This window comes from Streptomyces sp. WMMB303, assembly GCF_029351045.1.
Taxonomy (GTDB): domain Bacteria; phylum Actinomycetota; class Actinomycetes; order Streptomycetales; family Streptomycetaceae; genus Streptomyces.
Genome location: NZ_JARKIN010000001.1, coordinates 3385309 through 3442292 on the forward strand (window position 1 = coordinate 3385309; position 56984 = coordinate 3442292).

49 protein-coding genes, 2 pseudogenes and 1 riboswitch (2 of these 52 only partly in view) are annotated in these 56984 nt (G+C 71.9%); of the genes and pseudogenes, 23 read left to right on the top strand and 28 right to left on the bottom strand.

Annotated elements, in window-relative coordinates:
- On the bottom strand, window positions 1-257 hold the beginning of the coding sequence (hisC, locus tag P2424_RS15075; protein ID WP_276478984.1) for a histidinol-phosphate transaminase. The gene continues 841 nt to the left of window position 1, outside the view; only the first 257 of its 1098 coding nucleotides appear in the window; its start codon is at window positions 255-257; its stop codon lies off the left edge, out of view.
- Window positions 258-896: 639 nt separating this feature from the next.
- On the opposite strand from hisC, the gene P2424_RS15080 reads away from it, so the two are divergent.
- The 3 genes from P2424_RS15080 to P2424_RS15090 all read left to right on the top strand — a co-directional run bounded on the left by P2424_RS15080 (window position 897) and on the right by P2424_RS15090 (window position 4939).
- The gene (locus tag P2424_RS15080) at window positions 897-2072 is read left to right on the top strand and encodes a LacI family DNA-binding transcriptional regulator (protein ID WP_276476254.1); all 1176 of its coding nucleotides are present in this window, start codon (window positions 897-899) and stop codon (window positions 2070-2072) included.
- Window positions 2073-2461: 389 nt separating this feature from the next.
- A complete protein-coding gene (locus P2424_RS15085; RefSeq protein ID WP_276478985.1) occupies window positions 2462-3703 on the top strand; it encodes a metallophosphoesterase family protein in 1242 nt (413 codons plus the stop codon).
- Between the two features lie 285 nt (window positions 3704-3988).
- Entirely contained in the window at window positions 3989-4939 is a 951-nt protein-coding gene (locus P2424_RS15090) for a hypothetical protein (RefSeq protein ID WP_276476255.1), read from the top strand.
- A 94-nt stretch (window positions 4940-5033) separates the two neighbouring features.
- Here the strand turns inward: P2424_RS15090 and P2424_RS15095 are convergent, their stop codons facing one another.
- From P2424_RS15095 to P2424_RS15110, 4 genes are all read right to left on the bottom strand, one after another.
- Window positions 5034-6212 (bottom strand): cystathionine gamma-lyase, encoded by a 1179-nt coding sequence (locus P2424_RS15095; RefSeq protein ID WP_276476256.1) that lies wholly within the window; start codon window positions 6210-6212, stop codon window positions 5034-5036.
- An 84-nt stretch (window positions 6213-6296) separates the two neighbouring features.
- Window positions 6297-7280, bottom strand: a complete 984-nt coding sequence (locus P2424_RS15100; RefSeq protein WP_346660090.1) for a fructosamine kinase family protein — start codon at window positions 7278-7280, stop codon at window positions 6297-6299.
- The gene (locus P2424_RS15105; RefSeq protein WP_276476257.1) at window positions 7277-7771 is read right to left on the bottom strand and encodes a low molecular weight protein-tyrosine-phosphatase; all 495 of its coding nucleotides are present in this window, start codon (window positions 7769-7771) and stop codon (window positions 7277-7279) included. Before P2424_RS15105 ends, P2424_RS15100 begins: the two co-directional genes overlap by 4 nt.
- Before the next feature lie 4 nt (window positions 7772-7775).
- Window positions 7776-8147 carry a phage holin family protein gene (locus tag P2424_RS15110; RefSeq protein ID WP_276476258.1) on the bottom strand — a complete coding sequence of 124 codons (372 nt, stop codon included), beginning with the start codon at window positions 8145-8147 and terminating at the stop codon, window positions 7776-7778.
- Between the two features lie 48 nt (window positions 8148-8195).
- Here P2424_RS15110 and P2424_RS15115 point away from each other — a divergent pair, with 48 nt between their 5' ends.
- Together P2424_RS15115 and P2424_RS15120 are read left to right on the top strand one after the other, a co-directional pair.
- On the top strand, window positions 8196-8513 hold the full coding sequence (locus P2424_RS15115; protein ID WP_276476259.1) for a cupin domain-containing protein: 318 nt from the start codon (window positions 8196-8198) through the stop codon (window positions 8511-8513).
- 202 nt (window positions 8514-8715) lie between these two features.
- Window positions 8716-8934, top strand: coding sequence for a DUF5326 family protein (locus tag P2424_RS15120; protein WP_276476260.1), 219 nt, complete (start codon window positions 8716-8718; stop codon window positions 8932-8934).
- Window positions 8935-9040: 106 nt separating this feature from the next.
- Here the strand turns inward: P2424_RS15120 and P2424_RS15125 are convergent, their stop codons facing one another.
- Window positions 9041-10582, bottom strand: a complete 1542-nt coding sequence (locus P2424_RS15125) for a YibE/F family protein (protein ID WP_276476261.1) — start codon at window positions 10580-10582, stop codon at window positions 9041-9043.
- A 71-nt stretch (window positions 10583-10653) separates the two neighbouring features.
- Window positions 10654-10789, top strand: a riboswitch (TPP riboswitch).
- On the opposite strand from P2424_RS15125, the gene thiC reads away from it, so the two are divergent.
- Window positions 10782-12608: a phosphomethylpyrimidine synthase ThiC gene (gene thiC / locus P2424_RS15130; RefSeq protein ID WP_276476262.1), complete on the top strand. Its 1827-nt coding sequence runs from the start codon at window positions 10782-10784 to the stop codon at window positions 12606-12608. Its footprint overlaps the riboswitch before it by 8 nt.
- Window positions 12609-12844: 236 nt before the next feature.
- Window positions 12845-13402 carry an NUDIX hydrolase gene (locus tag P2424_RS15135; protein ID WP_276478987.1) on the top strand — a complete coding sequence of 186 codons (558 nt, stop codon included), beginning with the start codon at window positions 12845-12847 and terminating at the stop codon, window positions 13400-13402.
- Window positions 13403-14100: 698 nt separating this feature from the next.
- Here the strand turns inward: P2424_RS15135 and P2424_RS15140 are convergent.
- From P2424_RS15140 to P2424_RS15150, 3 genes and pseudogenes are all read right to left on the bottom strand, one after another.
- Window positions 14101-14733: pseudogene (locus P2424_RS15140) on the bottom strand (pyridoxamine 5'-phosphate oxidase family protein); the annotation flags it as partial.
- Window positions 14734-14904: 171 nt separating this feature from the next.
- Window positions 14905-16326, bottom strand: coding sequence for a globin domain-containing protein (locus P2424_RS15145; RefSeq protein WP_276476263.1), 1422 nt, complete (start codon window positions 16324-16326; stop codon window positions 14905-14907).
- A gap of 210 nt (window positions 16327-16536) precedes the next feature.
- On the bottom strand, window positions 16537-17247 hold the full coding sequence (locus P2424_RS15150) for an HAD-IB family phosphatase (protein ID WP_276476264.1): 711 nt from the start codon (window positions 17245-17247) through the stop codon (window positions 16537-16539).
- Window positions 17248-17395: 148 nt separating this feature from the next.
- Here P2424_RS15150 and P2424_RS15155 point away from each other — a divergent pair, with 148 nt between their 5' ends.
- Window positions 17396-18043 (top strand): DUF2269 domain-containing protein, encoded by a 648-nt coding sequence (locus P2424_RS15155; RefSeq protein WP_346660091.1) that lies wholly within the window; start codon window positions 17396-17398, stop codon window positions 18041-18043.
- On the opposite strand, the gene P2424_RS15160 is transcribed toward P2424_RS15155, so the two are convergent.
- A complete protein-coding gene (locus P2424_RS15160; RefSeq protein ID WP_276476265.1) occupies window positions 18005-19405 on the bottom strand; it encodes an MFS transporter in 1401 nt (466 codons plus the stop codon). The two genes, P2424_RS15155 and P2424_RS15160, sit on opposite strands and share 39 nt — an antisense overlap.
- Window positions 19406-19646: 241 nt before the next feature.
- On the opposite strand from P2424_RS15160, the gene P2424_RS15165 reads away from it, so the two are divergent.
- Together P2424_RS15165 and P2424_RS15170 are read left to right on the top strand one after the other, a co-directional pair.
- The gene (locus P2424_RS15165) at window positions 19647-20108 is read left to right on the top strand and encodes a MarR family transcriptional regulator (protein WP_276476266.1); all 462 of its coding nucleotides are present in this window, start codon (window positions 19647-19649) and stop codon (window positions 20106-20108) included.
- Window positions 20109-20151: 43 nt separating this feature from the next.
- Complete coding sequence (locus tag P2424_RS15170) at window positions 20152-20652, top strand: GNAT family N-acetyltransferase (protein ID WP_276476267.1); 501 nt, start codon at window positions 20152-20154, stop codon at window positions 20650-20652.
- Between the two features lie 64 nt (window positions 20653-20716).
- On the opposite strand, the gene P2424_RS15175 is transcribed toward P2424_RS15170, so the two are convergent.
- From P2424_RS15175 to P2424_RS15190, 4 genes are all read right to left on the bottom strand, one after another.
- Window positions 20717-21289, bottom strand: coding sequence for a hypothetical protein (locus P2424_RS15175; RefSeq protein ID WP_346660092.1), 573 nt, complete (start codon window positions 21287-21289; stop codon window positions 20717-20719).
- An 88-nt stretch (window positions 21290-21377) separates the two neighbouring features.
- Window positions 21378-21662 carry a muconolactone Delta-isomerase family protein gene (locus P2424_RS15180; protein WP_276476268.1) on the bottom strand — a complete coding sequence of 95 codons (285 nt, stop codon included), beginning with the start codon at window positions 21660-21662 and terminating at the stop codon, window positions 21378-21380.
- A 125-nt stretch (window positions 21663-21787) separates the two neighbouring features.
- Entirely contained in the window at window positions 21788-22546 is a 759-nt protein-coding gene (locus P2424_RS15185) for a dienelactone hydrolase family protein (protein ID WP_276476269.1), read from the bottom strand.
- A 103-nt stretch (window positions 22547-22649) separates the two neighbouring features.
- Window positions 22650-23411, bottom strand: coding sequence for a MerR family transcriptional regulator (locus P2424_RS15190; RefSeq protein WP_276476270.1), 762 nt, complete (start codon window positions 23409-23411; stop codon window positions 22650-22652).
- Window positions 23412-23763: 352 nt separating this feature from the next.
- Here P2424_RS15190 and P2424_RS15195 point away from each other — a divergent pair, with 352 nt between their 5' ends.
- Together P2424_RS15195 and P2424_RS15200 are read left to right on the top strand one after the other, a co-directional pair.
- Complete coding sequence (locus tag P2424_RS15195) at window positions 23764-24534, top strand: DUF3159 domain-containing protein (RefSeq protein ID WP_276476271.1); 771 nt, start codon at window positions 23764-23766, stop codon at window positions 24532-24534.
- A gap of 537 nt (window positions 24535-25071) precedes the next feature.
- A complete protein-coding gene (locus P2424_RS15200) occupies window positions 25072-25749 on the top strand; it encodes a dienelactone hydrolase family protein (protein ID WP_276476272.1) in 678 nt (225 codons plus the stop codon).
- Between the two features lie 180 nt (window positions 25750-25929).
- Here P2424_RS15200 and P2424_RS15205 read toward each other — a convergent pair whose 3' ends face one another.
- The 7 genes and pseudogenes from P2424_RS15205 to dnaB form a co-directional block, all read right to left on the bottom strand.
- Window positions 25930-26364 (bottom strand): VOC family protein, encoded by a 435-nt coding sequence (locus tag P2424_RS15205; protein ID WP_276476273.1) that lies wholly within the window; start codon window positions 26362-26364, stop codon window positions 25930-25932.
- 135 nt (window positions 26365-26499) lie between these two features.
- Window positions 26500-27294: a methyltransferase domain-containing protein gene (locus P2424_RS15210; protein ID WP_276476274.1), complete on the bottom strand. Its 795-nt coding sequence runs from the start codon at window positions 27292-27294 to the stop codon at window positions 26500-26502.
- Between the two features lie 121 nt (window positions 27295-27415).
- A pseudogene (locus P2424_RS15215) lies at window positions 27416-28230 on the bottom strand (MFS transporter); the annotation flags it as partial.
- Window positions 28231-28468: 238 nt separating this feature from the next.
- Window positions 28469-28939 (bottom strand): DIP1984 family protein, encoded by a 471-nt coding sequence (locus P2424_RS15220; protein WP_276476275.1) that lies wholly within the window; start codon window positions 28937-28939, stop codon window positions 28469-28471.
- Window positions 28940-29155: 216 nt separating this feature from the next.
- Entirely contained in the window at window positions 29156-29470 is a 315-nt protein-coding gene (locus P2424_RS15225; protein ID WP_276476276.1) for a hypothetical protein, read from the bottom strand.
- A gap of 46 nt (window positions 29471-29516) precedes the next feature.
- On the bottom strand, window positions 29517-29852 hold the full coding sequence (locus P2424_RS15230) for a hypothetical protein (protein ID WP_276476277.1): 336 nt from the start codon (window positions 29850-29852) through the stop codon (window positions 29517-29519).
- A gap of 198 nt (window positions 29853-30050) precedes the next feature.
- A complete protein-coding gene (gene dnaB, locus P2424_RS15235; protein ID WP_346660093.1) occupies window positions 30051-32759 on the bottom strand; it encodes a replicative DNA helicase in 2709 nt (902 codons plus the stop codon).
- 471 nt (window positions 32760-33230) lie between these two features.
- Here dnaB and P2424_RS15240 point away from each other — a divergent pair, with 471 nt between their 5' ends.
- Window positions 33231-34574: an MATE family efflux transporter gene (locus P2424_RS15240; RefSeq protein WP_276476278.1), complete on the top strand. Its 1344-nt coding sequence runs from the start codon at window positions 33231-33233 to the stop codon at window positions 34572-34574.
- A gap of 176 nt (window positions 34575-34750) precedes the next feature.
- Here P2424_RS15240 and rplI read toward each other — a convergent pair whose 3' ends face one another.
- The 4 genes from rplI to rpsF all read right to left on the bottom strand — a co-directional run bounded on the left by rplI (window position 34751) and on the right by rpsF (window position 36440).
- Window positions 34751-35197: a 50S ribosomal protein L9 gene (gene rplI, locus P2424_RS15245; protein ID WP_276476279.1), complete on the bottom strand. Its 447-nt coding sequence runs from the start codon at window positions 35195-35197 to the stop codon at window positions 34751-34753.
- Window positions 35198-35215: 18 nt separating this feature from the next.
- Window positions 35216-35452, bottom strand: a complete 237-nt coding sequence (gene rpsR / locus P2424_RS15250; protein WP_003978893.1) for a 30S ribosomal protein S18 — start codon at window positions 35450-35452, stop codon at window positions 35216-35218.
- Window positions 35453-35475: 23 nt separating this feature from the next.
- Complete coding sequence (locus P2424_RS15255; protein ID WP_276476280.1) at window positions 35476-36060, bottom strand: single-stranded DNA-binding protein; 585 nt, start codon at window positions 36058-36060, stop codon at window positions 35476-35478.
- An 89-nt stretch (window positions 36061-36149) separates the two neighbouring features.
- Window positions 36150-36440 (bottom strand): 30S ribosomal protein S6, encoded by a 291-nt coding sequence (gene rpsF, locus P2424_RS15260; protein ID WP_019356728.1) that lies wholly within the window; start codon window positions 36438-36440, stop codon window positions 36150-36152.
- A gap of 279 nt (window positions 36441-36719) precedes the next feature.
- Between rpsF and P2424_RS15265 the strand changes: the two genes are divergently transcribed.
- The 3 genes from P2424_RS15265 to P2424_RS15275 all read left to right on the top strand — a co-directional run bounded on the left by P2424_RS15265 (window position 36720) and on the right by P2424_RS15275 (window position 39463).
- Window positions 36720-37022, top strand: a complete 303-nt coding sequence (locus P2424_RS15265) for a hypothetical protein (protein ID WP_276476281.1) — start codon at window positions 36720-36722, stop codon at window positions 37020-37022.
- A gap of 194 nt (window positions 37023-37216) precedes the next feature.
- Window positions 37217-38347 (top strand): peptidoglycan bridge formation glycyltransferase FemA/FemB family protein, encoded by a 1131-nt coding sequence (locus P2424_RS15270; RefSeq protein WP_276476282.1) that lies wholly within the window; start codon window positions 37217-37219, stop codon window positions 38345-38347.
- A gap of 84 nt (window positions 38348-38431) precedes the next feature.
- Complete coding sequence (locus tag P2424_RS15275; protein ID WP_019356731.1) at window positions 38432-39463, top strand: alanine racemase; 1032 nt, start codon at window positions 38432-38434, stop codon at window positions 39461-39463.
- 181 nt (window positions 39464-39644) lie between these two features.
- Here P2424_RS15275 and P2424_RS15280 read toward each other — a convergent pair whose 3' ends face one another.
- Window positions 39645-40727 (bottom strand): inositol-3-phosphate synthase, encoded by a 1083-nt coding sequence (locus tag P2424_RS15280; RefSeq protein WP_074999076.1) that lies wholly within the window; start codon window positions 40725-40727, stop codon window positions 39645-39647.
- A 50-nt stretch (window positions 40728-40777) separates the two neighbouring features.
- Window positions 40778-41416: a helix-turn-helix transcriptional regulator gene (locus P2424_RS15285; RefSeq protein WP_276476283.1), complete on the bottom strand. Its 639-nt coding sequence runs from the start codon at window positions 41414-41416 to the stop codon at window positions 40778-40780.
- 369 nt (window positions 41417-41785) lie between these two features.
- On the opposite strand from P2424_RS15285, the gene P2424_RS15290 reads away from it, so the two are divergent.
- The 3 genes from P2424_RS15290 to P2424_RS15300 all read left to right on the top strand — a co-directional run bounded on the left by P2424_RS15290 (window position 41786) and on the right by P2424_RS15300 (window position 47615).
- Window positions 41786-44494 (top strand): transglycosylase domain-containing protein, encoded by a 2709-nt coding sequence (locus P2424_RS15290; RefSeq protein WP_276476284.1) that lies wholly within the window; start codon window positions 41786-41788, stop codon window positions 44492-44494.
- Window positions 44495-44609: 115 nt separating this feature from the next.
- Window positions 44610-46133, top strand: a complete 1524-nt coding sequence (locus P2424_RS15295) for a glycosyltransferase 87 family protein (RefSeq protein WP_276476285.1) — start codon at window positions 44610-44612, stop codon at window positions 46131-46133.
- 150 nt (window positions 46134-46283) lie between these two features.
- On the top strand, window positions 46284-47615 hold the full coding sequence (locus P2424_RS15300; protein WP_276476286.1) for an MFS transporter: 1332 nt from the start codon (window positions 46284-46286) through the stop codon (window positions 47613-47615).
- Here the strand turns inward: P2424_RS15300 and P2424_RS15305 are convergent.
- Window positions 47584-49029, bottom strand: a complete 1446-nt coding sequence (locus P2424_RS15305; RefSeq protein WP_276478990.1) for a CCA tRNA nucleotidyltransferase — start codon at window positions 49027-49029, stop codon at window positions 47584-47586. The two genes, P2424_RS15300 and P2424_RS15305, sit on opposite strands and share 32 nt — an antisense overlap.
- Before the next feature lie 379 nt (window positions 49030-49408).
- On the opposite strand from P2424_RS15305, the gene P2424_RS15310 reads away from it, so the two are divergent.
- The 4 genes from P2424_RS15310 to sigM all read left to right on the top strand — a co-directional run.
- The gene (locus P2424_RS15310) at window positions 49409-51952 is read left to right on the top strand and encodes a DUF6049 family protein (RefSeq protein WP_346660094.1); all 2544 of its coding nucleotides are present in this window, start codon (window positions 49409-49411) and stop codon (window positions 51950-51952) included.
- Between the two features lie 38 nt (window positions 51953-51990).
- Window positions 51991-54495 carry a murein biosynthesis integral membrane protein MurJ gene (gene murJ, locus P2424_RS15315; protein WP_276476288.1) on the top strand — a complete coding sequence of 835 codons (2505 nt, stop codon included), beginning with the start codon at window positions 51991-51993 and terminating at the stop codon, window positions 54493-54495.
- Window positions 54496-54628: 133 nt separating this feature from the next.
- On the top strand, window positions 54629-56839 hold the full coding sequence (locus P2424_RS15320) for a hypothetical protein (RefSeq protein ID WP_276476289.1): 2211 nt from the start codon (window positions 54629-54631) through the stop codon (window positions 56837-56839).
- A gap of 53 nt (window positions 56840-56892) precedes the next feature.
- Window positions 56893-56984, top strand: partial view of an RNA polymerase sigma factor SigM gene (gene sigM, locus P2424_RS15325; RefSeq protein ID WP_276476290.1) — the beginning only. The gene runs 727 nt beyond the window's last position; 92 of the gene's 819 nt are visible here — the first part of the coding sequence; its start codon is at window positions 56893-56895; the stop codon falls past the right edge of the window.

Consider the following 56984-nt stretch of genomic DNA (forward strand, 5'->3'; position numbering starts at 1 on the left):
TGTGCGGCGGGCACCCCGAACCGCTCGGCCAGCTCCGCGTACAGCTCCGTGCAGGCCATGTCGGGGTAGCGGTTGACGGAGGCGGCCGCCGCGGAGACCGACTCCAGCACCCCGGGCAGCGGCGGGTAGGGGTTCTCGTTCGACGACAGCTTGTAGGAGACGGGACCGCCGGCGGCGGCCGGACGCCCCGGCTTGTAGCTGGGGATGCCCTCCAGCGCCTCCCGCAGCCGGGGGCCACCCGGGCTCCGCTCGCTCATGTCACTCACCGCTGCTCCTCCTCCGTCGTCACCGTCGGCTCCGCCGGCGCGCTGCGCCAATACTCCTCACCTTAAGAGGATTCACCCGCACGGCGTAGCTCCCCGGGTGACCCCGGCCGTGTCCCGTCCGGTCGCGAAAAGCTTCCGGAGCGGTCTTGAGCTGGTCCTCTGTGGTCTCGCGTGGTCGCACCCGATCGGTAGGGGATCGCGAGTGAGCCCGCGAGGGAATCACTCGGACTCCGCTGCGGGGCCCGGGAGCCGCAGCGCTGCGCAGGACGACTGTGCCGTTCGGCCCTGCGAGGCGGGGCGCCGTGGGTAGGTGTGCGCCCCGAGGCTCGGAAGGGGGCGCTCGAATTTGTCGCACTCTCTCATTCACGCCTGCGTGCGCCGGAAATCACGCGCGCTGGTGGCGAGCGCGGTAGCGCGCGTCACTCGTGAAGGTGAGTTGGGAGTGGCTCTCATCCCCGCCGACGCCGTGGGACAGCGCGCTTCCTGCGGCCGGACACGCCCCGGAGCCGCCCGTTCCGAGCTGGGGTTTCCCCCGCTCGCCGGAGAAGAGACGGGCAACAGCGCCCCGCCTCGGCACCGCTCGCCGGCCGCCCTGCCACCCGCCTTCCCCGGGCCTAACATCGGCTCGCCATGACAGCAGCAGAGAAGCATCAGGCGGGCCGGACATCGGCCTCAGGGCCCCTGCCCGGGGCCGGGAGGTGCCCTCCCCCACGCGGCGGGGCCCGGTCGAAAGGACGGGCGGGCATCAGAGATGTCGCCGCCGCAGCCGGTGTCTCCATCACAACTGTCTCCGACGCCCTCAACGGCAAGGGCCGCCTCCCGGACGCGACGCGCAGCCACGTCCGCGAGGTCGCAGAGCGGCTGGGCTACCGCCCGTCGGCCGCCGCACGCACGCTGCGCACGGGCAAATCGGGGCTGATCGGCCTGACGGTGACGACGTACGGCGAAGAACCGTTCACCTTCACGGAGTTCGCCTACTTCGCCGAAATGGCCCGAGCCGCCACCTCGGCCGCGCTGGCCCGCGGCTACGCGCTGGTGATCCTGCCCGCACCGGCCCGGCGCGGGCCCGCGGAAGCCGGCGCCCCGGACGTCTGGTCCAACGTCGCGCTGGACGGGACCGTCGTCGTGGACCCCTCGGCGCAGGATCCGATCGTCAGCGAGCTGCTCCGCTCCGGACTGCCCGTCGTCTCCGACGGCCGGCCCAGCGACTCGCTCCCGGTGACCACCTGGGTGGACAACGACCACGAAGCGGCCGTCCGGGACATCCTCGACCACCTCGCCGAATCCGGCGCCCGCCGCATCGGGCTGCTGACCGGCACCAGCACCGACACCTACACCCGACTGTCGACCACCGCGTACCTGGACTGGTGCGAGCGGGTCGGCCAGGACCCGGTCTACGAACGCTATCCCGCGCACGATCCGTGCGCCGGAGCGGTCGCCGCCGACCGGCTGCTCGCCAGACCGGACCGCCCCGACGCGGTGTACGGGCTCTTCGACCCGAACGGCACCGACCTGCTGGCCGCTGCCCGCCGCTACGGACTGCGGGTACCCGAGGACCTGCTGCTGGTGTGCTGCAGCGAGTCCCCCGCCTACGCCACCACGGCGCCCTCGGTCACCACGCTGTCCCTGAAGCCCCGACGGATCGGCAACACCGTCGTCCAGCTGCTGATCGACGCCATCGAGGGCCTTGCTCCGGCGCGCCCCGTCCAGCGGGTGATGCCGACCGAGCTGATCGTCCGCGCGTCCTCCCGGCGCGGCAGCGCCCGCACGACGGTCAGCGCCCCCCGCACGCCCGCGTCCGACTGAGCACGGCCCGGCCGTTCGGACTTCGCCGCGGAACCCGAACGGCCGGGGCACGGACCCCCGGACGGCCGGGTGCGCGGCGTTCCGCGGCCGGGCCGGGCCGCGCGGGCGCTGCCGGGCGGGTCTCCGAGGGTATCCGGTGGCGGATTCCGTAGGGTACGACAGCGGAGAATTCCGGAGGAATTCCCCCTCGGCCCGGGCACCTCGTCAAATGCGCGTCCCCAGGTGCGTCACAAGCCGCGACCAGCGTTCCTATGATTGGGTGCACCCGGCCGAAGCCGGGGGAGTACGACACCGGGACCGGCTCCCGGCCTGGGGCGAAACCCCGGCCGACAGACCAGCAGATGGGGCCCACGGAAGGGGGAGGTCCTGCGGTGCACGGCGGCGGCGCGATGGTGGAGGGGTCGATGACTCAGGGGGCCGGTCAGGGACCCGACGTATGGCACGGCGGGGAGACAACACACGGCGAGGGGACCGCCCAGGCGCTGTCCGCTGTTCCCCGGCCCGACGGGCCCGGGGGGCCGCCCGATCCGCGGTCGGCCGGGGCCGCGCCCGCAGCGCGCCCGGATCCCCGCGCACCGATGGCCCCGGCAGCGCCACGCGCCGCCGCAGGCGCCCAGGCGGCGGACGCCGGGACGGCTGCCGGAACCGGTGCCACGGCCACCGGCAGCACGAGCGGCGGCGGGGACGGGATGCCCGAGGAGTACACACCGACCGAGCGGGATCTGCCCGTTCTGAGGACCGCCGTCGCGGCGGCCGGAGGCCCGGAGCCGACGATGGTGGACGTGCCCGTTCCGGCCGGCGCGGTCAACGACGGGGACGGACCGCTCTACGTCGTCGGGGACGTGCACGGCTATCTCGACGAACTGCGCACCGCACTGCGCCAGTTCGGCATCATCGACGCGGACGGCCACTGGATCGCGGGCAACGCCCGGCTGTGGTTCCTGGGTGACTTCACCGACCGCGGCCCGGACGGCATCGGCGTCATCGAACTGGTCATGCAGCTCTCCGCGGAGGCCGCGGCCGTCGGCGGCTACTGCAAGGCGCTGATGGGCAACCACGAGCTGCTGCTGCTCGGTGCGAAGCGGTTCGGGGACACGCCGGTCAACTCCGGCGCCGGCACGGCCTCGTTCCAGGCGGCGTGGCTACTCAACGGCGGCCAGCGCAGCGACATGGAACGGCTCGCCGACCACCATCTGCAGTGGATGTCGCGGCTGGACGCCATCGCGCTGGCCGACAGCCATCTGCTGGTGCACTCCGACGCGAGCTGCTACCTCGACTACGGCGACACCATCGAGGCCGTCAACGACTCGATCACCGAGGCCCTCCAGCGCAACGACGCCGAGGAGACCTGGGAGCTGTTCCGCAAGTTCACCAAGCGCTTCGCCTTCCGCGAGGAGACCTCCGGGCCGGCGGCCGTGCGGGAGCTGCTGGACACCTTCGGCGGCACCCGGATCGTGCACGGACACAGCCCGATCCCGTATCTGCTGGGCGAGGTCGACAGCGAGGACGGCGAGAGCGCGCCGGACGTGACCGGACCGCACGTGTACGCCGACGGGCTGGCCGTCGCCATGGACGGCGGCGTCACCATGGCCGGCAAGCTGCTCATCGCCCAGCTCCCGCTGGTGCGGTGAACCGGTCCCGTCGAGATCCGGTCCCCCGGCCGGGGGGCGCGGGGCCGGGCCGACGGGCGCGCGGAGCGCGGTTCCACACCCCTGCTGATTCACGCGCGGATATCCGGGCAGGTTTTTCCCAGAAGTGATCGGCTGGGGGGCGTCGCTGTAGCGGGTCAATTCTGGAAAGTGTCTGTCACGTGACGCGGGAACAGCTCTACCATCAGGGCTTGCCGTCCCGAGTTGTCCGCCTGCTGACCTGCCCCGCCCTCGACCGGCCGCCTGGGCCCTACGGAGCATCGGGGGATGCACATGAACAGCGCTCCGCACCTGCTGCGCGAGGACCGACCCGAATTCGAGCGGGTCCTCGACGAGGCACTGCGAACCGCTCACCGACGCCCCGACCTGGCGGCGATCGGCCAACGGCTGAACGCCGAGCAGTTGCGCACGATGGCGCTCAGCGCCGCCACCGCGATAGCCGCCTGCGCCGAGGCGGAGTACCAGCAGTTCGTCGGGCTCCGCGAGGAGCTGCGCCGCCCGGAGAACGCCCCGTCCGCCTCGGGCGCCCCCGTCGCGGACGGCCCCGCGCAGGGCGGCTCAGACGGCGCCGCTGCCGAGCTGCGCGGCCCCGGTCAGGGCGGCGGCAGCGTCGGGGAGCGGCTGGTGGGCGCGATGGGCGGCGAGAACCTCGCCGAGGCGTCCGGCGCCGGGCTGGTGGCGGTCGTCTCGGTACTCGCCCCCGTGCTGGCGGCCACCGCCGCCGTCATCTTCCTGCTGCTCGGCTACGCGCTGCGGCTGCTCTCCCCGGTGCCCGCGGTCGCCGGTCCGATCCGCAGCGCCGGTTGGGTGTTCGCGGCCTTCGCCGCCGCCGGGATCCTGGTGGCCATGGCCGGTCTGCTGCTCACGGCGCGGCGCAACGGTGCCAGTTCGATCCGGGCGGGCGGCGGCGGAACCGGCCCCGATCCGGGCGGCAGCCGGCTGACCGAGGAGGTGGCGCTGGCCCGCTCCGCCTGGCGGGAGGCACTGCTGGAGCGGGGTATCGTGCCGTTTCTGCGGGAGGCGCTGGCCGATCCGGACGGTCCGCGGCAGGCGCCGGCGGTCTACGTACCGCAGCCGCCCGGCAGTCCGCTCGGCTACTCACACCCCGGGTTCTCCAGCCGTCCTTCCTCGGAGACGGACGAGAAGCACTCCCGGCCGCGCTTCACCAGCCCGGACTACTCCAGCCCCGAGTACGGCGGCCCGGAGAGCCGGGGCTGACCACGGCCGGCCGGGAGCCGCCGCTCCCACGATGCGTCGAGGCACCCCGGCCCAGGAGCGATCCGAGGCCGCCGCGGGGTGGCCGGCAGGCGGCTCAGCCGGCCTGGTCCAGGGCCCGCCTGATGTCCGTCACCAGGTCGACGCTGTCCTCCACGCCGACCGACAGGCGGACGAAGCCGTCCGAGACCGCGTCGCCGCCCCAGCGGCCCCGGCGCTCGGCCGTGGAACGGACCCCGCCGAAGCTCGTGGCGTCGTTCACCAGGCGCAGCCGGCCCAGGAAGCGGTTGGCGAACGCCTGGTCGGACAGCGTGCAGGAGACGACGCAGCCGTAGCGGCTCATCTGCCGGGCGGCCAGCGGGTGCGCCGGGTCCTGCGGCAGCCCCGGGTGGCGCACGTTCCGCACCTCGGGCCGGACGGCCAGCGCCTCGGCGACGGCCAGCGCGTTGCCGGCCTGGCGCTGGGTGCGGACGTCGAGGGTCGCCAGCGACCGGTGCGCGAGCCACGCCTCCATCGGGCCCGGGATCGCGCCGACCGTCTTGCGCCAGCCGCGTACCGCCGCCGCGATGTCCGGGTTGCGGGTGGCCACATAGCCCAGGAGGACGTCGCCGTGCCCGGTGAGCGCCTTGGTGCCGCTGGCCACCGAGATGTCGGCCCCCAGCAGGAGGGGGCGCTGGCCGAGGGGAGTGGCGAGAGTGTTGTCCACGGCCACCAGCGCGCCGCTCTCGTGTGCGGCCGCGGCCAGCTTGCGGATGTCGCACACGTCCAGCCCCGGGTTGGAAGGTGTCTCCAGCCACAGCAGGTCGGCCCCCTCCAGTTCGGCGAGCTGCCCGTCGCCGCCGGTGGGAGCGGTACGCACCCGGACGCCGAAGCTCTCCAGCCGCTCGTGGAGCGCGGACAGCAGGTTGTAGCCGTCCGAGGGCAGCACCACCGTTCGGCCCGGACGGGCCTGCGAGAGCAGCACCGCGGAGATCGCGCCCATACCGGAGGAGAAGACCACCACCTCGGTGTCCGGGTCGCCGGGTGCCTCCAGTTCGGCGAGCGCCTGCTCCAGGTGGGTCCATGTGGGGTTGGCGTCCCGGCCGTAGGCGTACGGTGCGCCCTCCACCTCGCCGGGCAGGTGGTAGTGGGCGGCGAAGACCGGCCCCGGCAGGGGCGGCTCGTAGGGCTCCTCGGCGGGCAGCCCGGCGCGGACCACCCGGGTGCCGTCGGCGTCGTTCGCCGGGCCGTAGTCCAGATGCGGGCCGGTGAAGGGCGGATCCTCCGGAGCGGTCATGGCTGCCTCCCTGTCGCGCGACGCGGCGGGCCGCGGTCGGTTCCCGCCCGGTGCGGGCGGCGGACGGCGCCCGCACCGGGCCGGTCAGCCGAGTGCCGCGCGGGCCGCCGCGCCGCTCCGAGCACCGTATCCGCCGCCGAAGAGCACGGCGTGGACCAGGAGGTGCTGGAGTTGGTGCAGTGGGACCCGGGCCCGGCGGCCGGGCAGCGGACGGACCTCCTCGTACGCGGCGAGCAGCACGGGCAATTCGGGGCAGCCGAACAGTTCGAGCATCGCCAGGTCCGTCTCCGGATGACCGCCCTGGGCCGCCGGGTCGATCAGCACGGCCCGGCCGTCCGCCGTCCAGTGCACGTTGCCGGACCACAGGTCGCCGTGGATGACGGCGGCCGGCTGCGGAGGGCCCGCCACGGCCTCGTCGTCGAGCCGGTCGCACAGCCGCTCGACGTCCCGCGCTTCCCGCGGACCGATGCGGGCGCTGTCCACGGCAGCGCGCAGCAGCGGCAGCAGCCGATGCTCGGCGTGGAACGCGGGCCAGGCGGCCGGATCGGCGGTGGGCCGGGGCGGCGAGGTCAGCGGCAGCGGCCCGAGATAGCAGGGTTCCCCTGGAGTGCCCCAGGACGGCGCGGCCGTCCCGTGCAGTGCCGCGAGCGCACGGCCCAGCTGTTCGGCCGCCGCCCGGTCGGGCGCCCCCGGCTCGATCCACTGCAGGACGAGCACGTCCCGCTCGGCGGCGTACACCTCCGGCACCGGGACGGTCCCGGTGCCGCGCAGCCGGGCCAGCCCGGCGGCCTCGGCTGCGAAGAAGTCGGCGGGGGCGGCGTCCAGCGCCTTGGCGAAGACGGCGGTGGCGGTCTCGGCGAGGGCGGCGGACCCGGTGGGCGCGTTCGCGTGCCCCGCGTCGCCCGGGGCCTGGCGCTCCTCGCCCGGGGCGAGCACCACCTGGTAGGCGTCGCAGATGGAGCCGCCGCCGACCGGGACGGCCCGGTCGGCCCGGCGGCCCAGCAGTTCGGCCGTACGGGCCACCGGGCGCGGAGGCGGCGGGGCGGCCCCGCCGCCGGCGGCCGTCAAGGCGCCTCCCGGGCCCCGACGGCGGCCGCGACCTCCGACAGCAGCCCGGGGACAGCGGCCTCCACCATCTCCAGGCACCGGGCGAAGCCGCGTGCGCCTCCGTAATAGGGGTCCGGCACGCTCAGCTCGTCCGGACCGCTGCCCGGGTCGTAGGAGCGCAGCAGCCGCACCGTGGCGGCCTCGGCCGTGGTGCGGGCCATCGCCCGCAGCTGGGCGGCGTGCCCCTCGTCGAGGGCGACGACGAGGTCGTGCCGGTCGAACCAGTCCGGTTCGAACAGCCGCGCCGTGTGGCTGAGGGGATACCCGGCGGCCTCCAGCACATCGCTCGTCCGCGGATCGGCGGCGTCACCGAGGTGCCAGCTCCCGGTGCCCGCGCTGCCGGTCTCGACCAGACCGTCCAGCCCCGCCTCCCGCAGCTGGGCGCGGAAGACGGCCTCGGCCATGGGAGAGCGGCAGATGTTGCCGGTGCAGACGAAGCAGACGCGGTACATCCCGTCAGTCCCGGTCCAGGGCCATGTTCAGCGCCCAGGAGACGACCGAGATGATCAGACCGCCGAGGAACGCGGTGCCGAACCCGTCCACATGGAAACTCACGTCGAGCTTGTCCGCGACCCAGGAGGTCAGCATCAGCATCAGCGCGTTGATCACCAGCGTGAACAGCCCGAGCGTGAGCACCAGCAGCGGCAGCGAGAACAGCTTCACGATCGGCTTGACCACGACGTTGACGACGCCGAAGATCAGGGCGACGACGAGCAGCGTCAGCGCCTTCTCACCTGAGGAACCACCGGTCAGCTCGATATCGCTGAGCAGCCAGGTCGCGACGGCCAGAGCCGCCGCGTTGGCCAGCGTCTTGATGAGGAAGTTCATACTCAGATCGTCGCAGAACAGCCGCCAGGCCAGGGAGAGGGGACAGCGGTGAAGGCATTCCGGCTGGAGGAGCTGGAGGCGGAACGTGCCGTGAACGACGGCGCCTACCTCCGCTTCCTGCACGAGCGCAACATGTCGGCCGGCCTGTACGCGCTGGACGCGGGCGCCGTCGACCGGCAGCAGCCGCACGCCCAGGACGAGGTGTACTTCGTCGTCAGCGGCCGCGGCTCGATCACCGTCGGGGTGGAGACGACGCAGGTGGCGCGGGGCAGCGTGGTCTATGTACCGGCCGGGGTGACGCACAAGTTCCACCACATCTCGGAGGACCTGCGGGTCCTGGTGGTCTTCTCGCCTCCCGAGAGCTGACCGGACCCGCGAGCGGGCCGAGCGGGCTCTGCGGGGTCGAGCAGGTTCTGCGGGGTCGAACAGGTTCTTCAGGGTCACCTCAGGGTCGGACTCAGGGGAGGACAGGGGCCCGCAGCGGCCCATCGGCCCACCGCCCGCTCTAGCATCGGGGGCAGAGGGTGCGAAGAGCCCTCGCCAACTCTCAGAGACGGAGCAGACAGTCATGGACGCGAAAGGCACCCTTGCCGGCCTGCCGTGGTGGGTCACGTGGATCGTCATACCGGTGATCGCGCTGGTCGTCTTCGGCGGCCTGATCGCCAGCCTGGTCGGTTTCCTGATCGGCCTGCTGTTCAAGGTGCTGATCTTCGTCGCCCTGGTCGGCGGTGTCGTCTACCTCGTCCGCCGCTTCAAGGGCGGCGGCTCCTCGGGCAGCGGCTGGTGAACCCCCGCCCGCACCGGGCGCACCCCGCGGCGGAGCGGCCGGGGGGCCAGGAGACCGAACGGCTGTACGCCGCTCCGGCGGGCCGGGAGCCGTCCCCCGCCCCGGCTCACTTCGGCTTCCGCCGCCTCCCCCGGCCGCCGGTGACCCCGGCGCCGCGGCCCGGCGCGGGGCGGCCGCCGGACGCGGGGGCGCCGGAGACCGGTTCCCCGGGCGCCGGTGCGGGCACGCCCGGGGGCGTGCCCCCGGCGGCACGGCCGCCGACCGCTTCCGCCGCCTCGGGCCGCCCGCGGTCCGCCGAGACGACGAGCGCGGCCAGCAGCGTCGTGACCGGCACCGACGCGACGAGGCCGATGGAGCCGACCAGTGTGCGGATGATCTCTTCGGCGACCACCTCGCTCGTGGCGACCATCGTCACGTCGCTGCGCGCGATCGAGAAGAGCAGCAGCAGCGGCAGCGCCGCTCCCGCGTAGGCCAGCACCAGGGTGTTGACGACGGACGCGATGTGATCGCGGCCGATCCGCATGGCGGCCCGGTAGATCCGGCGCCGACCGGCCCCGGGATCGGCGTCCTTGAGTTCCCAGACGGCCGAGGTCTGGGTGACCGTCACGTCGTCGAGCACGCCGAGCGAGCCGATCAGCACCCCCGCGAGCAGCAGCCCGCGGATCTCGATACCGGGGTAGAGCCCGTGCACCAGGCCGGTCTGGTCGTCGGTGTTGCCGGTCAGTCCGGCCCAGCCGATGAACAACGAGCCCAGCAGCCCGATCAGCAGGAGCGACACCAGTGTGCCGAGCACCGCGACCGAGGTGCGGGCGGACAGGCCGTGGCACAGATACAGCGTGGTCAGCATGATGGCGCTCCCGCCGACCACCGCGACCACCAGCGGATTGGAGCCCTGCAGTATCGCGGGCAGGATGAACAGGGTCAGCACGGCGAAGCTGATGACCAGCCCCACCAGCGCCAGCACTCCGCGCAGCCGCCCCACGAGCACCACCACGAGCGCGAAGAGGCCGGCCAGCAGCACCATCGGCAGATCCCGGTCGGTGTCGACGACGCTGTACTGGAGATCGCGCGGCGCCTTCGCGGCGTAGGCGACGACGACGTCCTGCCCGACGGAGTAGCTGCGGGTGGCGTCGGGCGGTACGACCTCGGTGAAGGTGTGCCCCGTGTCCTTGCCCTCGGTGACCTCGATGCCGGCCTTCCGGCACGTCCCTTGGGCTCCGCCCTCGCCGCCCTGTTGCCCACCGCTCCGCTCGGCGGAACCTCCGCCCGAGGAGCCGGGCGGTTGCCGGACGTTGGCCTTGCCGCAGTCCACCTCGGCCAGTTCGACGACCTTGGCGGTGAAGGTGGGCCGGTCGAAGCCGACTCCGGAGTGGTCGTGCTGGTGCCCCGGAACACCCCCTGGCCACAGCACCACCAGACCGGCCAGCACGGCCGCCGCGAACGGCACCAGCACCGCCGCGATGACCTTCCGCAGATGGCGGGAGACGGGTTCGGCGGGCCCGTGGCTGTGACTGTGCCCGTGGTTGTGCCCGTGCCCGTGCCTGTGGTCGGGCCCCTGGCCCTGGGCGGGCGCATGGACAGGGGCAGGGCGGTGTCCGTGAGCAGGGCCGGGTTCGGGCGCGGGGACGGCGGGGTCGGTGTGGGTCACCGCCCGATCATCGCAAGAACGGCCGGGCGGGGTGTTCAGTCCGGGCCGTGTGCCGTTAGCGTAGAGGCGCCTTTGCACATCGCGGGAGCTCCGAGCACGGGGCTGAGAGGGCGCTGACCTCCGTGGAAGGGACCACGGAACCGGCTGCGCCGACCGCCGAACCTGTTACCGGGTAATGCCGGCGTAGGGAGTGGGTCTCATGACCACGCAGGATGCACACGCGCGCGCCGAGACGGCCGAAGAGGCCGGAAGCGCCGAAGGGGCCGAGAAAGCCCTCGGCTCGCACAAGGGATATCTGCAGGGATCGCGCCCGGACATCCGGGTCCCCGTCCGACGGGTGCACCTCACCAACGGCCGGGACGTGACGCTCTACGACACGTCCGGGCCGTACACCGACCCCGAGATCGACACCGATGTGCGCCGCGGCCTGGCGCCGCTGCGCGAGAACTGGATCGTCCAGAGGGGGGACACCGAGGAGTACGCGGGCCGTGAACTGCGGCCCGAGGACGACGGCCGCAAGCACACCAGCCCACGCGGCGGAGTCGTCCGCGGCGGCGCCGACGATCTGGCGGGGCTCGACGCGGTCTTCCCGGGCCGTCCGCGCCAGCCGCGGCGCGGCCGGAACGGCGCGGCCGTCACCCAGCTCGGCTATGCGAAGCGGGGCGAGATCACCGCGGAGATGGAGTACGTCGCCCTCCGCGAGAACCGCAGCCCCGAATTCGTCCGGGACGAGATCGCCGCCGGGCGGGCCGTACTGCCCGCCAACGTGAACCACCCGGAGACCGAGCCGATGATCATCGGGAAGAACTTCCTGGTGAAGGTGAACGCCAACATCGGCAACTCCGCCGTCACCTCCTCCATCGAGGAGGAGGTCGAGAAGATGACGTGGGCGACCCGGTGGGGCACCGACACCGTCATGGACCTCTCGACCGGCCGCAACATCCACACCACCCGCGAGTGGGTGCTGCGCAACTCCCCCGTCCCCATCGGCACGGTGCCCCTGTACCAGGCGCTGGAGAAGGTGGACGGCAAGGCCGAGGAACTGTCCTGGGAGGTCTACAAGGACACCGTCGTCGAGCAGTGCGAGCAGGGCGTCGACTACATGACGGTGCACGCCGGGGTGCTGCTGCGCTACGTCCCGCTGACGGCGCGCCGCAAGACCGGCATCGTCTCCCGCGGCGGCTCGATCATGGCCGCGTGGTGTCTGGCGCATCACCGGGAGAGCTTCCTGTACGAGCACTTCGGCGAGCTGTGCGAGATCCTGCGCTCCTACGACGTGACGTTCTCGCTCGGCGACGGGCTACGGCCCGGATCGATCGCGGACGCCAACGACGCGGCGCAGATGGCCGAGTTGGACACCCTGGGCGAACTGAACCGGATCGCCAAGGCGCACGATGTGCAGACCATGATCGAGGGTCCCGGCCATGTGCCGATGCACAAGATCAAGGAGAACGTGGACCGCCAGCAGGAGGTCTGCGAGGAGGCCCCGTTCTACACGCTGGGCCCCCTGACGACGGACATCGCGCCCGCCTACGACCACATCACCAGCGGCATCGGTGCGGCGATGATCGGCTGGTGGGGCACCGCGATGCTCTGCTACGTCACTCCGAAGGAGCACCTGGGGCTGCCGGACAGGGACGACGTCAAGACGGGCGTGATCACCTACAAGATCGCCGCCCATGCCGCGGACGTGGCCAAGGGCCACCCGGGGGCGCAGGACTGGGACGACGCGCTCTCGGACGCCCGGTTCGAGTTCCGTTGGGAGGACCAGTTCAATCTGGCGCTCGACCCGGACACGGCCCGCTCGTTCCACGACGAGACGCTGCCGGCCGAACCGGCCAAGACCGCGCACTTCTGCTCCATGTGCGGCCCGAAGTTCTGCTCGATGAAGATCAGCAGAAGCATCACAGAGCAGTTCGGCGGCGAAGAGGGCGCGTCCGCCGAGGAGATCGAGGCGGGGATGCTGGAGAAGTCGAGGGAGTTCGCGGCGGCGGGCAACCGGGTGTATCTGCCGATGGCCCCGTGAGACCCGCGCGCCGGTAGAGCGGGGGCGGGAGCCGCGAGGGCGGTTCGTGGCTCCCCCCTCCTGCCACGAACCGCCCGGTTCGATGCGCGCGGCGGCGCGGACGACAAGAATAGTTGACTCAGCGTCAGTGTCCAGTCACTTATGGATATGGACCTCTTGGGCGATGTTCTGACCTGATACGCACAGTAATGAAAGCGGAGGGTTTGACGCACGACGATGTGGGCCAAGTCTCCTGCATGTTCGTCGAACGCCCTGTGGTCAAGCGGACTGCCCGCGCCATCCTCCTCGCCGCCGGGGAGGGTCCGGCGCCCACGGTGGAACTGATCCTCATCAAGCGCACCAAGCCCGGCCAGGAGCCGTACTGGATCACCCCGGGAGGCGGCGTCGAGCCCGGCGTGGACCGCACCGTGGAGGACGCCCTGCACCGTGAGGTGGCCGAGGAACTGGGCGGGGCGATCACCGATGTGGTGCCCGCCTTCGTGGACACGGTGAGTGACCCCGCGGAGACACCGGGGGGAGTGAAGGTACAGCACTTCTTCGTGTGCCGACTCGTCTCGCTCGACCCTCGCCTACGGCACGGACCCGAAGTGGAGGAGCCGCAAGGAGAGTACGAGATCGTACGGCTCCCCTTCACTCCACAGGGCCTGAACTCGGTGGAGGTGGTCCCGCCGAGGCTGCGGGCCTATCTCGCCGCGAACATCGAGGGGGTGCAGGCCCTGCTCGCGCCCGACCTCCGCCGTCCGTCGCCGGGGCCGGCCGACCCGCCGGGGCCGCCACCCGACTCCGCACGCTAGCCGAACCAGCCCTGGAAGGGCGCGGGTTTCCGCGGCTCGCTCGGCTCGGCTTCCTGGCGGCCGCGCCGCTGCGCCTCCGCCAGCGCCCGCTCGGCCTCCAGCCGCCAGGCGGAGACGTCCCGGGCGTGCTCGGCGGACCCGGCGCTCTCCGCGCGGGCCGAGATGGCGGCCGAGACCGCGGAGGACGCGGCCGGCGTCGTCCCGGCGGCGTGCTGACGCCGCCGGGGCAGCTGCGGGAGGGCGGCCGCCCGCGCGGTCGCGTCCTCCGGTGCGGCAGTGGGTCCGGCACCGGGCGGCGGGTCGTCCTCGGCCTTCCCGTCGCGGCCCGGCCCGGCCTCGGGCTGCGCGGCCGGTTCGCGGGCTCCGGTACGCGCCTGCGCGGGGACGGGTGCCGGGGCGGGCGGGGCGCCGGGGGAGAGGGGAGTGCGTGGTGCGGGTATCGCGCCGGACGGCAGGGACGCCGGGGCTGGTGGTGCCTGCGGGGGCAGCGGGACGGAGTCGCCGGACGGCGGCACCGGTGGGACGGCGGGTACGGCCGGGGCGGGGGCCGGGAGTCCCGACGCGGGCGGAGGCGCCGACGGCGGGGAGGCCGATACGGGTGCCGACGGGGGAACCGGCGGCGCCGCGGGCACCGGCGGGGGCACCGGCCCCGGCGACACCGTTGCCGCGGGGGCGGTCACCTCGCGGTGGCCCTCCCGGGCGTCCCGGGCGGCTCCGAAGAAGTCGCCGCCCTTGCGCTTGTAGTCGTCGGTGCCCCACTCGCGCGCCGCGCGGCGCGGGGCCTTCATCAGATGGGGGATGTGCTTGGCGCAGTGTATGTACGCCTCCTCCACCTCGACCCGCACCCACAGCACGGCCCGCCGACCGGGTATCGGGTCCTGCGGCAGGTCCGGTACCGAGGGGCGCAGTTCCGCGTCGTCCAGCACCTGGGCGCGGCCGTTGATGTGCAGGCCGATCCGGGCGCGGAGGAAGTCGACGAGAAGCAGGCCCACATGCGGGTTCTCCCCGATGTTGCCGAGGCTGGCGTGGACGCCGTTGCCGCGGTACTCCGGAAAGACCAGCGTCCGCTCGTCCAGTACGCGCAGGAACCCGGGCGGCCCGGCGCGGAAGCTGTTGTCGCACTCGCCGTTGCGGTCGGACGTGGCGAGGAAGAACATCTCCTGCTGCTGGGTGAACTCCCGCATCCGCTCGTTGAGATGGTCGAGCACCTGGTCCTGGTAGAACCGTTCGGCGCGCTCCTGCGAACCGATCCGCTGCTGCAGCGCGTGCTCCCCGTCGCTGCCGGGCAGCCGCCGCGGCGGGTCGGGGTGCTGGTCGGTCCCCGCGCCCATGCCCTCCGCGTGCCCCGCGGAACCGTCGCCGTATCCGTTCGCGTCACTCAACGCCGCCACTCGTCCCTTTCCTCGACCGGCCGACCGGACGGCTGCCCCGCGGCCGGCCTCGGAGTACCCGTCCCGGGTGACCGGCTCCCGGCAGCAGCCGCGATCCGAACACCCCACCACCTATGCCCTCTGCGCGGCCAGTTCGTCGAGGGAATCGTGCCGTATTCGGTGCGTCGGAATCCCGAGCCCGCGCAGTGTCTCGACCCCGGTCCTGATCATTCCGGGCGGTCCGGAGAGGTAGCCGTCGTACGCGGGCCAGGGGCCGTATCTGCGTACCGCGTCCGGAAGCTCGCCCGCGAGCGCCTCAGCGGCCGAGGCCGCTCCCGCCGCGACGACGGGGCGCACCGACAGCCACCGGTGGCGGTCCTGGAGGCGCAGCATCGTCTCCAGGTCGTAGAGGTCCTGGTCGGTGCGGGCCCCGTAGAAGACCTCGACCGGGCGCGCCCGCCCCCGGCTGACCACGTCCTCGACCAGTGCCTTGATGGGGGCGATACCGGTCCCGCCGCCCAGGCAGAGCAGTCCGCTGTCGGCCTCGTGGTCGACGAGCATAGAGCCCGCGGGCGGGCCGAGCCGCAGCACGTCGCCGGGGCGGGCGCGCTGCACCAGCGCCGTGGAGACCCACCCGGCGGGCACGGATTTCACGTGGAAGGTCAGCAGGCCGTCGGGGCGAGGCGCGGACGCGAACGAGTAGTGCCGCCACACCCGGGGCCACCAGGGCGTCTCCAGGCTGGTGTACTGCCCGGCGCGGAACGGGTACGGCTGGTCGGGACGCACCGTGATCACGGCGATCTCCGAGGTGCGCAGTTCGTGCGAGACGATCTCCGCGTCCCACCAGGCGGGCGCCCGGCGCTCGTCCTCGGCCGCCGCGTCGATCATCGTCTGGGAGATCGCGGTGTAGGCGCGCACCCAGGCCGCCTCGGTGCGGGGGCTCCAGGTGTCGGGTGCGTAGCGGGCGATCGCGGCCATCAGGCACTCACCGACGGCCGGGTAGTGCGCGGGCAGGGTGCCGTATTTGCGGTGGCCGCGACCCAGCCCGGCGAGGTAGTCGCCGAGCAGCTTGCCGTCGTCGAAGAGGCGTACGGCGGTCAGCAGCGCGCGGAAGAGCCGGTCGCGCTGGCCGTCCATGGCGGCCGGGAACATCTCGCGCAAGTGCGGGTACTGGACGAACAGCAGCGCGTAGAAATAGGCGGTCGCCGAGTCGGCGGAACGTTCCAGCTCCGCCATGGAGGCTCCGATCAGTTCGGAGTCGCCGAGCTGGTCGCCTGCGGGGTTCGCGGGCGCGGCGGGAGCTGTCCGCCCCGCTGCGGCAGCCGGCGCCGCCGCCATCGGTTCGGGAGCCGCCTCCGGCTCGTGCGCGTGTTCAGGTTCCGGTTCGTGTTCCGGTTCCGGTGCGGTCGCCCCCGCGGTCCGCAGGGACTGTGCCGCGTCAGGTGCGCCTGGCGCGGGGCGCTCCGCGGGTGCGGCATCGGACGCCGGGGTGAACCAACCCCGTCCGCCGCTGCCACCGGCGGACGCACCGTCGCTGCCCGACATGGTGGTCATGCTCGCCTCGCCTCGTACCTCTTCCGGACGTTCTGTGCACATCCGTGTTCCGAAAGTTTCGGTGAACCGCCCCCTGTGAACACCGTGCCCAGAACACTTTGCACTCCTTACCGCACGATGCGGGAGGGACCGACCATACCGTGAAGCCTTCACGCCACAACCCCCGTTCGCGGTTCCCGCGAATTCCGTCATTCGGAACCCGCGAAGGAATTACCGTGCCGCGGGGACGAGTGCGTGGGCCTCCCGGAGATCACTTCCGGTGTAGTGGTGCGAGGCGAGTGAGCGGACGTGGTGGTCGGCGTTCACCGCGACGGAGACGGGTACGGCGGCGAACAGCTCCGTGTCGGAGAGGGAGTCCCCGTACGCCACGCAGTCCGCCGGCCGCAGCCCGAATTGGGCGCAGAGCTCCTCCGCGATCTTCACCTTCGACGAGGGCGAAAGAATCCCGGCGGGATCGAGGGGACGCGCCGGATACTTCGTACTTCCGTTCGGAATTGCGCGCGGAACCTCCGGCCATCGCGAACCGTGGGTAACCTCGGCCCCCCAATCCTGTAGTCGCCGCACAAAGAAATCCGGCGAGAGAGAAATCACGGCGCAGCGCTCGCCCTCCGCCCTGAGCCTCGCCCACACCTCCGGGATGCCCGTCAGCCACGGCGCGGCCGCGAAGGCCGCGGACACGATCTCGTCGTTGAGCGCCGACCACAGCGCACACGCCCGGAGGGCGAACTGCGGCGGTGTCAGTTTCTGTTCCGCAAAGGCCCGTTCGAGATCCCGGATCTCGGCGTCGACCCCGAGCTGCCGGGATATCTCCACCGAGGCCGCCGAACCGTACAGCAGGGTGCCGTCGAGGTCGAAGAGGTGGAGCCGGGGGCGGCGTTCTCCCGGCGTCGGTCGCGGATTCGGATGCTGAGCCGGACGCATACCGGCGATCGTACGGGCGCGGGCCTGCCACCGACCCCGCAGCCGGGCAACGGGTACGCCGCGCTGCGCCGCGTACTCGGAGCCGAGTAGCCCCCGATACTCCCGCTGTCGGACGCCCCGGACGCCGGACGGCGGCACAGTCGCCGGTATGCGGCAACTGTCCCGACGTGCCCGCAGAGGCACTCTCGCGCTCCACGTCTGCTCCTCGGCCGGCTGGCTCGGCATGACGCTGTGCCTGCTCGCACTCGGCCTCACCGCGGCCCTCACCGGGTCCGGCCCCGCGGCCGAGGCCTCCTACCGCTCGATGAAGGTCTTCGCCGACTGGCTGCTGGCCCCGCTCGCGCTGGTCACCCTGGCCAGCGGTGTGCTGCTGTCGGTGGGCACCCGCTGGGGGCTGGCACGGTACTGGTGGGTGTGGATCAAGTTCTGGCTCACGCTGGCCGCCACCCTGGCGAGCGTGCTCCTCTTCCGGGTGCGGATCGACAGCACCGTCGCCGACGTGGCCGCGGGGCGCCCGATCCTGCCGTACGAGTTGGTGATCCCGCCGCTCGTCTCGCTGAGCGCCTACACGTTCATGACCGTCATCTCGGTGCTGAAGCCCTGGGGCCCGACCAAGCGGGGCCGCCGCGGCGCCCCGGCCCGCCGCCGGCCCGCGGGCCCGGGCCCGCGGGCCGGGTCACCGGGCTCCGGACGGCAGGACCGGTCACCCGCGGCGGATGCGTGGAACCGGCCGTCGGCGCCCGGCCGTCGCAGCCGGTCAGCGGCCCCGGCCCCCGGACGGCAGGCTGTCGGCTGACGGCCCGCCGGGGGCTGCCCGGACGGCGGCCGCGGACGGCCCGGCCCCGGCGTACGCGGGCCCCGGCTCCGCGGCGCCGTCCGGTGCGGCCGCCCCGGCCGTCCGCACCGTCAGCCCGGTCCGGGGCGCCGGAGTGGCGCCGCGGCGCTCCAGGACCGCGGAGGTCACCGCCAGCGCGAGGGCGCCCAGGGCCAGCCCGGCGCCCGCCATGTTCGGCGACGTCGGGCCGAAGCCGGCCCCGAGGACCAGCCCGCCGAGCCAGGTGGCGAGCGCGTTGCCGAGGTTGAAGGCGCCGATGTTCATGGCCGAGGCGAGGGTGGGCGCGTCCGCCGTCTGGTCGAGCACGCGCTTCTGCAGCGGCGGGACCGTGGCGAAGCCGAACGCGCCGATCGGCGTCAGCGTGACGGCGGCCGCCGCCTTGTCGTGCGCCGTGACGGTGAACACGGCCAGCGTCCCGGCCAGCGCGACCAGGGCGATGCACAGCATGGGCAGCAGGGCCCGGTCGGCGAATCGGCCACCGACCAGGTTCCCGGCGACCATGCCGACCCCGAAGAGGACCAGCAGCCAGGTCACGGAGGTGTCGGCGTACCCGGCGGCCTCCGTCATCATCGGCGCGATGTAGGTGATGGCGGCGAAGACCCCGCCGAAGCCGAGCACGGTCATCCCCATCGCCAGCAGCACCTGGACGTTGCGGAAGGCGGCCAGTTCGTCGCGGATCCGGCCGGTGCGGGGGCGCGGTCCGCCCGTGGGGACGGGCCCCTCCGGTGCCCCGGCCGCCGGACGGTCGGCCACGCCGTCGGCCGGACTCTCCGCCGGGACGTCCCGGGGAACCAGCGCGGCGACGCCCGCCAGCCCCAGCACCCCCAGCCCGGCGACGGCGACGAAGGTGAGCCGCCAGCCCGCCTGCTGCCCCAGCAGGGTGCCCAGCGGCACACCGACGACGTTCGCGAGGGTCAGCCCGGTGAACATCAGGGAGATGGCCGCGGCCTTGCGGTGCGGGGCCACCAGTCCGGCCGCGACGATCGAGCCGATGCCGAAGAAGGCACCGTGCGCGAGCGAGGCGATGACCCGGCCCGCGAGCATCACGCCGAAGGCGGGCGCGAGCGCGGAGACCAGGTTGCCCAGCACGAACAGGCCCATCAGCAGCATCAGCATCCGCTTGCGGGAGGTCCGGGTGCCCAGGACGGCGAGGACCGGGGCGCCCAGCAGCACCCCGACCGCGTAGCCGGATGCCAGATACCCGGCGGTGGGGATGGAGACCCCGAACTCGGCGGCGACCTCGGGCAGCAGGCCCATGATCACGAACTCGGTGGTCCCGATGCCGAAGGCGCCGATGGCGAGCGCCAGCAGGGCGAGAGGCATGAGCGGGGAACCTTTCCATGCGGAGGGCGATTGCAAGCGTCGACATTAATTGCAGACGCTGGATATATGCAAACGCCGACTATTGCGGGGATGCTCTAGCCTGGAAGGCGCGCCGTGCCGCTCCGCCGGTGCGCGCAGGTCCGCCCCGGTGATACGGGGACAAGGGCGGCCGAACGGAAGCCGGTAGCCGGAAGCCGGGCGGGAGAACGGACAGCCGGCCGGCCGGGAGAGGAGTTCCTTCATGTCACGCCACGCCGATCTGGGCCTCGCACAGGGCTGGTGCGCGCTCTCCGCGCTGCACGGCCGGATCGAGACCCACATCGAACGGGCGCTGCACGCCGCACACGGGCTCAGCGTGCGCGAGTTCTCCCTGCTGGACGTCCTGAGCGAACAGCACGACGGGGACGGCGGCCACTTCCGGATGACCCAACTCGCCGACACCGTCGTCCTCAGCCAGAGCGCGACGACCCGCCTGGTCAGCCGGCTGGAAGAGCGCGGACTGCTCCGCCGCTACCTGTGCCCCGACGACCGGCGCGGCATCTACACCGACGTCACCGAAGCGGGCCACGCCCTGCTGGAAGCGGCACGTCCCACGCACGACACCGCGCTCAAGGAGGCGCTGGCCGCGGCCGAGGCCCGGCCCGAACTCGCCCCCCTGGCAGCCGCCGTCCGCGCGCTCGCCCCCGCCCGGCCCGCGGAGTGACCGTCCGGCCCCACCCACGGGCCCGGGGCGTACAGTGCGGAGAATGACCACGACTTCCGGCGGTTCGCGAACCCCCGCCGAGACGCCCGCAGCGGAATTCACCGTCCGGCGGGCGCGGGCCGAGGACATCCCCGCGATCGTCGCCATGCTCGCCGACGACGCCCTCGGGGCCACCCGCGAGACCCCCTCCGACCTCGCCCCCTACCGCGCCGCGTTCGAGCGGGTCGACGCCGACCCACACCAGCACCTCGTCGTCGCCGAGATCGACGACAGAGCAGTCGGCACCCTGCACCTGACGATCATCCCCGGGCTGTCCCGCCGCGGCTCCACCCGCTCCCTCATCGAGGCCGTACGGGTGCACACCGATCTGCGCGGCAGCGGTCTGGGCACCCGGCTCATCGAGTGGGCCGTCGCCGAGTCCCGGCGCCAGGAGTGCGTACTGGTCCAGCTCACCTCCGACGCCACCCGCGTCGAGGCGCACCGCTTCTACGAGCGCCTGGGCTTCCAGGCCTCGCACCTCGGCTTCAAGATGCCGCTGTCCTGAACCGGGCCGCCGCAGGGCCTCACCACAGCCTGCGCGGCCGCACCGGATCAGGCCGCGACCGGGCTCAGGCGGCCCCGCGCCGCTCCCGGCAGGAGGCCATCGCCCCTCTGGCGGCGGGACCGGCCCAGGAACCCGCGCCGCGGGAGCCCGCCCCCGCAGCCACACCTCCACCCGCACCTGCCGAGGGGCCCGCCGTCGCGCTCCCGGCGGGGATACCGAGCCGCTGCCACACGCGCCCGCGCAGCAGCGCGTACTCCTCCGCCCTGCGCAGCGAGTGGCGCATCGGGCGCGGCACCGAGACCCCCTCCATGACGACCTGACCGGCGCGGAACTGGTCGCGGGTGAGGTCGATCTCGGATCCGTCCGGCAGCCTGTTCCACCAGTGGAACCCCTGCCGGCCGCCGTGCTCCCCGTACACCTCCCCGCACATCAGCTCCCCGCCCAGCAGGTCGTGCACCACCAGCGCCGTCACATCGCACTGCCCCCACGCGGGGTTCGCCGGACTCCAGCCCGCGCGCCGCAGATCGTCCGGGGAGCAGGTGTCCGCGCCCCAGGAAGCGCGCAGCGCTCCCTCGATCCGGCCCAACTCCGAAGCACCCGCGCCCATACCGGAAACCCCGACCGCATCCGCACTCATGTCCGCAAGCATGCCCCACCCCACTGACAACGACCCCTGCCGACCGCGATCGGACCGCAGCACACCGCGGCCCCTCCCGGGACCGGGCTCAGCTCGGCCCGAAGCCGCCGTAGGGCCGGAGCGGCACGACGCGGAACTCCGACATCTCCTTCCGGGCCAGCGGAAGGGTGTCCACAGCCGCCTGCGCCTCCTCCGGCGAGCCGGCCTCCAGCAGGAAGCAGGCCCCCGGTCCGTCCCCGCGCAGCCAGATCTGCCGCAGTACCCCGTCCGCGTACAACTTCCGTACCGCCGCCGTCTCCTCGGGGAGCACAGCGGCGAACTCCTCCTCGGAATAACGGTCGCTGTAGCGCTGGGTCATCACCAAGAACTGCATGCTCAGACCCTACTCCGGACTCCGTCCCCGGGGATCTTCGGCCGGGAATCCGGAGCCGCGAGCGCGACGTGATCCACGTCCACGCGCTCCGGACATCCGCCGCCCCCGATTCCCCGGCCGGGCCCTCAGCCGTCGCCCAGCGTGCGCTCCAGGAGGGGCAGCAGCCGGTCCCAGTGGCGCCGGTGCCCCGCCGGGCTGAAGGCGTCGGTGTCGGACATCGTGTAACCGTGCGCGGTGCCGGGGTAGATCTCCGAGGTGTAGCGGACCCCGGCGGCGTCCAGGGCCTGGTTGAGCTCACCGAGGGCCTCGGGCGTCAGATCGGTCTCGGCGTGCCCGAGGTGGATCTCGGCGGTGATCCTGGAGAGCAGGCGGTGCAGGCTGTCGGGCTCATCGGCGCCCACCGGCCCGTGGAATCCGGCGACGGCGGCCACCCGGTCGGGGAAGGCCGACGCCGTGCGCACCGCCAGCAGGCCGCCGATGCAGTAGCCCGTGACCGCGACGGGCCCGGGCCGGACCTCCGGCTGCGCGGTGAGGAACTCCAGACAGGACTCGGCGTCGCGCACGATCCGTTCGTCGGTGTGCGCCTGGATCAGGGGCATCAGCTTGCCGATGGCCTCGTCCCGGGCCGCGTCCCCGATGTGCTCGGGGAGTTCGATCACCGGAGCCGGACCGGTCCGGTAGAAGAAGTTGGGAACGAGCACGTAGTACCCGTGCCCGGCCAGTTCCTGGGCGAGTTCGCGCAGCACGGGCCGGTCGCCGAAAGCGTCCCCGTACATCAGCACCCCCGGGAGCGCCTCCGGGTGCTGTCCGGCACTGTCGGGAAGGGCGGCGAAAGCGTCGGCCCGACCGTCCACGGTGGGAATCGACAGCGTCTTGATGGGCATGGACCCTCCTGTCCGTTCGATCCCTCGAGCTTATGATCAGAACAGCCGGAACGGGGCGCCGCAGCACCGCCGGATACGGAAGACCGGTCCGTTCCCGGCCTCTTCACCCGGGAGATTCCCGCTCGTCTTCCTGCTCCGACCCGCCGGTCTCCGCGAGCAGCCTGCTCACCCGCCGCATGACGTCCACCTGCGCGGGGTTGTAGAGATCCACGAGGGCCCTGTCGATCGTCTCCCCGACGAACTCCTCACCCCGTGCGGCGTCGGCGGGCAGCGTGGCCAGTCCCGGATGCTGCCGGTACAGCGCCCGCAGGGAGGGCACCAGGCGCTCGGCCAGGTCGGCGCGGATCCGCTCGCCGGCGTCGCCGGGCAGCTTCTCGAACTCCTCACCAATCGGACCGATGGTCGGATTCCGCAGGAAGTCGGCGTAGGACTCCATGCCCTCGGGACCGAGCACGGTGCCCATGACGGTGACGAACGAGCGGTCCGCCTCGGGCATCGGGGTGTTCGCCGTCGTGGCGAACTCGGGCGGCAGATCGGTCGGCGCCGACTTGTCCAGGATCAGGGCGAGTTCCGCCCTGGCCCGTTGCAGGCGTTCGATCGTGGCCGCCAGTTCGGCATCGAGGGTGCGCAACGCGTCCTCCGGATGATCGTCGGTGGCGCCCATCTCGGCGATCCGGGACAGCGAGAACCCGAGGTCCACCAGGCGCTTGATCCGCAGCAGCCTGACGAGATGGGCCACGCCGTACTGCTTGTAGCCGTTGGCGCGACGCTCCGGCTCCTCGAGCAGGCCGACCTCGTGGTAGTGCCGTACCGCACGCAGGCTCGTGCCCGCGAGTTCGGCTATCTCCCGCGTGCTCCACGCCACGATGCTCCCGCTCCGTTCCACCGCTGGACGTCGGCGCGGCAGCGCCGACGGACCCAAGTCCAAACCATGCCGTCGCGGCATGGTCAAGTGCGGCATGGTCACATGCGGCCACGCGGACGACACCTCCCGCGAAGCCCCCGACCGGTGGCCCGAGCGCGACCCCTCCGGGCGGAAGGGCCGCCCGGCGGCGACACCCTCGACGGTGAACCGCTCGGAGAACGAGCTGGTCAGGAACCTTTGACGGGAACGTGATCCATCCCACAACAGCCGCAGCTTGAGTGTGCCGTAACGGCACAGTCTTTCGTGTTCCCCAGTTCACCCACCGCTCACGACGGAATCCGGGAGGGAACCGATGACCACGACCGATCAGCGCGCACTCACCTCCGCCGAAGCCGCGCCGGGAGCCAGGGCCGCGGCCGATGCCGCACCCGGCGGCGCGGCCGGAACCCCGGGCGGCACACCGGCCGATGCACGCAGGCTCGCCCCGGACCCGGAAGCCGCGGCCGCCGAGCCCGCCCCGGCGGTGTCGTCGCAGCAGAAGCTGCTCGACCAACTCGGCGGCACCCGGGGAATGGTCTGCACGGCGATCCCGGTCGCGGCGTTCGTCGCGGCCGACGCGGCCGTCCCGCTGCCGATCGCGATCGGCGTCGCCCTCGCTCTGGCGGCCGCGATCACCGTCTGGCGCATGGTGCGGGGCGAGCGCTTCGCCACGGCGGTCGGCGGTCTCGTCGGGGTGGCCACCGCCGGCGGCGTCTCGGCATGGACGGGCTCGGCGGGCGACTTCTTCCTTATCGGCATCTGGGCGAGCTTCGCCGGAGCGCTGGTCCTGCTCGGCTCGCTCCTCGCGCGAAGGCCGCTGACCGGCGTGCTGTGGAACGTGTCGCACGGCAACACGTACGCGTGGCGCGGCGACCGGCCCAGCCTGCTCGCACACGACGTCGCCACCGGCACGCTGACCGTCCTGCTCGCGGCCAGGTTCGCCGTACAGCAGTGGCTCTACCTGTCCGACGCCACCGGCTGGCTGGCCGTGGCCAAGATCGCCATGGGCACCCCGCTGCTGGCACCGGCGCTGCTGGTCGTCTTCTGGTCGTTCCGCCGCTCGACGAGGCGGCTGGTCCGCTGACCGGGCCTGCCGCGCGCCGTTGGCCCCCGCCCTGCGCCCCGCCCCGCCCCGCCCCGGCTCACGGCTCCGGCTCACGGCTCCGGCTCGCGGCGCGGCGGCCGTCGCCCAGCGGACAATCGCACGGTGCAACTCCCCTACGTCCACCGCGTCAGTCCCCACGACCCCGCCGGGTGCCCTGACGAACCCGGCCGCCGCACCGGCGGCGCGGACGGCGCCGACACGACGAACACGGCACGCCGGTTCCGCAGCTCGCACCGGCCGGCGCCGACGGCACGCCCCTCGGGCCCGGCACCACCCAGGTGCGGAAGATCCGGTAGCAGCCGGCCCTCAGCGGGCTCCGGGCCGGCGCAGCGGCCGACGAGAGCGGGCGCCGGCCCCGCGCCCCGGGCCGAGGCCTTCCGCACCCGGCCACGGGCGTCCGCCGCGCGCTCTTCCGCCGACAGTGAAGACCGGCCCGATCGGACCCGGCGGCCAGTAACGTCCGGACTCACGACGATCAGCACCCGCGAGGTCGAGTACCCGGCCGACGGCCTCACGATGATCGGGCACCTCGCCCTCCCGGCCGGTACCGGCCCTCGGCCCGGCGTCCTGGTCGGCCCCGAGGGGCCGGGCCTGAACGACTTCCAGCGCCGCCGGGCCGACGCCCTCGCCGAACTCGGCTACGTGGCCCTGCCCTTCGACCTGCACGGCGGCGGACACTGGTTCACCGACCCCGAGGAGATGCTGGCACGTACGACCCCGCTCCTCGCCGACCCCGACCGGCTGCGGGACATCGGCCGTGCGGCACTCGACGTGCTGTGCGCCGAGCCGCTGACCGACCCCGACCGGATCGCCGCCGTCGGCTACGGCACCGGAGGTGCCATCGCGCTGGAACTCGGGCGCGCCGGGGTCGACCTGCGGGCGATCGGCACGGTCAACGCGGTGACCACGGGCCGACCGGGCGAGGCGGCGCACATCCGCTGCCCCGTGTGGGCCGGGGTCGGCTCCGAGGACCCGATCATGCCCGCCGAGCAACGGGACGCCTTCGCGGCCGAGATGCAGGCCGCGGGCGTCGACTGGCGCCTGGTGGTCTACGGCCGCGCCCTGCACGCCTTCCACTACCCGCCCGTCGACCAGACCACCGTCCCCGGCGTCGCACACCACCCCCGGCACGCGCAGCGAGCCTGGCGCGACATCGTCGACCTGCTCACCGAGTGCGTACCGGTGACGGAGTGAACCGGCGGGTCAGGGACTTCCGCGCCCTGACCCGGCTGACCCGGCGCCGGAGGGTCCCCGCTGCGATCCCGGCTGCCGGCCCACGCCCCGGGGCACGGCTCTCATCGGCGGGCCCCCGCCGCCCGTCCGGACTCCGGACCGCAGCGGGCCCGGGGGCGGACGCCTGCCCGGGGAGGGTCCTCAGTCGAGGCAGAACTCGTTGCCCTCGACGTCCTGCATCACGAGGCAGGACTCGTTCTCCTCGTCGGCGAGCAGGAGACGCACGCGCTGCGCGCCGAGGGCGACCAGCCGCGCGCACTCGGCCTCCAGCGCGGCGATCCGCTCCTCGCCCACCAGCCCGGTACCGGTCCGCACATCGAGGTGCAGACGGTTCTTGGCGACCTTGCCCTCGGGAACCCGCTGGAAGAACAACCGCGGACCCGCGCTCGAGGGGTCACTGCAGGCGAACGCGGCGTCCCTGCGCTCCGGCGGCAGCGAGCGGTTGTACTCGTCCCAGGTGCCGAACCCCTCCGGCGGCGGCGGTACGACGTACCCCAGCACCTCGCACCAGAAACGGGCGACGCGCTCGGGCGACGCGCAGTCGAAGGTGACCTGGAATTCCTTGATCGACGCCATCGGCCCACCCTAGCGGCACGTACCGCTCCGCGGCCCCTGAGGGGACGCCGTTGTCACGCGGAGCGCGGCCTCGCAGGCACCCGCTGCTCAGCCGGGCCGGACTACCGTTGCGTCCGGACCACCGCTGCGTCCCGGTCAGCCGACCCGGCCGACGAGTGCCGAGACATGGACCTGCTCGGGGAACAGTTCGACAGGCGGCAGTGCCTTCCGGAGCAGGTCCTCGAATGCCGGTCGCTGCTCGGCCGCAGGCAGTTGCTCCGCGGGGACGGCGGAGTAGAGACCGCCGACGACCTGCTCGAAGGTGAGTTCTTCGGTGTAGGACACCGCTGTGCTCCGCACGTCGGAGAAACCGGCCTCCTTCAGGGACTCGGCGTACCGGATCCGGTCCTGCTCGGCCGTCCCGCAGGACGCGGTGAGTCCGGTGCCGAAGTACTCCTCCAGGCAGCCGCGCAGCGCGCCGGACCAGTCGGAGTCCTGCTGCCAGAGCGGCGCCCCGTTGGCGAGCACGGCGATGCCTCCGCCCGCGCGGAACAGCGGCAACAGGTCCCGGAAGAGCGCGTCGTGCCGCATCCAGTGGAGGGCCTGTCCGATGACGGCCATCGCAAGGGGGGACGCCCGTCCCAGCAGCGCGCCGAGCGCGGGGACATCGGTGTCGGCGCCGAGCACCCAGGTCACATTGGCCGCCCCCCGCGCACCGGATCTCTCGCGCGCGAGGCGCAGCATGTCCGGCTCGGGGTCCATCCCGAGCACCGAGCGGACTCGCCGCGCGAGCGGAAGGGCGAGCTGCCCTGTGCCGCAGCCGAGGTCCAGGACGCAGTCGGCCGCTGTCAGGGAGAAGTACTCCTGGAGGGTGTCCAGCACGCTCTCCGGGTATCCCCGCCGGAATCTCGCGTAGTGCTCCGCCACTTCACCACTGAACCCCACAGTCATGAGAACACTGTGTCGGCCGCCGGTCCTTCTGCACAGCTTCCCGCATGCCGATCGCTGCGGGCGGAACGCCACCGGCCGCGGCGGCCGGGAGCCGGCCTCACGCCACGGCGCGGTCGCTCTCTCAGCGCGGGGGGACGCCCTCGTCCGCGCTCCGACCACGGCCCCGCCCGGCGGACCGCGGCGCCGGGGGCAGGAGCCGGCTGCCGAGCAGTACGGCGCAGGACGCCGTGGTCAGCAGCCCGCCGACGAGGAAGGCGGCGCGCACGTCGGCGGACGCCAGGACCAGTCCGCCGAGTGCGGCGCCTGCGGCGATACCGGCGTTGTAGAGGCCCGAGTTGGCCGCGAGGGCGAGGTCGGTGCGGCTCGGCGCGCAGTGCAGCATCGCGTGCTGCGTGGCCATGAACACCGGGCCGAGTGCGCCGCCCATCAGCACCAGGAACGCACTGCGGCCACCGGGTCGCTGCCGACCGCGTACAGCCCGAGCATGCCCACCGCCTGGGTGCCCACGGCCGTGGTCAGCGCGGCCTGCGGACAGCGGTCCAGCAGCAGCCCGGTGAGGGTGACCCCGACCAGACACGCCGCACCGAAGGCCAGGAACAGGACGCTGATCGCACCCGGAGAACAGCCGCTCACCTCGCTCAGGAAGGCCGCGAGGTAGGTGTATCCCGCGAACGCTCCGGTGGCGGAGAGCGTGCCGGCCAGCAGCACGGTCCCGAACCGGCGGGCGTCGGGGCTGGTCCCGTACGCGGCGGGCTCCCGGTCCGGGCGCGCGGTCGGCAGCAGCGCGGCGACGGGCAGCGGGGCGACGCAGCCCAGTGCCGCCAGCACGGTGACGGGCGCGGGCCAGCCGTGCCGCCACCCCAGCCAGGTCCCGGCGGTCACACCGAACACCAGGGCGAGCGACCCCGCGACGGAGATCGCGCCGACCACTTCTCCATGGTGCTGCGATAGGGAAGCCCCGAACCCGCCCTCGCCGCCCGGATCTGCACGTGGTGATGTGCTGTGCGCTGTGCACTGTTACCTGTATGCGGTGCTGAGCTGCACTGTGCGTGGGGAGTCGAACCCCTGCGTTGCTCTTCACGCGCCAGGAGTGGGCTGGAAGACCGCCGGCCCTCGGTGTGTGCACGCCTCCGAAGCAGCTACCTGCTCCATATCGCCGAGCCCGTTGGACTGCTCAGTCCAACAGGTCGACCTCCCAGTTCGTACGCTGGATCCGCACATCGACCTCGCGGATCTCTCGGGCGAGCGCATCTGCCTGTCCGCGCAGTTCCGCGACCGGAAGCGCGGAAAGCATCATCAGCTCGGACCGAAGCTGCCGACCGTATCCCCGCTCGCCCTTACCCGCTGCCGCGTCCGCCGCCGCAGTGACCACAGAGTGACGCAACCGCAGGACATCCCGGCGCGCGAGGGCATCGGTGAGCGTCCCATCCGGTTCCAACTCCACGGCGGCGTTGGTCCGATTGATCCGCCGGATCAACGTTTCCAGAGCATCCAGCACCGCACCGGCCTCAGCCAAGAGCTGGGCCGCGTCCTCGGCGGGTGTCTCCCCTTCCTGGTATCGCGCGCTGCTGACGACGCGGGCTCGAAGCTGTTCCACACGCCGCGTCGCCTCCGCACGTTCTGCCAGTGCCTCAGCAAGCTTCACTGTCCCCACCTCCCCCTCCATGTGCTCGCACGAGTATACGAATGCGAATCAGCTCATGCGCACCTGGATTCTGCTCGGGAAGGCCGTCGAGGACCCCGGATCCGTTCGCCGGTGCTGACGGTCAGCACTTGCCGGCACCTCCACCGCGGCGGCCTCCCGGGACGGACCGTGAGCCGCTGCACGAGCGTCGCGAACAGGCAGTGTGGGACCGAGCGGTCAGCCGAGCCGGGATGCGATCCGGCGACGGGCAGCTCCCCAGACTTCCTCGAACTCCTCGAAGGTGAGTTGCTCGGGATCGTGGCCTTCCCATTCCGAGACGGGCGGCTCGGCGGTGATCCCGAACCTGCTGTCGTACTCCTCGAGGCGGCCTGCGTCGCGGGCCTGCTGCCACTCGGTGAGGGAGGCAGCTGCGATCGGGATCCGTTCAGGCCCTTCGAGTTCGACCTGCCGGACCACCCAGCCTTCGGCGTCGACCTCGAAGTAGAACCAGGTGTCTTCCACGTCCCAGTAGCAGCGCATCCATGTGGTCACCGGGCCATGTTGTCAGGCCGGACACGCCGTGCCACTCCGCTCTGTCTCATGGTTGAGCGATGAACCCTGCCGATCGGTCGAGCTGAAAAGGCGAGCCGGAACGGGTCGGATCCCAGCCTTGATTCCGTGCTTCTCGGATGCTGGCAGCAACGTGAGCTGGACGAATCGGCTCCGTCTCGACGCCAACCCAGTTACTGGAATGGGCCTGATCGCTGATGACGATCAAGATCGTGCCCGGCTGGCTGCCGCCGGCCGCTTCGACCGCGTAGGTCATCGGTGTCCAGCAGAGTCCCTGCATGTAGGAGGGCTTTCTGCGGATCCTCCAGCGGTACTCGATCCCGTCGACAGTTATGCGCCGGGAACCCTTCCTGTTCAGCGTCATCTTCCCCCCTTCGCTGCTGGGCCCCAGCGCCGTGCAACAGGTCCGCCCCAGCCGGAATTTTCCGAGCGGCTGTGACGACGCGTTTCCCGAAGGGGCCGGCTTCATGGCGGTGGCGCGTTCGGACATTCCCGAGTCGGCGTTGCCCCCGGCAGCACGATGCTCCCGCCCAACCCGCCGACGGAAGCACACCACAACACGTCAGGTCTGGGCCATGTCGACGAAGCGGGAGTAGTGGCCCTGGAAGGCGACCGTGATGGTGGCGGTGGGGCCGTTGCGGTGCTTGGCGACGATGAGGTCCGCCTCGCCCGCGCGCGGGGACTCCTTCTCGTAGGCGTCCTCGCGGTGCAGCAGGATCACCATGTCCGCGTCCTGCTCGATGGAGCCGGACTCACGCAGGTCGGAGACCATCGGCTTCTTGTCGGTGCGCTGTTCGGGTCCCCGGTTGAGCTGGGAGAGGGCGATGACCGGGACTTCCAGCTCCTTGGCCAGCAGCTTGAGGTTACGGGACATCTCCGAGACCTCCTGCTGACGGCTCTCGGGGCGGCGGGAGCCGCCCGTCTGCATCAGCTGGAGGTAGTCGATGACGATCAGCTGGAGGTCGTTGCGCTGCTTGAGGCGGCGGCACTTGGCGCGGATCTCCATCATCGACAGGTTCGGCGAGTCGTCGATGTACAGGGGCGCGTCGGTGACCTGCGGCATCTGACGGGCCAGCCGGGTCCAGTCCTCGTCCGTCATCGAACCCGAGCGCATGTGGTGCAGCGCCACCCGGGCCTCGGCGGACAGCAGGCGCATCGCGATCTCGTTGCGGCCCATCTCCAGGGAGAAGATCACGCTGGGCATGGTGTGCTTGATGGAGCAGGCGCGGGCGAAGTCCAGGGCGAGGGTGGAGTTGTGCGTGGGCACCATCGCCCGACCGGCCAGATAGAGGCTGTCGGCATTGTCCACCTGCACGCAGCGCACCGGAACGCTGGGCACCGGGCGCACCTCGGTGATGAACCGGGCATCCGCACGGGGGGCGTGTGCCGGCCTGCGCTCCTTGTGGAGCAGCCGCTTCCGCTCCAGCCGGAAGACCTCGTCGGGGGTGGTGAAGGTGATCTCGTGGAGCACCGGGCCCGTCGGGGAGTCCACGCGGGGGCCGTGGTCCTCGCAGAGGCCCTGGCCTTCGTGCTCCTCGTCCCCGCCCCCGTCCCGCAGCCGGCGGGTGGTCCAGGCGCAGCGGTAGCCGAGACCGAGCAGCAGTTCGCGGAAGTCCTCGGCGAACTGCCGACGGGTGACGGCGAAGCTGACGGCGCCCGCTTCTCCGACCGTGCCGTGGGTGTCCAGCAGTCCGGCCAGGAGCGCCCGGCGCTGGGGCTCGGAGGCCCGCAGATAGCTCCGCGGGATGCGCTTGCTCTCCGTCATCCCCATCGTACGGAGAACCGTCCGGGCGCTCCCGGACGGCACCGGAGCGCCGGGCGGGTGGAACGCGTGGCTCGATGTGTGGCCGATCCGGGAGGTGGCGTATCCGTCGGCTCCGAGCTGGAGCAGCACCTCGGGTTCGTCGGTGGTGACCCGGAGCGTGTCGGCTGCCCCGTCGTCGTCGGTGGCGCTGTCGACGTCGAAGGCCACGTCGCCGTCGGGGGATCCGCCGAGCCAGGCGCCCAGGCTGTACGGCGCGAGCGGCAGTTGGCGCTCCGGCAGGTCCAGCGGGGCCGTGTTCCGCACCGAGTGGTCGAGGCGGCGGTCGGACGTGGAGTGCAGCGTCTCGGCGAGCTGCCGGGTGGTGCGCACCGCCGGGAGGTCCTGCGGGGGCCGGCCGTCGCCGCTGCGGGCCGCTTCCCGCGCGGCCCGGCGGGAGGCACGGGTGTCCGTGAGCCACTGGTGCTCGGCGTCGGCGACGAGCACGGTGCCGTCGTCGAACCGGACCTCGTAGCAGGGACGGTCCGTCATGACCTCGGTGGCGGCGGTGACGCGGGTGGCGCGGCCGTGCGCGTCCAGCAGCCGCTCCCCGACCTTCACCTCGCCCATCGTCGTCCACCCGGAGGGGGTGGGGAGGGGCGTGTCCAGCGCGAGGGCCTTGCCCATGGCGGGACGGGCGGCGATGACGATCATCTGGCCGGGGTGCAGGCCGTTGGTGAGCGAGTCGAGGTCGGTGAAGCCGGTGGGGACGCCGGTCATCTGGCCGCTGCGGGAGCCGATGGCCTCGATCTCGTCGAGGGCGCCCTCCATGATGTCGCCGAGCGGAAGGTAGTCCTCGGAGGTGCGCTGCTCGGTGACGGCGTAGATCTCGGCCTGTGCGCCGTTGACGATGTCGTCCACGTCGCCGTCCGCCGCATAGCCCATCTGGGTGATGCGGGTGCCGGCCTCGACCAGGCGGCGCAGGATGGCGCGTTCGTGGACGATCTCCGCGTAGTACTCGGCGTTGGCCGCGGTGGGGACGGCCTGGACCAGCGCCTGGACGTAGCCGGGGCCGCCGACCCGGGCGATCTCCCCGCGCCGGGTGAGTTCGGCGGTGACGGTGATGGGGTCGGCGGGCTCGCCCTTGGCGTAGAGGTCGAGGATGGCCTGGTAGACCGTCTCGTGCGCCGGGCGGTAGAAGTCGACGCCCTTGAGGACCTCGACCACGTCGGCGATGGCGTCCTTGGACAGCAGCATGCCGCCGAGGACGGATTTCTCCGCCTCCAGGTCCTGCGGGGGCACCCGCTCGAACCCGCCTGCCGGGCCCTCGGCTCCGCGGTCGTGCTGCTCGGGCAGGCCGGGTCCGGAGCGCTCCGCGCCGGGGCCGGAGCGGGAGCCGCCCGGCCCGCCGTTGCTTCCGCTGCCGTTGCGCCTGCGGCTCTGCGGCGGCTGCGCCGTCAGGGCGAAGCCCTCCTCGGTGGCGAGGTCGGCGGCCCAGGGGTCCTCCACGTGCTCGGGCTGCTGGGTCACCCCGCTTCGCCTCCTCCCACAGGTCCCGTCGTAGGGCACAGTCTTACGGCACAGCACTGACAAACGCTGGCAATCGGGCCGCCCGGCCCGGGTCACGGCGCGTCGCTGCGACGGTGTGGAAAGGGGAAACGCTGAAAACGGGCTGCACGGGCGCTGGTACACCGTAGGTGGCCCGCACGGTTCAGCCAATCACCTTATCCACAGGGTGGTGTGGACAGTCGGGGTCAACCTGTGGAGAAGCCGCCGAAAGCTGTGCACGAGTCGGGGGACAGTGCTGTGGATTACTTCCCAACCTCGCCAGGCCAGCTACTCTGACCTGCACTTTCACCGTCCACGCCCTGTGCGGTGAAAAAACTTTCCGTCGGCACCCCCGGGAGGGTCACCGAGGGTGTTCGCGCCTGTCGCGTACACCGTAAAGTAAGTGTCACAAGCCAATTGTGCTCATTACCTGTGGATGTTTGGATCGAACCCATGAGCCCCGCTTCCCCGACCACGCGCACCGCCGTGCGACGCCACGACCGTGAGATCATCGCGCTCGCCCTCCCCGCCTTCGGCGCACTCGTCGCGGAGCCCCTCTTCGTCATGGCCGACAGCGCCATCGTCGGCCACCTCGGCACCCCCCAGCTCGCCGGGCTCGGCGTCGCCGCGGCGCTGCTGCAGACCGGTGTGAACATCTTCGTCTTCCTCGCCTACGCCACCACCGCCGCCGTCGCCCGCCGGCTGGGCGCCGACGATCTGCCCGCCGCACTCCGGCAGGGCCTCGACGGCATCTGGCTGGCGCTCCTGCTGGGCGGACTCGTCGTGGCAACCGTACTGCCCACGGCCCCCTGGCTGATCGACGCGTTCGGCGCCTCCCCGACCGCGGCGCCGCCCGGCACCACCTACCTGCGCATCAGCGCGCTCGGCATCCCGGCCATGCTCGTCGTCCTCGCCGCGACCGGCGTGCTGCGCGGCCTCCAGGACACCAGGACCCCGCTGTACGTGGCCGTCGGCGGGTTCAGCGCCAACGCGGCGCTCAACGCGCTGCTCGTCTACGGCGCGGGACTCGGCATCGCCGGTTCCGCCTGGGGCACGGTGCTCGCGCAGTGGGGGATGGCCGCAGTCTATCTCACCGTGGTGGTGCGCGCCGCGCTGCGGCACCGCGCCTCGCTCCGTCCCGACCTCGCCGGGATCCGGGCCAGCGGGCGGGCCGGGGCCCCGCTGCTGATCCGGACGCTCTCGCTGCGCGCCGTTCTGCTGATCGCCACCGTGGTGGCGGCACGCATGGGCGACGCCGACATCGCGGCCCACCAGATCACCCTCACCCTCTGGTCGCTGCTCGCCTTCGCGCTGGACGCCATCGCCATCGCCGGTCAGGCCATCATCGGGCGCTGTCTCGGCGCCTCCGACGCCGAGGGCGCCACGGCGGCCTGCCGGCGGATGGTGCTGTGGGGCGTGGTCTCCGGGGTGGTGCTGGGGGCGCTGGTCGCACTGGTGCGGCCGCTGTTCATGCCGCTGTTCACGACGGACCAGAGCGTGATCGACCAGCTCACCCCGGTACTGCTGGTGGTGGCCGTCACCCAGCCGATCGCGGGCGTGGTGTTCGTGCTCGACGGGGTGCTCATGGGCGCCGGGGACGGCCCCTACCTGGCGGGCGCCATGCTGGTCACCCTGGCGGTCTTCGCGCCGGTCGCGCTGGCGGTACCGGCGCTCGGCGGCGGGCTCACCTCGCTGTGGTGGACGGTCGCCGGACTGATGATGGCCACCCGGCTGGTCACCCTGGCTCTGCGGGCCCGCTCGGGGCGCTGGGCCGTCACCGGCGCGGTACGCGCCTGACGGGCGGGCCGGGTGGAGGCGCCTGACGGAGGCGGGGCGCCTGGGTACGACGCGGCTGAGGCGGCCCCGGTACGACGCAGCAGGGCGCACCCCCGGAAGGGAGTGCGCCCTGCTGCGTGTCTCAACCGGCTGAGGCCGGCCGCGGCCGGCCTCAGCCATCCCCGTCGCGCGCGGCGTCAGGCCGCTGCGACGTCGACGCCTACCGTGGCGGTCACATCGGCGTGCAGCCGCACGGCGACCTGGTGGGCGCCCAGCGACTTGATGGGCGAGCCCACCTCGATGCGGCGCTTGTCCACGTCGGGGCCGCCGGACGCCTTGATGGCGTCGGCGATGTCCGCCTGGGTGACGGAGCCGAACAGCCGGCCCTGCTCCCCGGCGCGCACCGTGAGGCCGACGCGCAGGCTCTCGAGCCGGCTCTTGATCTCGTCGGCCTGCTCGATCGTCGCGATCTCGCGGATCTTGCGGGCGCGGCGGATCTGCTCGACGTCCTTCTCGCCGCCCTTGGTCCAGCGGATCGCGAAACCGCGCGGGACCAGGTAGTTGCGGGCGTAGCCGTCCTTCACCTCGACGACGTCGCCGGCGGCACCGAGGCCGGAGACCTCGTTGGTCAGGATGATCTTCATGGTGTGGTCACCCTTCCCTTATCGCGCGGTCGAGGTGTAGGGCAGCAGCGCCATCTCACGGCTGTTCTTGACGGCCGTGGCGACGTCGCGCTGGTGCTGGGTGCAGTTGCCGGTGACCCGGCGGGCACGGATCTTGCCGCGGTCGGAGATGAACTTCCGCAGCAGGTTCGTGTCCTTGTAGTCGACGTAGGAGATCTTCTCCTTGCAGAACACGCAAACCTTCTTCTTCGGCTTGCGAGCAGGCGGCTTCGCCATGTCTCTACTCCTATGAGTTTCGCTCAGAAGGGTGGCTCGTCCGAGTAGCCGCCACCGTTGCCCCCGCCGGGGGCACCGCCCCAGTTGCCGCCGCCGCCCTGGCCGCCTCCGGCCGGGCCGGTGGCCCACGGGTCGTTCGCGGGGCCGCCGCCCTGGCCGCCCTGGCCACCGGGGCCGCCGCCCCAGTTGCCGCCGCCGCCCTGGCCGCCGCCACCGCCGAAGCCGCCGCCCTGGCCGCCGCGGCCGGTGGTCTTGGTGACCTTGGCCGTGGCGTTGCGGAGGCTGGCGCCGACCTCGTCGACGTCCAGCTCGTAGACCGTGCGCTTGATCCCCTCACGGTCCTCGTACGAGCGCTGCTTGAGGCGGCCCTGCACGATGACGCGGGTGCCCTTGGTGAGGGACTCGGCGACGTTCTCCGCCGCCTGCCGCCAGACCGAGCAGGTCAGGAACAGGCTCTCGCCGTCCTTCCACTCGTTGGTCTGCCGGTCGAAGGTGCGGGGGGTGGACGCGACACGGAACTTCGCGACCGCCGCACCGGAGGGGGTGAAGCGCAGCTCGGGGTCGTCGACGAGATTGCCGACGACCGTGATGACGGTCTCGCCTGCCATGGGTGAACCTCTCGGCGTGCTGCTGGCTGCTGTGGTGCCTGGTGGTGCTCGGTGGTGCTGTGGTGCTCGGTGCTACTCGGGAGTCGGCCTCAGTGGGTCGACGGGCGCAGGACCTTGGTCCGCAGGACGGACTCGTTCAGGTTCATCTGCCGGTCGAGCTCCTTGACCACAGCGGGCTCGGCCTGCATGTCGATGACCGAGTAGATGCCCTCGGGCTTCTTGTTGATCTCGTAGGAGAGACGACGACGGCCCCAGGTGTCGACCTTCTCGACCTTGCCGTTGCCCTCGCGGACGACGGAAAGGAAGCTCTCGATCAGGGGGGAGACAGCGCGCTCCTCCAGATCGGGGTCGAGGATGACCATCACCTCGTAGTGACGCATGTGGAACCCACCTCCTCTGGACTCAGCGGCCACGGTCGTTCCGTGGCAGGAGGGTCGTGATGCGTTTCCGCACCCGCGGGAGTCGTTTCCGCACCCGCGGGGTGCAGACGGGCCAGCCTACCCGGCCACGGCCTTCCGGTTGAAATCCAGGGGTAACCCGGAGCAATCTGGACACCTCAGATGTGAGCGGCGTTACAGTCCGCGCCGCGCTTCCCCCGGGAGCCGCGTCCCCGCCCGGAGCCGCGTCACACTGTCCACAGCTGCGTCGGGAGGTGCCACATGGCACAGGCAGTGCGCTGGAACCATCCTTTCTCCTATCTGAACTCCGACGGCAAGCGGCATCCCGTGGAGAACTCCTTCGCGAGCGTGACGCTGCTGCTGGGCGTAGTGGCCGTGATCACCGCATGGTGGCCGGGGCTGCACATGATCGGCTCGTGGGCGGGGCTGATCGGAATCCTCACCGGGGCCTGGGGCCAGTTCATCTCCGCGACGACAGGTGAGCGGTTCGTGACGATCATCGGGCTCGGCGCCGCGGCGGTCGGGTTCTACCTGGGCGTGGCGCACGGCGGCCTGGTGCCGTAGCCGCTGCCGTAGGACGGGCACAGCGCGCGGGTGCCGGGAGGCGCCCGCGCGGGAGCCGACGGGACAGGCCGCGCGGGAGCCGGTCGGGACGGCCCGAAACCGCCTCTCCGGCCAGGCCCTGGGCCGAACAGGGCGTCGCGGGGCACAGTAGGCTTCCCGGCGAGCATCGTCAGTTCCCGGAGGAGCGTCCCGCCATGAGCCTGACCCTGAGGACCGTCAGCCGAGAGCAGCATCTGGCGTATATCCAGAGCCTGCCGTCGGCCAGCCACTGTCAGGTGCCCGCCTGGGCGGACGTCAAGAACGAGTGGCGCTCGGAAAGCCTGGGCTGGTTCGACGAGCGTACGGGCGAGATGGTGGGGGCCGGGCTGGTGCTCTACCGGCAGCTTCCGAAGGTCAAGCGCTACCTCGCGTATCTGCCCGAGGGCCCGGTGATCAATTGGTACGCGCCCAATCTGGACGAGTGGCTGCGCCCGATGCTCGACCACCTCAAGCAGCACGGCGCCTTCTCCGTGAAGATGGGCCCGCCCGTGGTGATCCGGCGCTGGGACGCGGCGGCCATCAAGAAGGGCATCCAGGACCAGGACGTCAAGCGGCTGCGCGACATCGAGGCCACGCACATCGAGCCGCGCGCCTTCGAGGTGGCCGACAAGCTGCGCAAGATGGGCTGGCAGCAGGGTGAGGACGGCGGCGCGGGCTTCGGCGACGTGCAGCCGCGCTACGTCTTCCAGGTCCCGCTGGAGGGGCGCTCGCTGGAGGACGTGCACAAGAGTTTCAACCAGCTCTGGCGCCGCAACATCAAGAAGGCCGACAAGGCCGGGGTGCAGGTGGTCCAGGGCGACATGGCCAACCCGTACGACCTGGACGAGTGGCAGCGGCTGTACGAGATCACCGCCGAGCGCGACCGGTTCCGGCCCCGGCCCAAGGCGTACTTCCAGCGGATGTGGAACGTGCTGAACGCCGAGGACCCGCAGCGGATGCGGCTGTACTTCGCCGAGCACGAGGGCGAGCGCATCTCGGCCGCCACCATGCTGGTCGTCGGCGGTCACGTCTGGTATTCCTACGGCGCCTCCGCCAACCACAAGCGCGAGGTGCGACCGTCCAACGCGATGCAGTGGCGGATGCTCCAGGATGCCTACGCCCTGGGTGCGAGCGTGTACGACCTGCGCGGCATCAGCGACTCGCTGGACGAGAACGACCATCTGTTCGGCCTGATCCAGTTCAAGGTCGGTACCGGTGGGCAGGCGGCCGAGTACCTCGGCGAGTGGGACTTCCCGCTCAACAAGCTGCTGCACAAGGCGCTCGACATGTACATGTCTCGTCGCTGAACGCGCTCCCCGCGCCCGTCCGGGCTGTCCGCCCGACAGCACGACCCCACCAGACGACCCCACCAGAAAGGTTCCGTACCGGCCATGGCGCTCTCCCTCTACGTCGACAACGATCGCTGGCGAGCGCACCAGCAGACCGTGATCCAGCAGTTCCCGGGCATCGTGCCGGTCTGCAAGGGCAACGGCTACGGCTTCGGCCACGAGCGCCTGGCCGACGAGGCCACCGCGTTCGGCGCCGACATCCTGGCCGTCGGCACCACCTACGAGGCGGCCCGTACGAAGGACCTGTTCGGCGGCGATCTGCTGGTGCTCACCCCGTTCCGCAAGGACGAGGAACCGGTGCCGCTGCCCGACCGCGCCATCCGCTCGGTCTCCTCGGTGGAGGGCGTGGGCCTCATGCGCGGGGCCCGGGTCGTCATCGAGGTGATGAGCAGCATGAAGCGGCACGGCGTCACCGAGCAGGACCTGCCGCGGCTGCACGCCGCCATCGACGAGGTCCGCCTGGAGGGCTTCGCCATCCATCTGCCGCTGGACCGGGCCGACGGCTCGGACGCGGTGGAGGAGGTCATCGGCTGGATGGACCGGCTGCGCGCCGCGCGGCTGCCGCTGGACACCATGTTCGTCAGCCACCTGCTGCCGGAGGAGTTCGCCGTCCTCCAGCAGCAGTTCCCGCAGACCCGCTTCCGCGCCCGGATCGGCACCCGGCTGTGGCTGGGCGACCACGCCGCCACCGAGTACCGGGGCGCGATCCTGGACGTCAGCCGGGTGGCCAAGGGCGAGCGGTTCGGCTACCGGCAGGCCAAGGCGTCCGGCGACGGCTGGCTCGTCGTCGTCGCGGGCGGCACCTCGCACGGGGTGGGCCTGGAGTCCCCCAAGGCGCTGCACGGCATCACACCGCGCGCCAAGGGCGTCGCCCGCGCGGGCCTGGCGACGGTCAACCGGAACCTCTCCCCGTTCGTCTGGGCGGGCAAGCAGCGCTGGTTCGCCGAGCCGCCGCACATGCAGGTCTCCATCCTCTTCGTCCCCGCCGACGCGCCGGAGCCGCATGTGGGCGAGGAGCTCGTCGCGATCCTCCGCCACACCACCACCGCGGTGGACCGGACAGTGGACCGCTGACGGCAGTCACCTGACAGCAGCCCGCTGACGGCGGCCCGGGCAGCGCGGGCCGTGTCCGGCCGGCACGGGCCCGTCCGTCCCGGCCGCGGGGAGCGGCTACAGCAGTGGCAGCGCATGCAAGGAGGGGCCCGGGGAAACGTCCCCGGGCCCCTCCGCGCAGTGTGCCGTCAGCGGCCGGCGGTCAGCGCTCCGCCTTGCCGTCGATGAAGTCCTGCACGTTCTGCCGGGCCACGTCGTCGAAGTACTGCACGGGCGGCGACTTCATGAAGTACGAGGAGGCCGAGAGAATCGGGCCGCCGATACCGCGGTCCTTGGCGATCTTCGCGGCGCGCAGCGCATCGATGATCACACCGGCGGAGTTGGGCGAGTCCCACACCTCGAGCTTGTACTCCAGGTTCAGCGGCACGTCGCCGAAGGCGCGGCCCTCCAGCCGGACATAGGCCCACTTGCGGTCGTCCAGCCAGGCGACGAAGTCCGAGGGGCCGATGTGCACGTTGTCGGCGCCCAGGTCGCGGTCGGGGATCTGGGAGGTGACGGCCTGCGTCTTGGAGATCTTCTTGGACTCCAGCCGCTCCCGCTCCAGCATGTTCTTGAAGTCCATGTTGCCGCCGACGTTCAGCTGCATCGTGCGGTCCAGGACGACCCCGCGGTCCTCGAACAGCTTCGCCATCACCCGGTGCGTGATGGTGGCGCCGACCTGCGACTTGATGTCGTCACCGACGATCGGCACGCCCGCGGCGGTGAACTTGTCCGCCCACTCCTTGGTGCCGGCGATGAAGACGGGGAGCGCGTTGACGAAGGCCACCCCGGCGTCCAGGGCGCACTGCGCGTAGAACTCGACGGCGGACTGCGAGCCCACGGGCAGGTAGCAGACCAGCACGTCCGCCTGCGCGTCCTTCAGCGCCCGGACGACGTCGACGGGGGCGGCGTCGGACTCCTCGATGGTCTCGCGGTAGTACTTGCCCAGACCGTCGTGGGTGTGGCCGCGCTGCACGGAGACGCCGGTGGGCGGCACGTCGCAGATCTTGATGGTGTTGTTCTCACTGGCGCCGATGGCGTCGGCCAGGTCGAGGCCCACCTTCTTGCCGTCGACGTCGAAGGCGGCGACGAACTCGATGTCGCGCACGTGGTAGTCGCCGAACTGGACGTGCATCAGCCCCGGCACCTTGCCGTCCGGGTCGGCGTCCTTGTAGTACTCGACGCCCTGGACCAGCGATGCGGCGCAGTTGCCCACGCCGGCGATGGCTACGCGAACCGAACCCATTCCGGTTGCTCCCTGTGTGTTCTCGCTGAGGCTCGCGACGGAGCGCGGCCTCATCTGTCGGTGTTGTCGGACGGACCCGGTGCTGGACGGTCCGGACGGGTCTCCCGCGCCGGGCGCCCCGCACGCTCGCTCTCGATGAGTTCGCTGAGCCAGCGGACCTCGCGCTCCACGGATTCCATGCCGTGGCGCTGGAGTTCGAGCGTGTAGTCGTCGAGGCGCTCACGGGTACGGGCGAGGGAGGCGCGCATCTTCGCGAGCCTCTCCTCCAGTCGGCTGCGGCGTCCCTCCAGCACACGCATGCGGACGTCGCGCGAGGTCTGGCCGAAGAAGGCGAAGCGGACGCCGAAGTGCTCGTCCTCCCAGGTGTCGGGACCCGTCTGGGAGAGCAGCTCCTCGAAGTGCTCCTTGCCGTCGGCCGTCAGCCGGTACACGATCTTCGCCCGGCGCCCGGCCAGCGGGGCCGTCTGGGCCCGCGCGGCCTGCTGCTCCTCCGGCTGCTCGCTCGGCTCCTCCACCAGCCAGCCGCGCTGCACCAGCGCTTTGAGGCAGGGGTAGAGCGAGCCGTAGCTGAAGGCGCGGAAGACGCCGAGCGAGGTGTTGAGCCGCTTGCGCAGCTCGTACCCGTGCATCGGGGACTCGCGCAGCAGACCGAGTACGGCGAACTCGAGAACGCCGGAGCGCCTGCTCACCGTCCGCCCACCTCCGTCCACAACCGCTTATCCCGTGCTTATCTCGCTCTGATGTATCGACTCGATACATCCCGACGATAGAACGCGGCGCCGGGAGCGACAAGAGGGGGGTCGGTGAGGGCCCTCACATCGCCGATTCACCGGAGCACCTTTGCGCCCTTTGTGGCGAATACCGGCTAAGGACGGTTTTGAAGCTGCGTAGTCTGTCCGCGTGCAGACCACCGGGAACCGTGCGACGCGAGTGCGCGTCCTCGTCTCCGGTGAAGTGCGTCCGGGTCCGGTTCTCCCGTCCCGGCGCACCCGGGGGGACCAGAAGCAAACTGCCACCTTCAGGCGCACGGGCCGCCTGCCCGAGGAGTAGCTGTTCCAATGAGCGGAAACCGTCGAAAGCCGCCGCAGGGGCGCGGCCGTCGCGCGGCGCAGCCGCCACCGTCCTCCGGCCGCCGGTCGGCCTCCCGCGGTGGCGAGCAGCAGCCGCCCTCCGGTCCGGGCCCCGAAGCACAGGGCCACCGGTCGGCACCCGGCGGGTCCGGCCACGGCGGGGGCCGCGCGGAGGCCAGGAGAGCCGCCCAGGGCGGCGGACGGCGGCGGGCCGCGGCGGCGGCCGCCAACGCCCAGGGCGGGCGGCGCGGAGTCGGCCGCGGCCGCGGGACGCCGGAGCGCAAGCGCTTCATCGACTACCCGCGGGCCGGGAAGCACGGCGTGCGGCGCTGGCTGCCGTCCTGGAAGCTGGTGTCCGCCACCTGCTTCGGCTTCGTCGGGCTGCTGATCGTCGCCTTCGCCATCGGTCTGTGGATGGTGGAGGTACCCGACCAGGCCAAGGCGGACGCGCGCTCGCAGACGAACGTCTACTACTGGAAGGGCGGCGAACGGCTCGCGGTGGCGGGCGCCGAAGGGGAGAAGAACCGGCAGAACGTCTCGCTGAACCAGATGCCCGAGTCCCTCCAGCACGCGGTCGTCGCCTCGGAGAACGCGTCGTTCTGGGAGGACTCCGGCGTCGACCCGATGGGTATCGCACGCGCCGCCTTCAACATGGCGACCGGCGGGGAGACCCAGGGCGGTTCGACGATCACCCAGCAGTTCGTCAAGAACAACTACCTCACCCAGGACCAGACCATCAAGCGCAAGGTCACGGAGCTGTTCATCTCCATCAAGGCCGGCGCCACGATGAAGAAGTCGGAGATCCTGGAGGGGTATCTCAACACGGCCTACTTCGGCCGCGGCGCCTTCGGCGTCCAGGCGGCCTCGCAGGCGTACTTCAAGAAGGACGTCGCCGACATCACCCCGTCCGAGGGCGCGTATCTGACGACGCTGCTGAACGGCTCCGCGCTCTACGACCCCTACGAAGGGGACCGGAAGGCGAACGAGGCACGTTCGAAGAAGAAGTGGGCGTCCGTCCTCAACCGCGAGGTCGAGGTCCACAAGATGTCCCGCGCCGAGGCCGACAAGCTCATCAAAAAGGGTCTGCCGACGATCAAACCGCCGAAGAAGGCGATGGACAAGCGGGGTCAGAAGGGCTACCTGATCGACCTGGCCAACCGCTACCTGGTCAACAACGACGTCCTCACCCGTGAGCAGCTCAACCGCGGCGGCTACCAGATCACCACGACGTTCGACAAAGAGAAGACGTTCGCCCTCCGGGACTCGGTCAACAAGATCTACAAGGAGAACATCGACCCGAAGAAACGCCCTGATCTGGACACCCACGTCCAGTTCGGCGGCGCCTCGGTCTCTCCCAGCGACGGCAGAATCGTGGCCCTGTACGGCGGCAAGGACTACGTCAAGCACTTCACCAACAACGCGGACGAGACCGGTGTGCCCGTCGGCTCCACCTTCAAGCCGTTCGTGCTGAGTGCCGCCATGCGCGACGGCGTGCGCGACCGGAGTGGACCGGAGCAGCAGTCCGCCACCCAGCGCACCCTCGCCAACCCGGACAAGAGCTTCTACAGCGGCAAGAACAAGATGCTCGTCCGCAACTACAACGGCGAGATCTGGAAGAACAAGGAAGGCGAGTCCTGGCGGCAGACCAACGACGGCAACCAGGACTACGGCGAAAAGTCGGAGGACTACCGGATCGACCTGCGCGAGGCCATGGTGCACTCGGTGAACACCCCGTACGTGCAGCTCGGCATGGACGTGGGCATCCCGACGGTGCGCAAGAACGCCGAGGACGCCGGGCTGCTGCCCTCCAGCCTCAACAAGTCGAACAGCCCCTCCTTCTCACTGGGCATCTCCACCCCCAGCGCGATCCGGATGGCCGGCGCCTACGGCACGTTCGCCGCGCAGGGCAAGCAGCACGACCTGTACTCGGTGACCAAGGTCATCGGCCAGGACGGCAAGCGCCTCACCCTGCCCGAGCACAAGGTCAAGCAGTCCTTCAGCCCGCAGGTCGCCAACAACGTCACCGACGTGCTGACGGACGTCGTGGAGCGGGGCACCGGCACCGTCGCCAAGGGGATCGGCCGCCCGGCGGCCGGCAAGACGGGTACGACGGACGGCAACAAGTCGGCCTGGTTCGCCGGATACACCCCGCAGCTGTCGACTGCGGTCGGCATGTGGCGGATGAACGACGACGCCTCCGCCAAGGACCGCAAGTTCCTGGAGATGTTCGGCACCGGTGGCCAGGAGAAGATCCACGGCGCCTCGTTCCCGGCGCAGATCTGGACCTCCTACATGAAGTCCGCCCTCAAGGGCACGAGCGTCAAGCAGTTCCCCAAGGCGCAGCCCATCGGGGAGAAGGTCTACGGGCCCGGTGAGAGCCCCGAGCCGACACCGACCGAGACCACGGCGCCGCCGACCCCGTCGGAGACGCCCAGCGAGACGCCGTCCGAGTCGCCCTCGGAGTCCGAGTCGGGCGACCCGTCCCCGTCCGGCTCGAGCTGCCCGCCACTCGACCCCGGGTGCCAGGAGAACGGCGGAAACGACAACGGCGGAAACGGCAACGGCGGCGGCGACAACGGCGGAACCTCCGGACCGGGCGGCGGCCCGGGCGGCGGCGACGGGGGCGGTACCGGCGATCCGGGCGGCAACGACAACGGCGGAATCTTCGGCGGCCCCGTCGGCTCCCGGCGGGAGTGAGCACCCGGCCACGTCCCTGACGCACCGCTCCGCGGACGGCCCCCGGCCCGACTCCTGAAAACGGGAGTCCGAGCCGGGGGCCGTCCCCGTATCCGGGGTGCGGCAGGATGACCCCATGACGAGCGCCCCCACCGCACGGAACCCCGCTCCGCGAGCCGGCCGCCCCTCCGCCGCGCCGCCCGTCGTACGCCCCACGGACCACGACGAGGTGGCGACCGCCGCGAGCGAAGTGGCCGGCGGTCCCGCCGGCCGGCGCGCCGTGAGCGGGACCGGCTGGTGGACGCCGATCCGCACCGTGGTGACCCTCGCCCTGGCCATGTACACGCTTGGCCTGCTGCAGAAGGTCCCGTGCCTGGACGGTGGCTGGTTCTCCGGGCAGACCGCGCAGTACGTGCACGCCTGCTACTCCGACATCCCGCACCTCTACCACGGCCGGGGCTTCGCGGACGGCTTCCTGCCCTACCTCGACCGCATCCCGGACCGGATCTCCGGCGGCATGGACTACCTGGAATACCCCGTGCTCACCGGGGTGTTCATGTACATCGCGGCCAAGCTCACGGTGGGCGGGGACTCGCTCCAGCAGGAGGAGCAGCTCTACTGGGTGGTCAACGCCGGGATGCTGATGGTCTGCGCCGCGGTGCTGATCGTCTGCGTGGTCCGCACCCACCGCAACCGCCCCTGGGACGGCATGCTCGTCGCGCTCGCCCCCGCGCTGGCGCTGACGGCGACCATCAACTGGGATCTGCTGGCCGTGTCGATGACGGCCGCCGGGATGCTGCTCTGGTCCCGCTCGCGCCCGCTGGCGGCAGGGGTGCTGATCGGCCTGGCGACCGCGGCGAAGCTCTACCCCGCACTGCTGCTGGGTCCGCTGCTGCTGCTGTGCTGGCGGGCCGGACGCTGGGGCGCCTTCGGCCGAGTGATGGGTGGCGCGGCGGCCTCATGGGCGGTGGTGAACGTGCCGGTGATGCTGCTCTCCTGGGAGGGCTGGTCGAAGTTCTACCGCTTCAGCCAGGAGCGTCCGGTGGACTTCGGCTCGCTGTGGCTGATCCTCCAGCAGCGGACCGGGCGCACGTTCGACGACGCCAACCTCTATGCCACCCTCCTGATGGCCCTGGGCTGTGCGGGCATCGCCGCCCTCGCGCTGTGCGCGCCCCGCCGCCCCCGGTTCGCCCAACTCGCCTTTCTCGTAGTGGCGTTGTTCGTGCTCACCAACAAGGTCTACTCCCCGCAGTACGTGCTGTGGCTGATCCCGCTGGCCGCCCTCGCCCGCCCCAAGTGGCGGGACTTCCTCATCTGGCAGAGCTGTGAGGCGCTCTACTTCCTGGGGATCTGGCTGTACCTCGCCTACAACGGCTCCGACAAGCACCAGGGCCTGCCCGAGGACGGCTACCAACTGGTCATCGCCGCACATCTGCTCGGCACCGCCTATCTGTGCGCGATGGTGGTCCGCGACGCGCTGCGCCCCGAGAACGACCCGGTCCGCCGGGACGACGGCTCCGACGACCCGGGCGGCGGGGTACTGGACCGGGCACCCGATGCGTTCTCCCTGACCTCGCTCACCCGCCCGCCGGTACTCCAGCGCTCCGCGGTGCCGGTGGCGGGGGCGGCGGTGCACTGGGGCACGACGCTGCGGAAGTGAACCGGCCGGGCGGCCGGGCCGGGAGAGACCCCGGCCCGGGGCCGAGACAGGAACAGGGGTCGGGCCCGGAGCGGGGGCGAGCGGGGTGGCCGGCTGCGTCGTTTCACGTGAAACCGTCGTCGCCGGTCCGGACTGTGTGAGGCTGTCCCCATGTCCGTCGCCCGCGATCTCCGCACCCTGCTTCGCTTTCCGGACTTCCGGAAGCTGCTGACGGTACGGCTGCTCTCCCAGTCGGCCGACGGCATCTACCAGATCGCACTGGCGGCCTATGTCGTCTTCTCCCCCGAGAAGGAGACCTCCCCCGCTGCCATCGCCTCCGCGCTGGCGGTGCTGCTGCTGCCGTACTCCGTGCTCGGACCGTTCGCGGGGGTGCTGCTGGACCGCTGGCAGCGCAGGCAGGTGCTCTTCTTCGGCAACCTTCTCCGCACCGCACTGGCGACCGTCACCGCGGCGCTGGTGTTCGGCGCCGTCCCGGAGTGGCTCGTCTTTCTGTCCGCGCTCACCGTCACGGCCGTCAACCGGTTCGTCCTCGCCGGACTGTCCGCCGCCCTGCCGCGCGTCGTGGACGGCGAGCGCCTCGTGGTGGCCAACTCCCTGTCCCCGACCGCGGGGACGCTCGCCGCGACACTGGGCGGCGGTGTCGCCTTCGTGGTGCGCTTCCTCGCCCCCGGCGCCGGACGGGACGCGGATGCCCTGGTCCTGCTGACGGCCGCCGCAGTGTATCTGCTGGCCGGCCTCGCCTCACTGCGGATGGGCAAGGAACTGCTCGGCCCTGATCCCGCCGAGGTGCAGCCCCGCGTCCTCGCTGCCGTCGCCAGCACCGCGCGGGGGCTGCTCGCGGGGCTGGTCCACCTCGGCGGGCGTCCTGCCGCCGTGTACGCGCTGACGGCCTCGGCACTGATGCGGTTCTGCTACGGAGCACTGACGGTCACGGTGCTGATGCTGGCCCGGTACGCATGGAACGGAAGCGGCGACTCCGACGGTGGGCTCCCGCTGCTGGGGATCGCGCTCGGCCTCTCGGGGCTTGGGTTCTTCGTCGCCGCCGTCATCACGCCCTCGGCGGTGCCTCGGGTCGGCATCTTCGGCTGGATGGCGCTGTGCGCGGGTGCCGGGGCGGTACTGGAACCGGCCCTGGGGCTGTCCTTCCGGCCCGTGCCGATACTGCTGGCCGCCTTCGTGCTGGGGCTGGTGACCCAGGCCGGGAAGATCGCCACGGACACCGCTGTCCAGACCTCCGTGGACGACGCCTTCCGCGGCCGGGTCTTCTCCCTCTACGACATGCTCTACAACGTGTCCTACGTCGGGGCGGCCGGAGTCGCCGCGGCGATGCTTCCGCCGGACGGCCGGTCCGCGGCCGTCGTCGTCGGAGTGGCCGTGCTCTACGCGCTCCTCGCCGTCGCGCTCTTCCGCGTTTCACGTGAAACAACGCTGCGCGGCGGGACGGACCGGGTCAGCCCTCCTGCTGGGCCCACCACTTCCTGAGCTCCGCGACAGCGGCGTCGTATCCCAGCGGCCCGTGTTCCAGCCGCAGCTCCAGCAGATGCTTGTACGCCCGCCCCACCACGGGCCCGGGGGGCACGTCCAGCTCCCGCATGATCTCGTTGCCGTCGAGGTCGGGCCGGATGGCGTCCAGCTCCTCCTGCTCCTGGAGCCGGGCGATGCGCTCCTCCAGGCCGTCGTAGGCGCGGGACAGCGCCTGCGCCTTCCGCTTGTTGCGGGTGGTGCAGTCCGAGCGGGTCAGCTTGTGCAGCCGGCTCAGCAGCGGCCCGGCGTCCCGTACGTAGCGACGCACCGCGGAGTCCGTCCACTCGCCCGTGCCGTACCCGTGGAAGCGCAGATGGAGCTCCACCAGCCGCGAGACCTCCTTGATCATCTCGCTCGGGTACTTGAGCGCGGCCATCCGCTTCTTCGTCATCTTGGCGCCCACCACCTCGTGGTGGTGGAAGGAGACCCGTCCGTCCTTCTCGAACCGCCGCGTCCTCGGCTTGCCGATGTCGTGCAGCAGTGCCGCCAGCCGCAGCGTCAGATCGGGGCCGTCCTCCTCCAGGTCGATCGCCTGGGCCAGCACCGTCAGCGAGTGCTCGTAGACGTCCTTGTGCCGGTGGTGCTCATCGCGCTCCAGCCGCAGTGCGGGCAGCTCCGGCAGCACCCGGTCGGCCAGCCCGGTCTCCACCAGCAGCCGCAGCCCCTTGCACGGCTGAGGCGAGAGCAGCAGCTTGTTCAACTCGTCCCGGACCCGCTCCGCCGAGACGATCCCGATCCGGTCGGCCATCTCCTTCATGGCCGCCACGACCTCCGGCGCGATCTCGAAATCGAGCTGCGCGGCGAACCGGGCGGCACGCATCATCCGCAGCGGGTCGTCCGAGAAGGACGCCTCCGGAGTGCCCGGAGTACGCAGCCGACGGGTGGCCAGGTCCTCCCGCCCGCCGTACGGGTCGACGAACTCCTTCTCCGGCAGCGCGACCGCCATCGCGTTCACCGTGAAGTCACGCCGGACCAGGTCCTCCTCGATGGTCTCGCCGTAGGAGACCTCCGGCTTGCGGGAGGTGCGGTCGTAGACCTCCGACCGATACGTCGTCACTTCCAGGACAAAGTCGGATTTCTTGATCCCCACGGTGCCGAAGGCGATACCCACGTCCCACACCGCGTCCGCCCACGGCCGCACGAGCGCGAGCACGTCCTCGGGCCGGGCGTCCGTGGTGAAATCGAGATCATTGCCGAGCCGCCCCAAGAGCGCGTCCCGCACCGAGCCGCCGACCAGAGCGAGCCGGAAGCCGGCCTCCTGGAAGCGGCGCGCTAGCTCGTCGGCCACCGGCGCGACCCGCAGCAGCTCACTCACGGCGCGCCGCTGCACCGCACTGAGCTGCTCGGCCGCCGGACGGTCCGCTGCGGACATCGCGGGCACGACGGTGGGCTGGTCCTGGCTGTCACTCTTGGCGTTCGGCACAACAGCACAGGTTACGTTGCCGCCCCGCGCGCAGGCGCCCCCGTTCCCAGCAACCGCCCGGGACCCGCGGTACCGGCCTGGGTGATCATGTGGTGGACGGCGCGGCACTTCCACCCTGCGGGCATCGTTACCATCAGGGATCCGGAACGGGACACCGGCGCCCCGGAACGGAACGTCGGGGATCCCGCCGTACCCTCCACAGCCGGAGAATCCGCGCCGGGCACCGGCACCACCATGCGCCGAGCACCAGGCGCCAGACAGCAGGCACCACAGCGACACAGCACATTCGACACACGTCGACGCAGCAATCGAGACGACAGACGACGGGATGGACGAGCGCGTGGCCGAGGCGGCTGAGAGTCAGGCTCCCCCTGGCCCGGAGGGGACGAACCGCTGGAGGCGCCGGGCTGCGGCGCTCCTCATGGCCGCACTCCCCGTGCTGGCCGGAGTGCTCCCCGCAACCACCTCGGCGGCCGCCGCGGCGCCCGCCGCCGCCTCCGGGAACGCCGCCGCGGCAGCGCCCACGGTCCGCAGCGGCACCGGCTCCCGCAGCGCGCAGATCTCCCTCGACGAGGTCACGCCGACCGTCCCCGAGAAGGGCGACACGCTCACGCTGAGCGGCACCGTCACCAACACCAGCAAGACGTCGCTGACCGATCTGCGGCTCGCCCCCCGCATCGGTCCCACTCTCACCTCGCGCAGCGCCATCCAGCAGGCGGCACGGCGCAAGGGCTACCTCTCCGGGGCCGACGGCATCGAGGTCCCCGGCGACCACGGCGCGCGGCTCAGCGGCCTCGCCTCCGGCGTCACCCGCTCCTTCACCCTCAAGGTGCCGGTCGACGACCTCCACCTGAGCGGCGGCGGGGTCCATCAGCTCGCCGTCTCCCTCACCGGACAGACCCGCAACCGTCCCTACGCCCAGATCCTCGGCATCGGCCGCACCTTCCTGCCCTGGCAGGAGGGGACACCCGAGAACCGGACCCGGCTCACCTACCTCTGGCCGCTGATCTCCACCCCGCACGTCACGGCACGCACCCAGTCCGACGAACAGCAGACCCCCGTCTTCGAGGACGACTCGCTCGCGGACGAGCTGGCACCCGGCGGCCGGCTCCAGCAGATGCTGGAGCTCGGCAAGGACCTCGACGTCACCTGGGTCATCGACCCCGACCTGCTGGCGAGCGTCGACATGATGGCCGGGCGCTACCGGGTGCAGAAGCCCGGCGGCAAGCCGGAAGAGACCGTCGCGGGGAAGAACCAGGCATACGCCAAGCGCTGGCTGGCCGAGCTCCAGCAGGCGGTCGAGGGCAAGGAGGTCGTCGCCCTCCCGTTCGCGGACCCGGACCTGGCCTCGCTCGCCCACCGCGGCACCAGGGTCCGCGGCGCCCTCAGCTCCCTGGGCCAGGCCACCACGCTGGCCAAAAGGACCGTACAGGTGGTGCTCCACGTGAAACCGAGCACGGACTTCGCCTGGCCCTACCAGGGCGCTGTCGACTCCTCCATCGTGGATGTCGCCACCTCGGCGGGCGCGCGCAACGTCATCGCCCGGAGTGACAGCGTCCGCGAGAAGGGGCTGTCCTACAGCCCCACCGCGGCCCGCCCGATCGGCAGCGGCAACACCGCGCTGGTCGCCGACGCGCTGCTGTCCACCGCGTTCGAGGGCGACATGTCGCGGGCGGGGAACTCCTCGCTCGCCGTCCAGCGGTTCGCCGCGCAGTCCCTCGCGCTGGCCCGGCAGGTGCCCTCCCGCAGCCGCAGCGTCGTCGTCGCCCCGCAGCGCAGGCCCAGCGTCTCCCAGGCGCAGGCGATGGCGGCGGGCATCGAGGCGCTCGAGGGCAGCGGCTGGACGGAGACCAGCAGCCTGGCGGACGCCGCCGAGGCCAAGCCCGACCCGAACGCACGGCGCCGGATGCCCGCGCCGTCCTCCTACCCCTCCTCGTTGCGGAAGAGCGAGCTGCCCACCGCCGCCTTCGAGCAGGTGCGGAAGACCAAGGACGGGCTGGAGGACTTCAAGCGGATCCTCAGCCAGGCCGAGCGCGTCATGCCGCCGTTCACCACGGCGATAGACCGCGAGGTCTCCAACGCCTGGCGGGGCGAGGGCCGGGCCGGAGAGCGCTATCGCGACTCCGTGGAGAAGTACCTGCTGGAGCTGCGGGGCGCGGTCAAGCTCATCAAGAAGTCGGACATCACCCTCTCCGGGCGCGAGGCCACCATCCCGGTGACCGTCCAGAACAATCTCGCGCAGGGGGTCGACGGGCTCGTCCTGGAACTGCGCTCCAGCCGGGTGGGGCTGGACGTGGGCGACGCCAAGCGGGTCAAGGTCGACGGGGAGCACACCCAGTCCCTCAAGTTCGACACCAGCGCCAAGAACAACGGCCGCGCCTACGTCTACGCACAGCTCTACACCGAGGACGGTGAACGCTACGGCAAGGTGATGAAGTTCCAGGTCAATGTGACCTCCATCACCTCGACCGTGCTGCTGGTGATCGCGGGCGGTGTGCTGCTGATCGTGCTCGCGGGCATCCGGATGTACACGCAGCGCAAGCGCTCCGGCCCGGCCCCCGACCCGGATGCTCCGCTGGAGCAGCCGGACGGCGACGACGCGGACGACGCGGACGGCGCGGACGGCCTCGACGACGCCGACGACGCCGACGACGCCGACGACGCGGAGGACGGAACGGAACCCGAGGGCGGCGAAGCGACGGACGGCGATGGCTCCGGCGACAGGGAAAGCGCCCCCGAGGGTCCTCCCGAGGAAGGCGCCGAGGACCACGCCGAGGGGACCGACGCCGCCGGGCGCGACAGCAGTGACGGAGACGACACCGAACGGGAAAGCGACAACCCCCCGGCGACGGGTGAGAAAGTGGACCGTTGACTCATCCGGGCGAGCAGGGGCAGGGGTAGGTAGCGACGATGAACGCGCCGTATGGCGGTGACCGGGGCCGGAACCCCGGTGACGGCTCTGGCCGGCCGGAAGACGCGTACGCACAGGACTCGTACGGGCCCGACCCGCACGAGGAGCGCGACCCCTCGGTCCACGATCCGCACACCTGGCCCTCCCCCGGCCCACAGCCCGAAGAACCGCACGCGGCACAGGACCCGCCGCGCTCCCCCCGCAGCCAGCCGTATCAGGGACAGCAGCCGTACCCGGGCACGCCATACCCGAGCACGCCGTATCCGGGCCAATCCCAGCAGGGGCCGGCATACCCGAGCCAGGCCCAGCAGGGGCAGGCACACCCAGGTCAGGCCCAGCAGAGCGGGCCGCCGCAGAGCCAGGCGTACCAGGGCCCGCAACCCGCCCAGCACCCGCTCCAGGCCCCGGGTACGGCCCACCGGCCACCGGCCCCGTCCTCGTCGCCCTCCTCGCCCACACCCCCGTCTCCGCACGCACCGCAGAGCGACGCCTTCGCGCACCTCTACCGCGACCAGGGTCAGGCGCCGCCACAGCAGTCCGCGCCGCCCGCGGGGCCGCCCCCGGGGTACGTCCCGCCCGCCGACCGGAGACAGCCGCCCGGCTCCGACCCGTGGCAGAACCCTTCACCGGGGCACGGCCCTTCACCGGGGCACGGCCCTTCGCCGGAGCACGGCCCGGGCCGGGACCAAGCGCAGTCCTCCGGGTTCCACCCGGAACCCACACAGCCGCCGCCCTACCCGCCCGAGCCGGGGGCTCCCGGTGCCGCCGAGGAACCGTCCGCGCAGACGGTCGATCTCGGCACCGTCGTCCCCAAGGGCGCTCCGCCCGGCGAAGAGGGCGCGGCTCCCGCCGCACCGCCCGCCTCCGGCGGCGGGGGAGGTCTCCTCAAGTCCAGCGCCATCATGGCCGCGGGTACGATGGTCTCCCGGCTCACCGGGTTCGTGCGCTCCGCGATGATCGTGGCCGCACTCGGCGCCTCGGCCCTCGGCGACAGCTATCAGCTCGCCATCACGCTGCCGACCATGATCTATGTGCTGACCGTCGGCGGCGGCCTCAACTCCGTCTTCGTGCCGCAGCTCGTCCGCGCCATGAAGGAGGACGGCGACGGCGGCGAGGCGTACGCGAACCGCCTGCTGACGCTGGTCGCGGTGATCCTGGGGGCGCTGGCCGTGGCCTCGGTGTTCGCAGCACCCGTCCTGGTGCGGCTGATGTCGGTGAAACTCGCCGACAACCCGGCGGCCAACGAGGTCACCGTGACCTTCGTGCGCTACTGCCTCCCCTCGATCTTCTTCATGGGCATCCATGTGGTGATGGGGCAGATCCTCAACGCGCGGGGCCGCTTCGGCGCCATGATGTGGACCCCGGTCCTGAACAACATCGTCATCATCGCCACCATCAGCATGTTCCTGTGGGTCTACGGCACCGCCGACACCTCGGATCTGACGGTCAACACCATCCCGCCCGAGGGTGCACGGCTCCTCGGGGTCGGCACCCTGCTGGGTCTGGTCGTACAGGCGCTGGCGATGATCCCGTACCTCCGGGCCGCGGGCTTCCGCATCCGCCCCCGCTTCGACTGGCGCGGACACGGCCTGGGCAAGGCCGCCAAGCTGGCCAAGTGGACGATCCTGTTCGTGCTCGCCAACCAGGCCGGCGTCCTGGTCGTCTCGCAGCTCTCCACCTGGGCGGGCACCACGGCGGCCCAGAGCGGCCACTCGGGCACCGGTTACATCGCCTACTCCAACGCGCAGCTGATCTGGAACATGCCGCAGGCGATCATCACCGTCTCGGTGATGGCCGCGCTGCTGCCCCGGCTCTCGCGCTCGGCCGCCGACGGTGACAGCGGAGCCGTGCGGGACGACATCTCGCAGGGCCTGCGCAACTCCGCCGTCGCCATCGTCCCGATCGCCTTCGGCTTCGTGGCGCTCGGTATCCCGATGTGCACGATGATCTACGGCTCGGCGGGCGTGGACGCGGCCCGTTCCATGGGGTACATGCTGATGGCCTTCGGCCTCGGCCTGATCCCCTTCTCGGTGCAGTACGTCGTCCTGCGTGCCTTCTACGCCTACGAGGACACCCGCACCCCGTTCTTCAACACGGTGATAGTGGCCGCCGTCAACGCCGTCGCCTCCGCACTGTGCTTCCTGCTGCTGCCCTCGCGCTGGGCGGTCGTGGGCATGGCCGCCTCCTACGGGCTCGCCTACATCATCGGCGTCGGCGTCGCCTGGCGCCGGCTCAGCCACCGGCTGGGCGGCGACCTCGACGGGCGGCACGTGATCCGTACGTACACCCGGCTCGCCGGGGCCAGCGTCCCGGCCACGCTCGCCGCCGGAGCCGCGGCCTGGGGCGTCACCCACGCGCTGGGCAGCGGCACGCTCGGCTCGATCGCCGCGCTGCTGGGTGGAGGGATCGTATTGGGCGCGGTTTTCGTCCTAGCGGCGAAGCGCATGCGCATCGAGGAGATGACGGCGATGCTCGGGATGGTGCGCGCCAGACTCGGCCGATGAAAAGCGGCTGGGAAACCGGCGTATACAACCATCATTCGCCCCCGCGTGTCGTGCATAGCGGCGAGGTGTAGGCACAATGTTTTTGGCCGTTTCCTGGAAAACGGCCACCACGGATGGGGAGGCAGGAACGACGGTGGCGGAACGGAGCACAGCCGCTGTCGGCGTGGCCGAGACCAGTGGCGCACATGACGCACCACTGACCGCCCAGCAGGACGGGGCCACGGGCGACGGTGCGACGGACGCGACGAACGGATACAGCCGCGACACCGGGACCTCGGACCACGACGAGTCCCCAGCCCACTCCACCGACACCGCACCGCTGACGGGTACGCGCGGTGCCACTCGCCCCGACTCCTCCCCCGAAGGGAGCAGTGGGAACCAGCCGAACTCGGATGGGGAGGAGCCTGCCGTCGATCCCGACGGAGCCGACGGGGCACGCGGTGACGACACCTCCCCGGCCGCTCCTGAGCGCCCCACCGACGCCGATTCCGGTGCCGACGCCGATCCCGGCACCGCTGCCGGTGCCGACTCCGACGCGGTCTCCGACCCGGACGCCGACGCGGCTTCCGGCCCCGACGGCGACAGCGACACGGAAGGCGCGGACAGAGCCACCGCGGACTCCGGCAACGCCGACGGGAAGGGTGCGGGGCAGCACACGGGGCGGCAGAAGCCCCGGAAGAAGGCCAAGGACCGCGAGAGGCCCGGAGCCGGCCGACAGCAGCCGGAGAGCCCCGGGGAGTCGGCCGAAGCGGCCTCCGGGCCGGCCGACGGGTCCTCGAAGCCCGCGCCCGCCGAGATGCGGGTCCCCGAGCTGCACAGCGGCCACAAGCTGGCCCGGCGGTACCGGCTGGAGGAGTGCGTCACCCGGCTCGACGGGTTCAGCAGCTGGCGCGCGGTCGACGAGAAGCTCCGTCGTGCCGTCGGCGTGCACGTCCTGCCCGTCGGCCACGCCCGCGCCCGCCAGGTCCTCGCCGCGGCCCGCTCGGCGGCCCTGCTCGGCGACCCCCGGTTCGTGCAGGTCCTCGACGCGGTCGAGGAGGGCGAACTGGTCTACGTGGTCCACGAGTGGCTGCCCGACGCGATCCCGCTCAGCGAGCTGCTCGCCGCCGGCCCCCTGGAGCCGCACGAGGCGTACCAGCTCGTCAACCAGCTCGCTCAGGCCCTGGCCGCGGCCCACCGCGAGGGCCTCGCACATCTGCGTCTGACGCCCTCCTGTGTGCTCCGGACCGGCATGGGCCAGTACCGCATCCGCGGGCTCGCGGTGAACGCGGCGCTGCGCGGTGTCACGAGCGAGCACCCGCAGCGGGACGACACGGAGGCGATCGGTGCCCTGCTGTACGCGGCGCTCACCCAGCGCTGGCCGTACGAGGAGGGTGCGCACGGACTGCCGGGCACCGGTTCGCTGGACATCGGGGCGCTGGTGGCCCCCGAGCAGCTCCGGGCCGGGGTCCACCGCGGTCTGTCCACGCTGGCCATGCGCGCTCTCGTGAACGACGGCGCGACTGCCTCCCGGCAGGAACAGCCCTGCACCACCCCGGACGAGCTGTGCAAGGCCGTCGCCTCGCTGCCCCGCATCCGCCCGCCGGAGCAGGCGTTCACCACCCCGCCCCCGTACCAGCGCACTGCCTACCAGCAGGGCAGCTTCGGGGCGCCCGGCGGTCCCGGCGGTGCTGCTCCCGGCAGTCCGGCCGCGGTGCCGGGCGCCGAGCCCCCGGCTCCGCCCACGCTGCCCGGGCGCACCGGCAAGGCCCTCAAGTGGGGGGTCTCCGCGCTGCTGATCGCCGCCCTCGGTCTGGGGAGCTGGCAGATCGCCGACGCCCTGCTCAAGGGCGAACCGGTCAAGGAGAAGCCCACCAAGCCGGTGGAGGGCGAGGACAAGCCGGTGCAGACCGGCAAGCCCATCAAGATCCGAGAGGTGCAGGACTTCGACCCGGAGAGCTCGGACGGACGCGAGAAGCCGGAGCGGGCGGGCGACGCCGTGGACGGCGACCCCGGCACCTACTGGCTCACGGACAAGTACCTGGGCCACCCCACCTTCGGCAATCTGAAGTCCGGTGCCGGCCTCATCCTCGATCTCGGGAACACCCGGCAGGTCAGCCAGCTGAAGGTGGACTTCATCGGGAAGACCTCGGCGAGCTTCCTGGCCGCGCCGAAGAGCGTCACCAACACACCTTCCTCACTGGGCAGTTTCAGCAAGGTCACCAACGGCTCCGGGGCACACCTCACCCTGAAGGCCAAGAAGCCCATCAAGACCCGCTACGTGCTGCTGTGGCTCACCAAGCTCCCGGCCACCGACGGCGGCGACTACCGTGGTCGCGTCACGGAGGTCCAGGTCCTCAGCTGAGGCCGCGGGCGCCGCTTCCGACATGCGGGCGGCAGGGTGAGGGGAGGGGCTGCATGGCGAGCGAGGAGGCGCCCGGCTGGACGGCCGAGCCGGACGACAAGGAGCTGCTCGCCCGTCATGTCGCGGGGGATCCCGAGGCGTTCGG

Excerpts from the sequence above, each read along its gene's own strand:
- P2424_RS15080 (WP_276476254.1), top strand. The coding sequence starts at position 897 with ATGACAGCAGCAGAGAAGCATCAGGCGGGCCGGACATCGGCCTCAGGG.
- P2424_RS15085 (WP_276478985.1), top strand. The coding sequence starts at position 2,462 with ATGGTGGAGGGGTCGATGACTCAGGGGGCCGGTCAGGGACCCGACGTA.
- P2424_RS15090 (WP_276476255.1), top strand. The coding sequence starts at position 3,989 with ATGCACATGAACAGCGCTCCGCACCTGCTGCGCGAGGACCGACCCGAA.
- P2424_RS15095 (WP_276476256.1), bottom strand. The coding sequence starts at position 6,212 with ATGACCGCTCCGGAGGATCCGCCCTTCACCGGCCCGCATCTGGACTAC.
- P2424_RS15105 (WP_276476257.1), bottom strand. The coding sequence starts at position 7,771 with ATGTACCGCGTCTGCTTCGTCTGCACCGGCAACATCTGCCGCTCTCCC.
- P2424_RS15110 (WP_276476258.1), bottom strand. The coding sequence starts at position 8,147 with ATGAACTTCCTCATCAAGACGCTGGCCAACGCGGCGGCTCTGGCCGTC.
- P2424_RS15120 (WP_276476260.1), top strand. The coding sequence starts at position 8,716 with ATGGACGCGAAAGGCACCCTTGCCGGCCTGCCGTGGTGGGTCACGTGG.
- thiC (WP_276476262.1), top strand. The coding sequence starts at position 10,782 with ATGACCACGCAGGATGCACACGCGCGCGCCGAGACGGCCGAAGAGGCC.
- P2424_RS15135 (WP_276478987.1), top strand. The coding sequence starts at position 12,845 with ATGTTCGTCGAACGCCCTGTGGTCAAGCGGACTGCCCGCGCCATCCTC.
- P2424_RS15145 (WP_276476263.1), bottom strand. The coding sequence starts at position 16,326 with ATGACCACCATGTCGGGCAGCGACGGTGCGTCCGCCGGTGGCAGCGGC.
- P2424_RS15150 (WP_276476264.1), bottom strand. The coding sequence starts at position 17,247 with ATGCGTCCGGCTCAGCATCCGAATCCGCGACCGACGCCGGGAGAACGC.
- P2424_RS15155 (WP_346660091.1), top strand. The coding sequence starts at position 17,396 with ATGCGGCAACTGTCCCGACGTGCCCGCAGAGGCACTCTCGCGCTCCAC.
- P2424_RS15160 (WP_276476265.1), bottom strand. The coding sequence starts at position 19,405 with ATGCCTCTCGCCCTGCTGGCGCTCGCCATCGGCGCCTTCGGCATCGGG.
- P2424_RS15165 (WP_276476266.1), top strand. The coding sequence starts at position 19,647 with ATGTCACGCCACGCCGATCTGGGCCTCGCACAGGGCTGGTGCGCGCTC.
- P2424_RS15170 (WP_276476267.1), top strand. The coding sequence starts at position 20,152 with ATGACCACGACTTCCGGCGGTTCGCGAACCCCCGCCGAGACGCCCGCA.
- P2424_RS15175 (WP_346660092.1), bottom strand. The coding sequence starts at position 21,289 with ATGAGTGCGGATGCGGTCGGGGTTTCCGGTATGGGCGCGGGTGCTTCG.
- P2424_RS15180 (WP_276476268.1), bottom strand. The coding sequence starts at position 21,662 with ATGCAGTTCTTGGTGATGACCCAGCGCTACAGCGACCGTTATTCCGAG.
- P2424_RS15185 (WP_276476269.1), bottom strand. The coding sequence starts at position 22,546 with ATGCCCATCAAGACGCTGTCGATTCCCACCGTGGACGGTCGGGCCGAC.
- P2424_RS15195 (WP_276476271.1), top strand. The coding sequence starts at position 23,764 with ATGACCACGACCGATCAGCGCGCACTCACCTCCGCCGAAGCCGCGCCG.
- P2424_RS15200 (WP_276476272.1), top strand. The coding sequence starts at position 25,072 with ATGATCGGGCACCTCGCCCTCCCGGCCGGTACCGGCCCTCGGCCCGGC.
- P2424_RS15205 (WP_276476273.1), bottom strand. The coding sequence starts at position 26,364 with ATGGCGTCGATCAAGGAATTCCAGGTCACCTTCGACTGCGCGTCGCCC.
- P2424_RS15210 (WP_276476274.1), bottom strand. The coding sequence starts at position 27,294 with ATGACTGTGGGGTTCAGTGGTGAAGTGGCGGAGCACTACGCGAGATTC.
- P2424_RS15230 (WP_276476277.1), bottom strand. The coding sequence starts at position 29,852 with ATGACGCTGAACAGGAAGGGTTCCCGGCGCATAACTGTCGACGGGATC.
- P2424_RS15240 (WP_276476278.1), top strand. The coding sequence starts at position 33,231 with ATGAGCCCCGCTTCCCCGACCACGCGCACCGCCGTGCGACGCCACGAC.
- rplI (WP_276476279.1), bottom strand. The coding sequence starts at position 35,197 with ATGAAGATCATCCTGACCAACGAGGTCTCCGGCCTCGGTGCCGCCGGC.
- rpsR (WP_003978893.1), bottom strand. The coding sequence starts at position 35,452 with ATGGCGAAGCCGCCTGCTCGCAAGCCGAAGAAGAAGGTTTGCGTGTTC.
- P2424_RS15255 (WP_276476280.1), bottom strand. The coding sequence starts at position 36,060 with ATGGCAGGCGAGACCGTCATCACGGTCGTCGGCAATCTCGTCGACGAC.
- rpsF (WP_019356728.1), bottom strand. The coding sequence starts at position 36,440 with ATGCGTCACTACGAGGTGATGGTCATCCTCGACCCCGATCTGGAGGAG.
- P2424_RS15265 (WP_276476281.1), top strand. The coding sequence starts at position 36,720 with ATGGCACAGGCAGTGCGCTGGAACCATCCTTTCTCCTATCTGAACTCC.
- P2424_RS15270 (WP_276476282.1), top strand. The coding sequence starts at position 37,217 with ATGAGCCTGACCCTGAGGACCGTCAGCCGAGAGCAGCATCTGGCGTAT.
- P2424_RS15275 (WP_019356731.1), top strand. The coding sequence starts at position 38,432 with ATGGCGCTCTCCCTCTACGTCGACAACGATCGCTGGCGAGCGCACCAG.
- P2424_RS15280 (WP_074999076.1), bottom strand. The coding sequence starts at position 40,727 with ATGGGTTCGGTTCGCGTAGCCATCGCCGGCGTGGGCAACTGCGCCGCA.
- P2424_RS15290 (WP_276476284.1), top strand. The coding sequence starts at position 41,786 with ATGAGCGGAAACCGTCGAAAGCCGCCGCAGGGGCGCGGCCGTCGCGCG.
- P2424_RS15295 (WP_276476285.1), top strand. The coding sequence starts at position 44,610 with ATGACGAGCGCCCCCACCGCACGGAACCCCGCTCCGCGAGCCGGCCGC.
- P2424_RS15300 (WP_276476286.1), top strand. The coding sequence starts at position 46,284 with ATGTCCGTCGCCCGCGATCTCCGCACCCTGCTTCGCTTTCCGGACTTC.
- P2424_RS15305 (WP_276478990.1), bottom strand. The coding sequence starts at position 49,029 with ATGTCCGCAGCGGACCGTCCGGCGGCCGAGCAGCTCAGTGCGGTGCAG.
- P2424_RS15310 (WP_346660094.1), top strand. The coding sequence starts at position 49,409 with ATGGACGAGCGCGTGGCCGAGGCGGCTGAGAGTCAGGCTCCCCCTGGC.
- murJ (WP_276476288.1), top strand. The coding sequence starts at position 51,991 with ATGAACGCGCCGTATGGCGGTGACCGGGGCCGGAACCCCGGTGACGGC.